Source organism: Pedobacter chitinilyticus (assembly GCF_003313385.1).
In the GTDB taxonomy this organism is placed as follows: Bacteria; Bacteroidota; Bacteroidia; order Sphingobacteriales; family Sphingobacteriaceae; genus Pedobacter; species Pedobacter chitinilyticus.
Genome location: NZ_QMHN01000004.1, coordinates 2,531 through 60,201 on the forward strand (window position 1 = coordinate 2,531; position 57,671 = coordinate 60,201).

At 42.2% G+C, this 57,671-nt stretch carries 32 protein-coding genes (1 of these 32 cut by a window edge); 23 read left to right on the forward strand and 9 right to left on the reverse strand.

The features are described 5' to 3' along the window. The 11 genes from DUT70_RS12815 to DUT70_RS12875 form a co-directional block, all read left to right on the forward strand. The coding region (locus tag DUT70_RS12815) for an MBG domain-containing protein (RefSeq protein WP_113647753.1) at positions 1-1,666 on the forward strand (1,666 nt) is incomplete at its 5' end. A gap of 40 nt (positions 1,667-1,706) precedes the next feature. Then, the gene (locus DUT70_RS12820; RefSeq protein ID WP_240432105.1) at positions 1,707-2,594 is read left to right on the forward strand and encodes a PorP/SprF family type IX secretion system membrane protein; all 888 of its coding nucleotides are present in this window, start codon (positions 1,707-1,709) and stop codon (positions 2,592-2,594) included. A 797-nt stretch (positions 2,595-3,391) separates the two neighbouring features. Beyond that, positions 3,392-10,453 carry an MBG domain-containing protein gene (locus tag DUT70_RS12830; RefSeq protein ID WP_113647755.1) on the forward strand — a complete coding sequence of 2,354 codons (7,062 nt, stop codon included), beginning with the start codon at positions 3,392-3,394 and terminating at the stop codon, positions 10,451-10,453. Between the two features lie 27 nt (positions 10,454-10,480). Continuing rightward, positions 10,481-11,368, forward strand: a complete 888-nt coding sequence (locus tag DUT70_RS12835) for a PorP/SprF family type IX secretion system membrane protein (protein ID WP_113647756.1) — start codon at positions 10,481-10,483, stop codon at positions 11,366-11,368. Between the two features lie 778 nt (positions 11,369-12,146). Continuing rightward, on the forward strand, positions 12,147-15,272 hold the full coding sequence (locus DUT70_RS12845; RefSeq protein ID WP_113647758.1) for an RHS repeat domain-containing protein: 3,126 nt from the start codon (positions 12,147-12,149) through the stop codon (positions 15,270-15,272). A gap of 17 nt (positions 15,273-15,289) precedes the next feature. Further along, positions 15,290-18,991, forward strand: coding sequence for an RHS repeat domain-containing protein (locus DUT70_RS12850; protein ID WP_113647759.1), 3,702 nt, complete (start codon positions 15,290-15,292; stop codon positions 18,989-18,991). Continuing rightward, positions 18,991-19,482, forward strand: a complete 492-nt coding sequence (locus tag DUT70_RS12855; protein WP_113647760.1) for a hypothetical protein — start codon at positions 18,991-18,993, stop codon at positions 19,480-19,482. The genes DUT70_RS12850 and DUT70_RS12855 overlap by 1 nt, the downstream gene beginning before the upstream one ends. A gap of 184 nt (positions 19,483-19,666) precedes the next feature. Continuing rightward, positions 19,667-20,185, forward strand: a complete 519-nt coding sequence (locus DUT70_RS12860) for a hypothetical protein (protein WP_113647761.1) — start codon at positions 19,667-19,669, stop codon at positions 20,183-20,185. A 174-nt stretch (positions 20,186-20,359) separates the two neighbouring features. Continuing rightward, positions 20,360-20,893, forward strand: coding sequence for a tetratricopeptide repeat protein (locus tag DUT70_RS12865; protein WP_113647762.1), 534 nt, complete (start codon positions 20,360-20,362; stop codon positions 20,891-20,893). A 179-nt stretch (positions 20,894-21,072) separates the two neighbouring features. Continuing rightward, on the forward strand, positions 21,073-21,390 hold the full coding sequence (locus DUT70_RS12870) for a hypothetical protein (protein WP_113647763.1): 318 nt from the start codon (positions 21,073-21,075) through the stop codon (positions 21,388-21,390). Between the two features lie 393 nt (positions 21,391-21,783). Then, the gene (locus DUT70_RS12875) at positions 21,784-22,203 is read left to right on the forward strand and encodes a hypothetical protein (RefSeq protein WP_113647764.1); all 420 of its coding nucleotides are present in this window, start codon (positions 21,784-21,786) and stop codon (positions 22,201-22,203) included. Between the two features lie 109 nt (positions 22,204-22,312). On the opposite strand, the gene DUT70_RS12880 is transcribed toward DUT70_RS12875, so the two are convergent. Next, positions 22,313-23,065: a DUF6261 family protein gene (locus DUT70_RS12880; protein ID WP_128353363.1), complete on the reverse strand. Its 753-nt coding sequence runs from the start codon at positions 23,063-23,065 to the stop codon at positions 22,313-22,315. Between the two features lie 733 nt (positions 23,066-23,798). Here DUT70_RS12880 and DUT70_RS12885 point away from each other — a divergent pair. Then, complete coding sequence (locus DUT70_RS12885; protein ID WP_113647766.1) at positions 23,799-24,446, forward strand: response regulator; 648 nt, start codon at positions 23,799-23,801, stop codon at positions 24,444-24,446. Here DUT70_RS12885 and DUT70_RS12890 read toward each other — a convergent pair. Beyond that, positions 24,443-27,409 carry a sensor histidine kinase gene (locus tag DUT70_RS12890; RefSeq protein WP_113647767.1) on the reverse strand — a complete coding sequence of 989 codons (2,967 nt, stop codon included), beginning with the start codon at positions 27,407-27,409 and terminating at the stop codon, positions 24,443-24,445. The two genes, DUT70_RS12885 and DUT70_RS12890, sit on opposite strands and share 4 nt — an antisense overlap. 300 nt (positions 27,410-27,709) lie before the next feature. Between DUT70_RS12890 and DUT70_RS12895 the strand changes: the two genes are divergently transcribed. The 3 genes from DUT70_RS12895 to cls all read left to right on the forward strand — a co-directional run bounded on the left by DUT70_RS12895 (position 27,710) and on the right by cls (position 41,794). Continuing rightward, the gene (locus DUT70_RS12895) at positions 27,710-39,028 is read left to right on the forward strand and encodes a Calx-beta domain-containing protein (RefSeq protein ID WP_113647768.1); all 11,319 of its coding nucleotides are present in this window, start codon (positions 27,710-27,712) and stop codon (positions 39,026-39,028) included. 12 nt (positions 39,029-39,040) lie between these two features. Next, complete coding sequence (locus DUT70_RS12900) at positions 39,041-39,958, forward strand: PorP/SprF family type IX secretion system membrane protein (RefSeq protein ID WP_113647769.1); 918 nt, start codon at positions 39,041-39,043, stop codon at positions 39,956-39,958. A 363-nt stretch (positions 39,959-40,321) separates the two neighbouring features. Further along, positions 40,322-41,794: a cardiolipin synthase gene (gene cls / locus DUT70_RS12905; protein WP_113647770.1), complete on the forward strand. Its 1,473-nt coding sequence runs from the start codon at positions 40,322-40,324 to the stop codon at positions 41,792-41,794. A gap of 245 nt (positions 41,795-42,039) precedes the next feature. Here cls and DUT70_RS12910 read toward each other — a convergent pair whose 3' ends face one another. Genes DUT70_RS12910 through DUT70_RS12920 form a run of 3 tightly spaced genes read right to left on the reverse strand, consistent with a single transcriptional unit; the run spans position 42,040 to position 44,639 of the window. Then, positions 42,040-42,828, reverse strand: a complete 789-nt coding sequence (locus tag DUT70_RS12910; protein WP_113647771.1) for a helix-turn-helix domain-containing protein — start codon at positions 42,826-42,828, stop codon at positions 42,040-42,042. Then, a complete protein-coding gene (locus DUT70_RS12915; RefSeq protein ID WP_113647772.1) occupies positions 42,828-43,955 on the reverse strand; it encodes an MBL fold metallo-hydrolase in 1,128 nt (375 codons plus the stop codon). Before DUT70_RS12915 ends, DUT70_RS12910 begins: the two co-directional genes overlap by 1 nt. Positions 43,956-43,967: 12 nt before the next feature. Beyond that, positions 43,968-44,639, reverse strand: coding sequence for an NAD-dependent epimerase/dehydratase family protein (locus DUT70_RS12920; protein WP_240432107.1), 672 nt, complete (start codon positions 44,637-44,639; stop codon positions 43,968-43,970). 242 nt (positions 44,640-44,881) lie between these two features. Between DUT70_RS12920 and DUT70_RS12925 the strand changes: the two genes are divergently transcribed. Next, positions 44,882-47,260 (forward strand): glycoside hydrolase family 3 N-terminal domain-containing protein, encoded by a 2,379-nt coding sequence (locus DUT70_RS12925; RefSeq protein ID WP_113647773.1) that lies wholly within the window; start codon positions 44,882-44,884, stop codon positions 47,258-47,260. Here the strand turns inward: DUT70_RS12925 and DUT70_RS12930 are convergent, their stop codons facing one another. Next, positions 47,261-47,674: a hypothetical protein gene (locus DUT70_RS12930; RefSeq protein ID WP_113647774.1), complete on the reverse strand. Its 414-nt coding sequence runs from the start codon at positions 47,672-47,674 to the stop codon at positions 47,261-47,263. It abuts the gene before it with no gap. A 154-nt stretch (positions 47,675-47,828) separates the two neighbouring features. On the opposite strand from DUT70_RS12930, the gene DUT70_RS12935 reads away from it, so the two are divergent. Further along, positions 47,829-49,175: a Gfo/Idh/MocA family protein gene (locus tag DUT70_RS12935; protein WP_113647775.1), complete on the forward strand. Its 1,347-nt coding sequence runs from the start codon at positions 47,829-47,831 to the stop codon at positions 49,173-49,175. 51 nt (positions 49,176-49,226) lie between these two features. Here DUT70_RS12935 and DUT70_RS12940 read toward each other — a convergent pair whose 3' ends face one another. Together DUT70_RS12940 and DUT70_RS12945 are read right to left on the reverse strand one after the other, a co-directional pair. Further along, positions 49,227-50,249: a LacI family DNA-binding transcriptional regulator gene (locus tag DUT70_RS12940; protein WP_113647776.1), complete on the reverse strand. Its 1,023-nt coding sequence runs from the start codon at positions 50,247-50,249 to the stop codon at positions 49,227-49,229. A gap of 96 nt (positions 50,250-50,345) precedes the next feature. Further along, the gene (locus DUT70_RS12945; RefSeq protein WP_113647777.1) at positions 50,346-50,693 is read right to left on the reverse strand and encodes a hypothetical protein; all 348 of its coding nucleotides are present in this window, start codon (positions 50,691-50,693) and stop codon (positions 50,346-50,348) included. Positions 50,694-50,868: 175 nt separating this feature from the next. On the opposite strand from DUT70_RS12945, the gene DUT70_RS12950 reads away from it, so the two are divergent. Together DUT70_RS12950 and DUT70_RS12955 are read left to right on the forward strand one after the other, a co-directional pair. Next, positions 50,869-51,396 carry a superoxide dismutase family protein gene (locus DUT70_RS12950; RefSeq protein WP_113647778.1) on the forward strand — a complete coding sequence of 176 codons (528 nt, stop codon included), beginning with the start codon at positions 50,869-50,871 and terminating at the stop codon, positions 51,394-51,396. An 82-nt stretch (positions 51,397-51,478) separates the two neighbouring features. After that, positions 51,479-52,015 (forward strand): ExbD/TolR family protein, encoded by a 537-nt coding sequence (locus DUT70_RS12955; RefSeq protein WP_113647779.1) that lies wholly within the window; start codon positions 51,479-51,481, stop codon positions 52,013-52,015. A gap of 136 nt (positions 52,016-52,151) precedes the next feature. Here DUT70_RS12955 and metK read toward each other — a convergent pair whose 3' ends face one another. Further along, entirely contained in the window at positions 52,152-53,438 is a 1,287-nt protein-coding gene (gene metK / locus DUT70_RS12960) for a methionine adenosyltransferase (RefSeq protein WP_113647780.1), read from the reverse strand. A 227-nt stretch (positions 53,439-53,665) separates the two neighbouring features. Between metK and DUT70_RS12965 the strand changes: the two genes are divergently transcribed. The 4 genes from DUT70_RS12965 to DUT70_RS12980 all read left to right on the forward strand — a co-directional run. Continuing rightward, positions 53,666-54,553 carry a diacylglycerol/lipid kinase family protein gene (locus tag DUT70_RS12965; protein WP_113647781.1) on the forward strand — a complete coding sequence of 296 codons (888 nt, stop codon included), beginning with the start codon at positions 53,666-53,668 and terminating at the stop codon, positions 54,551-54,553. Between the two features lie 32 nt (positions 54,554-54,585). Then, on the forward strand, positions 54,586-54,942 hold the full coding sequence (locus DUT70_RS12970) for a translation initiation factor (protein WP_113647782.1): 357 nt from the start codon (positions 54,586-54,588) through the stop codon (positions 54,940-54,942). Positions 54,943-55,078: 136 nt separating this feature from the next. Further along, complete coding sequence (gene pckA, locus DUT70_RS12975) at positions 55,079-56,683, forward strand: phosphoenolpyruvate carboxykinase (ATP) (RefSeq protein ID WP_113647783.1); 1,605 nt, start codon at positions 55,079-55,081, stop codon at positions 56,681-56,683. A gap of 272 nt (positions 56,684-56,955) precedes the next feature. Next, positions 56,956-57,671: the 5' portion of a MotA/TolQ/ExbB proton channel family protein gene (locus DUT70_RS12980; protein ID WP_113647784.1), read on the forward strand. The gene runs 169 nt beyond the window's last position; only the first 716 of its 885 coding nucleotides appear in the window; it begins with the start codon at positions 56,956-56,958; the stop codon falls past the right edge of the window.

The following is a 57,671-nucleotide window of genomic DNA, read 5'->3' on the forward strand; positions in this document are numbered from 1 at the left end:
TACGGTGACCAATCCAAATGGTACTTTGACGGTAACTCAGAAAGCGTTGACCGTTACGGCCTCTGCCAGGACCAAGACCTATGGGGATGCGGTGACCTTTGCGGGTACCGAATTTACCTCGGCAGGACTGATCAATGGCGATGCCATCACCAGCGTAACCCTGAGCAGTACGGGGGCAGTAGCTACCGCTACGGTTGCAGGTTCTACCTATCCGATTATCGTATCAACAGCAACAGGTACGGGATTGGGCAACTATAGTATCAGCTATGTGAACAACGCTTTAACCGTAAATAGAAAAGCGCTAACTGTTATCGCAGATAACAAAGAGAAGTTTGTAGGTACGGTTAACCCTGCCTTAACCATTACTTATAATGGATTTGTAAATGCTGAGACTTCGAGTGTATTGACTACACCTGTAAGTATTAGTACTACAGCAGTAACTACTAGTCCGATTGGTACTTATCCGATTACTGTAAGCGGTGCAGCAGCGGCGAATTATACGATTACTTATACTAATGGAGTGTTAACAGTTAAACCAGGAGCACCAACTAGTGTGAGCTTAGCTGCTGTGACCTTGTTAGAAAACAGGCCTGCAGGAACCACTGCTGGAACGCTGAGCAGTACTTCTGATGATCCTGCGGCAACCTTTACTTATAGCCTGGTTGCTGGAACGGGTGATACCGATAATGCTTTGTTTGCCGTTTCGGGAACTTCATTAAATACTGCTGCCATTCTGGATTATGAAACCAAGGCAACTTATAGTGTTAGGGTGAGGAGCACCACACAATATGGATTCTCATTGGATAGAGTGTTCACCATTAATTTAACGGATGTGAATGAAGTGCCTACTTTGGCTGCTGTAGCTAATCAAACGATATGTTATACGAGAACTTCACAGAATGTAGCCTTAACAGGCATCAGTGCAGGTCCTGAAACTAGTCAAACGACCAGTTTATCAGTAAGCAGCAGCAATGCAGGTTTGTTTGATGCATTGACGGTGTCTGGTAGCGGTGCTACAGGAACCTTGGTTTATCAAGTTAAAACTGGTGTAGTGGGCACGGCTACGGTTACCGTTACGGTTAAAGATAATGGTGGCATTGCTAATGGTGGGGTAGATACCTACAGCCGTACTTTTGTAATTACCGTGAATGCCTTGCCTGTATTGAGCATCAGCAGTAATAAGGGGGTAGAAGTTAGTAAAGGTGAGGTGGTATCCTTAAATGCTATAGGTGCGGTTACTTACAATTGGGCTGCTGACAACAGCATCCTAAGCGGGGCTGGTACAGCAACCTTACAGGTTAGACCTAAACAAACCACTACCTATACGGTTACGGGAACTAATGCAAATGGTTGCAGTGAAACCAAAAGCATTACCATTACAGTATTGGATGATTACGCATTGATTTCAGGTACAAACATCCTTACTCCGAATGGTGATGGTAAAAATGATTACCTGATTATACGTAACATCGATGTGTACCCTAACCATGAGATCAAGATCTACGATGTTGCTGGAAGGGTTGTGTACAGCAAAAAGAGTTATGATAACACTTGGGATGGTACCTACAATGGTTCGCCACTGGCAAAAGGCACCTACTATTACATCATCGATTTCGATGGTGGCAAGTTCAAGAAAAAAGGTTTCGTATCAATTGTAAGGGACTAAGGAGGGTAGGATGAACACAAAAATGGATAAGCTCATGAAAATGAAAAGATATATGATGGCATTGCTAGTATCGGGCATGGTGTGCGGTACAGCTAGTGCACAATTGGCACCATTGGGTGCTATGTATTACCATAATCAGTACCTGAACAACCCAGCCTTTGCGGGGATAGGACAAGGCCTAGAAGTTGACCTTGGCTATCGCCAGCAATGGAGTACGGTGCCAGGATCGCCTAAGGTGCAGGTATTAACAGGTTCTTATGCCATGACACCAAAGGCGGGAATAGGACTAAATGTATACAATGATCAGACAGGCCTTTTTAAGCGTACCAGGGTAATGGGTAGCTATGCTTACCATTTGCCGCTTAACAGCAAGGGCGACAGGTTGAGCTTTGGTGTTTCGCTAGGTTTTATGGACGAGCTGGTAGACCAAGGGCTAATGGACGGTGATCCGAGCGATCCTACGGCGAGAGCCTTCAACGAGCGTCAGCAATATGTTGACGGGGATTTTGGTGTGGCCTATACCAGCGGTAAATTTAGTTTGCAAGCGGCGATGCCCAACCTAAGAAATAGCCTAGGTTTAAGCAAAGACGGGGACCGGGTGGTGAACGAGGCAAGATTCTTTGCAGCTGCGAGCTACAAGATACGTCTGTCGGAGAGTGAAGGTGTTGGATTGGAGCCGAAAGTGGCCTTCCGTGAAGTACGTGGTTTTGACAACATTGTGGATGTGGGTGCAAACTTTACCTTTGTAGAAGATAAGATCGGTTTGATGGCGATGTACCATAGCACCAAGAGCACTTCTTTTGGTCTGAGCGCCAAGTTGTCGAAGGCCTTCAGTCTATTGGGACTATACACCTCTAATACCGCGTCGCTGGCAGGCCAGACCAATGGTAGTTTCGAAGTGAATTTAAAGATCAACCTTTTTAAGTAGAGCGAAGTAATTTCCCACTTGATAAAACTATGAAGCCCCGCATGTGCGGGGCTTTTTTGATGTATGCTTTCCATTGAAATGGCATGTTTAGGAAACTTTACTTTAAAAAGGACTCTTTTCCTAAAGCGATCTACGACTTAGCTAACATTACTAATCTTAAAACGAAGAAGGTGTCTTATACTTTTCGAACGCTGTAAATAGTAAAATTGGTTATACGGGCAGCATCAATTTATTATTTTTAGTAATTATTTTACTTAAACGAGGTCTTCAAACGATTTTCAAGAGTCTATCTTAAAAAGGCTATCTAAATCTCATGTTTTGATCACTAAATTATTCTTTACGCTGTGTGCCTGGTTACAAAGATTTTTAGCTTATGTGCCAAGTATAGCCATGAATAACAGCTTTCATTTTAGGGTCGCTTGGTCTTTAAAATGTGATTTAGCCGCATTAAAATTAAGCTGTGAAATGTTGTTTGCTTCATGCAGGCGACGTGAACGAATCAAATTGGTTTTTATTACAAAAAGTTGTTAAAAATTTGCTTTTGTTCACGATATCTATATCTTTGTTACAACTATTAGCTCTTGACATGTACGCTCTCGCACTCCAAAAAACTGAAAAGTTCTGTTTCTATGGACTGTTATGGGCTGTCGTACGGCATTTAAAAGCTACAAATTTTCCGATTGAATTATATCCCAAAAGCTACAAATTAATTGGGCTCACCTACTTTTTTATGCCACTCGTTTGGTGTTTAAACATCTCCTTACTATTTCCTAAGAATACAAACTAAACCCATATTTATGCAGAAATTTTACTTTAAAAAATTTTTCTCGTGTTTGTTGCTATTAATAGCTGCTTTAGTATTGCCTAATTGGGCAAAGGCACAAACAACAGAAACTTTTGAGGCCAGCCCCACAGGGGCTACCTTTACAAATGGTACTAAAACCTTTAATTTAACCAGTAGCTATCTTAGCTTTACCGTTGTAAACTTTGCTGGTTTAGGCTATAATGCCTCGAACAGGTTTATTCAGGTTGCTGATGGAACTGGAGGTCAATCTATGGGCCAAACGGGCACCATTACTGATGCAACAGGTACGTTTAAGGTTAATAATTTATGGATCTACCTTACCGGTGATGCGACTCAGAGTCCGAATGTTACCGTTAATGGGCAACCTGGATCAGTTACTTTTATCGGGAAATTGGGAGGAGTGACACAATTTACTGTGGTTAAAACTACTAACGGAACCAATATTGGTTTTGGTCTTCCAGGTAATGGCTTCATTCCTATCAACTTTGCTACTGAAGGTGGTACAAATAATACTGGTGTAATAATAGACCAGCTTGAGATTCAATTGAGTAGCAATTATGATTATTTTGCAATCGATAATTTTGTATTTCAGGATGCTCCAACTTGTACTGCACCAGTTATTACAGGCAACCCGCCCAACAGATCCATTTGTGTAAATGGCAATACTACTTTTACAGGAAGTGCAACGGGAGCTACTGCTTATAAATGGCAAGTGAATACAGGATCTGGATTCACCGATATCTCAAATGGTGGTGTATATTCAAATGCGACCACCACTACCTTGACCATTACTGGCGCAACTGCAGGAATGAATGGATATACTTATCGCTTGGTAGCGATGAACGGCGTAGCAAGCTGTTTTACAAATTCCAATGTAGCAACCCTAACAACGAGCAATATTACCGCCTCAACCGCCAAAAATGATGCGTTGTGCTACGGAGGTACTGGATCGGCTGCTGTTTCTCCATCTGGAGGAATTGGCGGATATACCTATTCATGGTCCCCAAGTGGCGGTACGGGTAGTATTGCTACAGGACTTACTGCGGGAACTTATACCGTAACCATTACTGATGCAATTGGCTGCCAGATTACAAAAACAATTACCATTAATCAACCTGCTTCAGCACTATCTGCAGCCAGCGGTGGCGGCTTTACTACTGTAAGCTGTAACGGTGGTAGCAACGGAACTGCTACAGTAGCACCAACAGGCGGAACACCTCCTTACACTTATTCATGGGCACCAAGCGGTGGAACCAATGCTACAGCAACAGGTTTATCTGTAGGTGTCTATACGGTAACAGTAACTGATAACAATAATTGCCAAGTTACCCGTAACTTCACCATTACCCAGCCTACGGCATTAAGCACTAGTTCTACAAGTCAAACCAATATTGCCTGTAATGGCGGGGCTACAGGTTCAGCTTCAGTTACCCCAACTGGCGGTACACCGGGCTATACCTACTCATGGGCACCAGCGGGAGGTACCGCAGCAACGGCCACAGGTTTAACAGCTGGTACTTACACCGTTACCATCACAGATGCCAATGCTTGTACCATCACCAGAACTTTTACCATTACGCAGCCTACGGCACTGAATACCACTGGGGGCAGCAAAACCGATGTAAGCTGCAATGGCGGATCTAACGGAACAGCTACGGTAGCTCCTACTGGAGGAACACCTCCTTATACTTATTCGTGGGCACCAAGTGGTGGTACAGCCGCCACAGCAACAGGCTTATCCGTAGGTACCTATACGGTAACGGTAACCGATGCGAATGCTTGTGTGAACACCAAGTCCTTTACCATTACGCAGCCTACGGCACTGAATACCACTGCGGGCAGCAAAACCGATGTAAGCTGCAATGGTGGATCTAACGGCACAGCTACGGTAACCCCTACTGGTGGAACAGCGCCTTATACTTATTCATGGGCCCCAAGCGGCGGTACCAATGCTACAGCCACAGGTTTATCTGTCGGTGTGTATACCGTCACCGTAACCGATGCCAAAGGTTGTACTGGTAACAAATCTTTTACCATTACCCAGCCTACGGCACTTAGTCTTGCCTCGGGTAGCAAAACCGATGTAAGCTGTAATGGTGGTTCTAATGGGGTAGCTACCGTAGCGCCAACAGGTGGTACGCCAGGCTATACTTATTCATGGTCTCCAAGCGGTGGTACAGCGGCAACGGCAACAGGTTTATCTGCGGGATCCTATACGGTAACGGTAACTGATGCGAATGCTTGCCAAGTTACACGTAGTTTTACCATTGGCCAGCCAGCCTCGGCATTAAGCACTAGTGCTACAAGTCAAACCAATATCGCCTGTAATGGTGGTGCTACAGGCTCAGCTTCTGTTACCGCAACAGGTGGTACTCCAGGCTATACCTACTCATGGGCACCAGCAGGAGGTACCGCAGCAACGGCCACAGGTTTAACGGCTGGTACTTATACCGTTACCATTACGGATGCCAATGCGTGCTCAATCACCAGAACTTTTAACATTACCGAACCACCAGCCTTAGTCGTTAACCCCGTTTCACAAACCAATATTGCATGTAATGGCGGAGCTACGGGTTCAGCCATGGTTGCTGCTACAGGTGGCACAGGACCTTACACTTATTCATGGGCGCCATCAGGCGGTACAGCAGCAACGGCTACTGGCTTAGTTGCGGGTACTTATACCGTTACTGTTACCGACGCGAACTCATGTAGCAAAACACAAACCTTTACCATCACTCAGCCACCAGCATTGGTAGTAACTGCAGGTACGCAAAACAACGTATCATGTAACGGTGGCGCTAACGGTACAGCACAGGTAATCGCAACGGGCGGTACGCCTGCCTATACCTACTCATGGGCACCAAGTGGCGGTACCAATGCTACAGCTACAGGTTTAGCTGCGGGTACCTATACCGTAACGGTAACCGATGCCAATGCTTGCACAAAAACACAAACTTTTACCATTACGCAACCATCAGCATTGGTTGTTAGTCCAGTTGCACAAACCAATATTGCATGTAATGGTGGGGCTACGGGCTCTGCTACGGTTGCTGCTACAGGCGGTACACCAGGTTATACCTATTCATGGGCACCATCAGGCGGTACGGCAGCAACGGCTACTGGTTTAGTTGCGGGCACTTATACCGTAACGGTAACCGATGCTAATGCGTGCACAAAAACACAAACTTTTACCATTACCCAACCACCTGCATTTGCAATTACCACCTCGCAAACTAACATTGCTTGTAACGGCAGTGCCACAGGCGCTGCTACAGTGAATGTAACAGGTGCTACAGGACCATATACCTATTCATGGGCACCATCAGGCGGTACAGCAGCAACGGCTACGGGTTTAGTTGCGGGCACTTATACGGTAACGATAACCGATGCCAATGCTTGTACCACTACCAGAACCTTTACCATTACCCAGCCACCTGCCTTGGCAACTACTGCTGGAACGGTCAACAACGTATCATGTAATGGTGGTGCTAACGGTACAGCTCAAGTAATCACAACAGGAGGAACTGGACCATATACTTATTCATGGGCTCCAAGTGGCGGTACAGCGGCAACTGCTACGGGCTTAGCTTCGGGCACTTATACGGTAACGGTAACCGATGCCAACTTATGTAGCACCACACGATCGTTTACCATTACCCAGCCATCAGCTTTAGTCGCTAATGCTGGCGGGCAAACTAATGTATCATGTAACGGTGGTGCTAATGGCTCAGCAACCGTAAGCGTAACTGGCGGTACAGGTACTTACACTTATTCGTGGGCACCAAGTGGCGGTACAGCGGCAACGGCATCAGGCCTGTTAGCTGGAACCTACACGGTAACCATAAAAGATGCGAACAATTGCCAAACCACTCAGTCGTTTACCATTACCCAACCAACGGCAATTACTGCAACACAAAGTCAAACCAATGTACTATGCAATGGTTCGGCTACAGGTTCGGCTAGTGTAACCGTAAGCGGTGGTACTGGTGCTTACACCTATTTATGGTCTCCATCTGGTGGTACCGCAGCTACGGCAAGCGGATTGACAGTAGGTAATTACTCAGTGCTTATTACGGATGCCAATGGATGTACTATCACTAAAAACTTTACGATTACCCAGCCGCCTGTGTTGGCAGCAACTTATTCGCAAACCAATATTGCTTGTAACGGTGGCTCAACTGGATCGGCTTCGATTGTTCCATCTGGCGGTACGACTCCATATACTTATCTATGGTCAACAGGAGCGACAAGTTCTTCTATTAGCGGCTTAGCGGCTGGAGCATACTCGGTAACCGTTACCGATGCCAATGGCTGTACTACTACCAGAAACTTAACTTTAACGCAGCCAACAGCCATTACGGCAACACAAAGCCAAATCAATGCTACTGCCTTTGGTGCGGCTAATGGTAGTGCTTCGGTGGTGGCAGCAGGTGGTACACCAGGTTATACTTATTCATGGGCACCATCTGGAGGTACAGCGGCAACAGCTACAGGATTGGTTGCGGGTAACTATACCGTAACCATTACCGATGCCAATGGTTGTTCCATCACCAAAAACTTCACCATTACCCAACCAGCAGGTGTTTCGGGCGTTACCGCAAGCACTGCCAATGGTACTTATAAAATAGGGGATGTGATCGACGTTCAGGTGAACTTCCACATGCCGGTAACGGTAACTGGAACACCACAATTGGCCTTAAATGCTGGCGCTAATGCGGTGTATAACTCAGGTACTGGCACTTCATCATTAGTATTTAAATACACCGTTGCTTCAGGCAACCAAACTGCAGATCTTGATTACACCAGTACCACTGCTTTAGCATTGGCTGGCGGAACCATCAAGGATGCTTTAAATAATAGTGCCACTTTAACCCTACCTGCTCCTGGAGCAGCAGGTTCACTAGGTGCCAATAAAAGCATCGTGATTGATGGTATTGCACCTGCAGCACCGGTTATTGCGGCAGTAGCCGATGGCGCCACTGTTTATACTGGTCTTCCAGCGATTAATGGTACGGCCGAAATTGGTTCGACAGTAAGTTTACAAATTGACGCCGCAACAGTGAGCACGAGCATTCCTGTTGATCCTAGCGGTAATTGGACTTACACCTTAACTACTGCCTTGTTAGACGGTACACATACCTTAAAAGCATTAACTACTGATGCGGCAGGTAATCCAAGTGTGTATAGCAACACCAATACCTTTACCGTAATTACGGTGCCAACCATTACCGCAACAGGTACCCTAAATGCCTTGAATACCGTTTACGGAACAGCATCAACAAGTACACCATTTGCAGTTTCTGGCGTGAACATGAAAGCGGGCATTTTGGTAACCCCACCAGCTGGCTTTGAGGTAAGTGCAAACAACACCACCTTTACCAATACCGTAACCATTGGTGCGGCGGGCATGATGGCCAGCACACCAGTTTACCTAAGGTTAAAAAATACCACCGCAGTAGGTTCATACAGTGGTAATATTGTACTCACCAGTACCGATGCCGTTAACGTGAACAAAGCCACCGTAGCAAGTACAGTTACTGCTGCACCGCTTACCGTTACTGCAAACCCAGTAAATAAAACTTATGGCGATGTATTAACAGCGGCCACAGGGTCGACAGCTTTTGTTGCTACTGGATTGAAAAACGCAGAAACTGTAGGTACCGTAAGCTTAGCTTATGGCACAGGTGCTGCAGCTAACGATCCGATAGGAACTTACACCGCAAAAGTAACGCCTAGCGCTGCTGTTGGAGGTACCTTTACCGCTAGCAACTACACCATTACCTATGCAGCTGGAGATATTGTAATAGGCGTTAAAGCCGTTACCGTAACTGCGGATGCGAAGAGCAAAGTATATGGCAGTGCTGATCCAGCCTTGACCTATACCGTTAGCCCTGCCTTGGTAAGTGGCGATAGCTTTACAGGCACACTTAGCCGTGTAACTGGTGAGGCCGTAGGCACCTATGCCATCAACAGAAACAGTTTAGCCCTAAGCAGTAACTATGTAATTACCTATGTAGGCGCTAACTTAACCATCACCAAAAAACCACTTGACGTAATTGCAACCAACACCAGCAAAACCTATAACGGTTTAGCATTTAACGGTGGCAACGGCGTAACTTACAGTGGTTTTGTAGGCAGCGACAACGCGGCAAACAGCTTAACAGGTACATTAACCTATACGGGTACCGCACAAGGAGCCATCAATGCAGGCACCTATGTGATTACCCCAGCAGGTTATGCTTCGGCTAACTACCAGCCAAACTATGTAAACGGTACTTTAACCGTAAACAAGGCAACGTTAACCGCTAAAGCTGATGATAAAGCACGTTGCTTTGGACAAGCCAACCCAAGCTTTACCATCACCTACACAGGTTTTGTAAATGGAGAAACCGCTAGTGCAGTAAGTACCGCACCAGCAATGACCACTACGGCTAATGCCAATTCAGTGGCCAATACTTATCCAATTAGTATTACTGGAGGTACTGCAACCAACTATGCATTTACTTACCAAAACGGTACATTAACCGTTAATCCACTACCAGTAGTGAGCATTGTTTCAAGCAAAGGCGCATCATTAAGTAAAGGCGAGACAACGGTACTTACCGCTACAGGAGGTACTTCATACACATGGGCAAATGCTGCTGGTATTATCAGTGGACAAAATACCGCTTCACTTACCGTTAGACCTAGCGTAACCACTACCTATACGGTAACGGCTACCAATGCAACAGGTTGTAGCGATGTGAAGACCATTACCATTGAAGTTAGAGATGACTACGAAGCCATTAAAGCAACGAACATCCTTACACCAAATGGCGATGGTATCAATGATACATGGGTGGTTGAGAATATCGATCAATATCCAAACAACGAAGTGAAGATCTTTGACAAAGCGGGACGCGTGTTGTACAGCAAAAAAGCTTACGACAACAGCTGGAATGCTACCGTAAACGGAGCACCATTAGCCGAAGGAACTTACTTCTATATCATTGACTTCGGTCCTGGTAAAGCAAAAAGAAGAGGTTTTATCACCATTGTACGTGAGGATAAATAATTGTAACACAAACTAATTTTGTAAAAAATGAAAAGACATAAGATTTTAGCTTTGGTGAGCATTATTACCTTATCTATCACAGCTAAAGCACAACTTGATCCATTGTCGTCGCAGTACTTCAATAACCGTTACCAGCTCAATCCAGCCTTTGCAGGGATTGAGCACGTGACCAACCTTAACTTCGGTTATCGTAGCCTTTGGAACAACATTCCAGGGGCACCCATTACGCAAGCCGTAACGGTTGATCATGGCTTCAATAAAGTAGGTTTAGGCTTAAACTTTGTAAACGATAAAACAGGTTTACAACGTCAAACCAAAGTGACGGGCAGCTTTGCCTATCACTTGCCCTTAAACGAGGTAAGCAATCTTCACTTTGGGGTTTCCTTAGGAGTAGCCAACCAGAACTTAAATACATCGGACATTATAGGGAATCCTAACGACCCTCAATCGAGGATGTACAACGAGCGTGAATCTTATCTTGATGGCGATTTTGGCGTAGCTTATACCAACCAAAGATTAACCATTAATGCTGCTTTGCCAAATTTGAATAAATTGTTCAGAGGCAATAATACGAGGTATGCAGACGTGGCAAGATTCTTCTCTTCGGTGAGCTATAAAATCCCATTAAGCGCCAATACCAATGGCGAAATTGTAGAACCTTTAGTGGCCTACAGAGCCATATCGGGCTACGATAGTATTTGGGATGCGGGCGCACAGCTGGCGGTCGTTAATCAACAGATCCTACTTTCGGCAATGTACCACAGTTCTAAAAATGCCACCTTTGGTTTTGGGATGGATTATAAAAAGAAATACCTGATTAGCGGTCTTTATACTTCTAACACTTCGCAGTTAAGCAGCTACACCAATGGTAGCTTTGAGCTTTACTTAAGGGTTAAAATAGGGTCGCCTAAATAGGGATTAAAGCTTTATAAGCACAAAAGATAAACAAGCTTCAGCAGAAATGTTGGAGCTTGTTTTATGATAGGGTTGCTTGAGTGTTATAGATTAAATATCTTACAAGGCTCATGAGATTTATACCATAGGATTTATAAGTAGAAAGCTTGATCTTGTCGCTTTAAGATTGCTTTCCCGAATAGTCGGGACAAACTGTACCTCGCAATTGTAAAGGTTTAATAATTCTGTTACCTAATTATTAAACCTTTACAGCAATGACAGCCGCTCCATCGTCATTGCGAGGAACGAAGCAATCTATTTTGATACTAATACTTGCGCTACGGTGGGGGATCATTTCTTGCTCTAGCTTTATGTCCTTGCCGTTTTTGTACAAATTCAAACCATTTCTGTACAAAAATGAACCCGTCGAATAGTACTTACTTAATAGATTTGCACTAACTAAATTAATAAATCGAAATATGAAATCTAACCTTATGTCCGTCATTAGGGGCGCTCAAGTTCTCAGACTCTTTCTGAAAATCAGTGGAAATTATCCATCTATATTGGGTCATTTTTAAACTAGCTAATTCCTATACACCCAAACATGCTTGTCTTGGAATTACAATCCTTCTCATCTTATTAAATTCTTGCAGCTTTCCTTCTTTTACATAACATTGGTTCGTTGTGTACGATAGGACGGTAATAATGTGGATGGCTAGCGGCTTGTCTTTTGGGTTAGCTAGTATAAGATTAGGTATAAGGTAGTTTCTAGGAGGCAGTTTGCTAGCTGAAAATATTTATGGAACGTAGAAAAATGTACATGAAAAAAAAGTTGGTATTATCACTTATGATAACCTTTGGGCTTCATTATGCCCAAGCGCAACAACCGAATACTCAGGAGAACCTCCAGCGACCGAAGATTATACCTTCCTCTCCACAATCGCAGATCTTCGAGAACTATCTTAACCACGAAGTTACAGAATATAATGGACTCCCTAAGATTGAAATACCATTGTATGAGATCAAAATGAAAGACCTTACCATTCCCATAAACCTTTCCTACCATGCTTCTGGAATAAAATATATGCAGTATGATGGAGATATCGGTGCTGGATGGTCAATCGGAGCTGGCGGTTATAGATTGACGAGGAGTGTAAGAGGCGCTGACGATTTTGCGCCTGTTAACACACAGTACCCTGCTCAATACTACCAAAGTGTCAAAAAGCAAGAGGATATGAACATCCACACCGATCCTCGAAGAAAGGATAACTTTCTTTATTTTTTAAGTTTTGATCCTGATAGACCTTTGGATGTCTATCCGAAAGGGGTTTTTGCAGGAATGCCAAATGGGGTTAGCGATGCCATGTATGGTGACGGCCAATACGATAAATTTCAATACATGCTGCCTAGCACGAGTGGAAGTTTTATCATCAAGGATCGTCCTACCATGCAAGTGGCGTTAATGGATGATAAGCGGGATAAGGTAGAAATCCAGCGACAACAGTGTAAAATTACCGATGCCAACGGAATTGAATATTTTATTGGTGGTACTGATAATGGGATGGAGCTTTTTGAGAAAGAGGTAACCACCTTTCATGAAACCACTTGGGTGTTGAGGGAGATCAAAACACCTTCGAATGAAACAGTGCATTTTAGGTACAAAAGAATCTGGACAGTTAACCAGAGGTTTAAAGAAAACAGAAGTGGCGTAACCGTTAGTGATGCCCCTTTCTACACTTTGAGTGCAACCAGTTGGGGCGGGAGTGGTAATTTACCATTTCATACAGACGGTTGGACAATAAGTAATATATATAGCGGTGGGCCTAAATATGAAGTGCTATTATTCTTGGATGAAATCGAAACAGAAAACCTTCTAGTTAAATTTGAAAGAGGCGTCCTTTTGGATATGGGGCATATCTTAAAGAAAATTATTGTTACCGATAAGCTTTCCCATAAAGTCATCAATGAGATTGAACTATTTAATTATGTTTATCCATCTACAGTTAATACCCTTGAACTTTATAAAACAACTGCCTCACATATTTATTTAAATGCAGTAAATACTTTAGGAAACACCTATAATCTGGATTACTATACTCCTCCTTCTAATATTAGTAATCCATATCCTGATCAATGGAATAACTATAATTTTAAACAAGGTTTTCCAGCAGATGCAAGGCCTATACTTCACCAAGAGTTTTTGGATGAAGAGTTTGTTTGGAACAGAACCTATGGAGATGATCAATCATGGACGGTAGCAAATAATAAGTCAACCATTCGATATTCTGGTATTGATGTTCATAGTGCCGATCGTTCAGTAGACGAGGACAATGTCATGAGTTATTCACTCGAGAAAATTCATTTTCCTACAGGAGGTAATACAGAATATGTTTATGAAACGCATCAAACTGTTTTTGGTAAGGGGGGCGGGCTTAGGATAAAAAAAATTATATCTTCCCCTGATCCAGCAAGTACGCCCGTCATTTCAGAGTTTAGGTATAGTAATGGTGTCTCCAGTTTTAAATTAGACCATAACGCCTTTTCGAGCGAATCCTACTCAATCAATCATGAAAAGTTCAGTTTTGGTGTCGCTTTTGAGCCTTGGTATTTAGAGGCAGATAAATGGATTGGGAGAATCAGTTGTAATCGAACTTTTTCAATGAATCCAGTGGGTGACTACAATCTTTCGGAATACAACACTTATTATAGAAATGTAGATGTGTTGCAATATGATCTAGCTGGCAACAAATACAACGGCAAAAGAAGTGTAGAGTATAATCTTCCATCATTTCCGCAATTGGGATTTTACGACGGGGCATTTTTGGGGGCCGGAGGTTTTGCATATCCCACGGTAGATAATTATAATAAGAGGAAAGGAATCATGCGAACCTACGATGGACAAAAACCTACTTTAAAATCTACTGCCTATTTTGACGAACTGGGACAGCTACTTAAAAAAGAAACCTATAAATATAAAAAAGTTGATAGTAACAACTATTATGGCCTTAAGGTCAATCAGCGCTTCTATATTTCAAGTGGTGAAGTACCTACTTATCCGCAATACAATGATATAGATCTTCATGTAACACGAAATGACTATACTCATGTAAGCTCCTATTTTGATTGGATGGCCTATGAAATAGAAACAGGTACGGACATTTTAATCTCCAAAACAGATAGTTTATTTACGCCTTCGGGCCAAATTGTACGTACGGAAAGTTTTGAGCATAACGATGATAATCAGGTTACGAAGATCACATTGTCAGATAACGCCGACGGAACTGGGAAGATTAAGGTCACCGAATTAAAGTATCCTAAGGACTTTGCCTCTGGTAGTAATGTTTACCAGCAACTTGTGGACAGGCATATCATTGCTCCAGTAGTAGAAACGATTGAACGCACAGGTACTAATCAGGAACTGAAAAGGAATAAAACTGAATATAATGCATTTGGATCTCTTCTGCTCCCTTCAAGAACAACAGCCACGACTCAAGGTTTGGAAAGGATCATCGGCACGTATAACATGTACGATTCGAAGGGCAACCTACTTCAGTATACACCTTTCGGTGCTAATAGTATATTCTATTTATGGAGCTACAATCACCGATATCCAGTAGCAGAAATTAGGAATGTAAACATTGGAGAATTAGAGTATGCATTATACTCCAGATATGGAACGTCATTGCAGGCACATGCGGGCACTTCGGCTCCTGTTTTTGACGACGCTTTGCTAAGGAGCGACTTGCCAAACGCCTTAATTACCACTTACACTTATGACCCTTCTATTGGGATTTCAAGCATTAAAGATCCCAGGGGAAGAAGGACTAGGTACATCTACGATAACTTCAATCGGTTAAAGTATGTCGAAGATCATGAAGGTCGATTGGTAAACGAATATGGCTATCACTATCGCTCAGGTTATTAATAGGTAAACAGCTTTTTATGGAAACGATTCAAAACATCAAGAAATCAATATATATCATTATATATACCTGTTGCCTATATTTGGCAGGCGGAGTATTTGCCACGGCATTTTTTGTTCAGCCGCTCAAAGCGCAGCAAACCAACCTGCAATATGACCATGATGGCGGAAAGCTACTGTATGGTAATTATCTTCAATATCCTTTTGTCGGTTCGCCTGGTAGTGGCACTTATACTGTTAAGCTTAAAATTCCATTCCATTTTGACATTTTTGTAGCGGGTTCGATAGATATTCAGCTGATTAATATGGGGACTGGCCAGCAACAGACCTATGCGACAGATCAAGGAGCCTCCAGGTTTTTGGCAGGAACGTATCTGCTTAGAGGACATTACCTAAATCCGTCAACTTCGCCTAGTGCATACGAAATGGGGATCATTATTACTGAGACCTATGACAATAGCGGATTGCCACCTATCGTTGCACCCGCACCAAGTCAAGATCAAAACTACGTCATCGCCTATACGCCAATAAACGGTAATTTTACAGCGACCCAACTGGGAGGTGCAGCAGGCGAGGAGATGAGCCAGCTACGTGTAGCTGTCAATTATTATGATGGTTTGGGCCGCCCGTCTCAAACGGTAAACGTTAGGAGCAGTAGCGATTTTGCCAAGGATATTATTTCTGCCAATGCTCATGATGCTTTTGGTAGGGAAACCAAAAAATACTTGCCTTACGCTGCTTCAAGTAACGAGGGAATATTTAGAGCAGACGCGGTCAGTCCCGCCAATGGTGTTTGGAGTTTTTATAATCCCGCAGGTAGCACTGGCCCAACATTGCCAGGAGGGATCGCTAGAAATAGTTATCCCTTTGCAGAAACTCGTCAGGAAAATAGCCCACTCAACAGAATGCGAGAACAGGGCGCAGCTGGAATAGACTGGCAAATTGGGAATGGACATACCGTCCGTACCAATGATCTGACCAACGATGCTGCTGGGTTTAATCTAGGCAGTGGTCGTTGGGCTAAGCACTATAAGGTTAACATAGATGTCTCTGGAAACCGAACCCTATCGGATCAAGGCAGTTATGGACAGAACCAATTATATGTCAATGAAACTAAGAATGAGAATTGGTCGCCCGTTGACGGAAAAGCAGGGGTGTCGCAAGAATACAAGGACAAGGAAGGCCGTGTCGTTTTAAAAAGAATATGGAAGGATGATACTACCCCGCTATCAACCTATTATGTGTATGATGATTATGGAAACCTATGTTATGTGCTGCCACCAAAAGCCGACGCAGATAGTGGGCTACCTACATTGTCCACTATCAGTGAACTTGTTTATCAATACCAGTACGATGCATTGCAAAGAATGGTGGCGAAGAAAATACCAGGTAAGGACTGGGAATATTTGGTTTATAACAAGTCTGGCCAAGTGGTAGCCACCCAAGATGGAGAGCAAAGGTTAAGAAATGAATGGCTAGTTAACAAATACGATGGTCTGGGCAGGAATATTATGACTGGGCTTTGGATATCGAACATCAGCCCTGCCGATTTCAGGTCCCAGGTATATGATGATAGCTTTCAATGGGATGTAAAAGCTGTCGCCATGTCTTATGGATATGATATCCGAACGTATCCTCAAAGCTTGTCAACCATACTCACTGTGAGCTATTTCGATAACTATGATATTCCAGATTTACCCACAGGTTATGTCAGAGCAGGTTATTGCACGCAGGTTCAGGGCCTTCCAACAGCTACTAGAACAGCGGTATTGAACAATCCTGCGCATATGCTTTGGGGCCTTAACTACTACGATAACGAAGGCAGGATGGTAAAGAATATCAACCAGCATTATCTGGGCGGAGTGTTAGTTGAGGGAAATTATGATGAAATTGATAATAGCTATAACTTCATCAATGAACAATTAACCAGTACACGCATACATAAGGTTAACGGCGTAGAGCAGGTAAAGATTTCAACAAGGAACGAGTACGACCGTATGGGCAGGTTGACCAAGAATTGGCACCAAGTGAACAGTGCCCCTGAGGTACTATTGGCAGAACACAGCTACAACGATATTGGAATGTTGTCTGCAAAAGCGCTTCACAATGGTTTGCAAACCACCAACTTTAGCTATAACGAACGGGGTTGGCTTAAAGGAAGCAACAGTACCGAACTTGATATTGCTTTGGGATATAATAGTGGTACGCATCCGCAGTATAACGGCAATATCACCAGCCAACAGTATACCAATGGAAGCAATAACACTTTCGCATATCAATACGATAAACTAAATAGGTTGATAAAGTCTGAAGCTGGTAACAACCTAGGAGAAACAATTTCCTATGACTTGGGTGGAAATATCCTGAGCATGGCAAGAGAAGGTTTTGGAACTAATAGTTACAATAGTTATACTGGCAACAAGCTTACTGGCATTACTGGATTCACGACAGGCAGTTTTAGTCATGATGCTAATGGAAATGTCAAATCGGACAGCTATAGAAACATTAGCAACATTATCTATAACTATTTGGATTTACCGCAGAACATCGTAGCTCCAGTGAGCATCAATTATGTATATGATGCTACAGGTAGGAAACTTAGAAAAATCAGTGCGGGTACCACCACCTCTTATACCGATTACATTGATGGTATACAATATGCCAATGGAGCCATCGATTTTATCCAGACTGCCGAGGGTATAGCTTTCAACACGGGTGGAGGATATGTTTATCACTATAATCTGGCTGATCACTTGGGTAATGTACGAGTAACCTTTAGGGAATCTAGTGGTGCTATAGAGATCCTTCAACGTGACGATTACTATGCGTTTGGCTACAGAAAATCTGCACCCAATGGAATAGGTGCAATTTCGTTACAGAATAAATATCTTTATAACGGCAAGGAATTGCAGGAGGAACTCGAGTTATATGATTATGGAGCGAGATTTTACGATCCTGTGATAGGCAGGTGGCACGTGATGGATCCTCTGGCTGAGAAATTTTATAGCTTAACTCCATATCACTATGTAGACAATAATCCTTTGACCAATATTGACCCCGATGGTAAGGACACATATTATGGGGAGGATGCACAGGATATGATGCGTCAGTTACAAGCAGGCTCAGCTAACGATGGTCCAGGAGATACTGAGAAGGGATGGTTGCAAATGATGATGGAGTTTTTTGGTTTCGGTCGAAAAGGCCCCAAAGATGCTCAAGAAGCATCAGATCAGAGTGACAGAAGAGATGCTTTGCTTTCAAGTAATGCAGAGACAGATGAGAAAATGAAGAATATTGAAGGTATTCCAGTTGCTGGTGGGTTGATGAAAATGTCCAAAGGAGCAATGGGAACTTTCTCTGATGGCAAGGATTGGGGAAATGTTGCAAAAGGAGGGGGGGAAATCTTTTTTGATATTACGGGGGGAGCTATATTTAAAAATACTTTTAAATATATTAGTAAGGATATATTAGGGCATATCTTTAGAAATGCCGTAGGGCATGTCAATCCGACGACTATAGAATCTAAGTTGAGATACTTGAAATTATTTGAAAATGTAGCTAATGATGTTAAAAATGTAAACCCAGCAATTTTATCAAATTACCAAAAAAATACAGTAGGCTTTCAAGGATTTTCTCAAACATTTAGGAGTGGACAACAGGTTTGGGTGCAGGTGTTTAATGGGAAAATTGTTAATGCAGGCGTAAATATAATTTCAAAGTAATGAATAAGGCTATAAATTTAGATATTGATAAAGAGTATATATCTGCCATAAAAAAATATGAAGAAGAAATAGAAAAGGGCCCAACAATAGAAAAGTTTGCAAACTTAGCTTTTCTATATTGGGCTTTTGCGGCTGAGCAAATTGAATTTAACTTACCTAATGGTATTTCTGATGAATGGAGTATAATAGGGGGAGATAAATTTGTCCTTATTTTAGAAAAAGGCTTATCAGTATTTCCTGATAGTTTAGAGCTTGCTTTTTGGAAAAGATATTTTGCTTATCGACTTTTTTTGTCAGATTTTTCAGAAGAGGATTGTAAAGAAATGATTTCTGAAAATAAAGTTATAGATAGCTTAGTGCCGTATTTTTTTCTAAATATGTTTGATGAAAATACATATTCAAAACAAATAGCTACTTTAAGAGAAATTTGTGTGGATATTCCTACTGCAAAGAATCTATATATTTTAACCTTTATAGGAAGTCAATTATAGCTTTATTTTCATTTTTTCAGCTCAAGCCTTGTGTTTAAGGTCTATAGTAAGGAGCCTTGTTTCTGTTAGCAGTTACTTTGTTTTGAGCTTTTATAGCTAAAGCCCAAGTCGGGTCAAGACTCTTCCCTTAGACACTAAGACTTGCGCTAAAGAGGATGTTTTATTTTTTGAAATACAAGCAGAAATGAGAAATAATTTAGAGTCATTGATACATAACGATGGTGAGATTTCAATCAAAGATAAGGATGTAGATCTTGATATTTCTTTGCCAAAGTGGGATTTTCTAATGGATTTATTAGTTGACTACTCTGAATACGTTCTTTTTTATGGGCTAAAGCTTAACTATTATGATGACATAAAGGAAAACATCAAGTATTTGGCAGATGAAATCCTGATAAATAAACACGAAGAATTTGAAACAGTGTTGTTAAAAATAGGCGAGCGGCATATAAAGGTAAGCAGAAGCTTCCTAGGAAGAGTTTGGAGTCAATACGAAAGTCCCAGTCTAATATTTCTAAGTAATTCTGACGATGTCGATAAGCTTGTTAGTACAATCTCGAAAAAGCGATTCTATGAGGGATTTTTAACAACAATAGAAGGTCTATGTATTATATATCAAGAATATGAACCCAATGTTTTATGGATATCGAGTAATGATGAAGATTTGAAAAAGAGAATTAATTTTCTAGGCCAAAACAAATGAGGTGACTTCTTTAAAACTATAGTACCCATCCCTCTATAGCTTTAAGATTGCTTTGTTCCTCGCAATGACGATAGAGCGTGCGTCATTGCGAGGCACGAAGCAATCTCTTTAGACAGTAAGGCTTGCGCAAAAGGAAGGGGACTAAAGAGGTAAAAGAAAAATTAACAAAGAATTATGAGTAGATATCTTATTATTTTTTTAATCGTTCATGGTACTATTTCTTTGAAGGCCCAAAGGTCAGCAGATTATTATTTTCAAAAGGGAAATGACTGCATGAATGTAATACCTGGGACACTTACTACAAAAAGAGTTGAATCGTGCATATTAGAATATTCAAAAGCTATAAAAATTAATAGTAAATTTTGGTACGCCTATCGAAATAGGGGAAGAGCATATTTCTTCTCAAAAAGATACAAGAAGGCTTATCTAGATTTTAATATGGCAATTTCGCTAGCTGATAAACAAGAAAACCCAGATTTATTTGTGTGGAGAGGTCAATGCTTATATGAATTAAAAGATTATAAAGGGGCTATTCGAGATTTTGATTACTCGATTCCCTTAACCTCAAAATCAGATTTTATTTATTTATTTCGTGCGAAGGCAAAATGGAAATTAGGTTTGAAAAAAGAGGCATGTGTGGATTACAGTATAGCAATTAAAGGCTCGCCTGAACATAAAAAAAGTATAGATTTTATGGAATGTAAGTGATGGTGTTGACCTCCTCTTACCTTACGCAAGTCCTCTAACTTAGTATAAAAAGGGATACAATACGCAATTGGAAAGGTTGAAGGTGGAGAAGGAACACAAATATTTATACCAGAAGATTTATAAAAATCCTCTGGAAATAATGTTATTAGATATACTTCTTAAACAGAAAATTATAGTAAATGAAGCTATCAGATTATAATTTACCTCATTGGAAAGATTTCAGAATTAGCAAAAAAAAGAAAATTGGTTATAGGAAAATACTATTGCTCTCAATAGATAGGAGAGCCTCGCCACCTGAGGATGGCCGTAAAAATCTTTTGGCTGTGGATGATGATGATGAAATTTTATGGATAGCAGATCTGCCAACATCCCTTTATGATTCTTATTATGAGATGGAAATAAAAGATGGGATTATTTATGCAACAAGCTCGAATGGGTTAATGGTCGAGATAGATCCAGATACAGGATTCATTATTAAAACATATTTAGTTCGGTAATGGGTAAAGTATCATAGTCTGGTTTAAGTGTTTGTTTGTGCTCTGAGCATTAGTTTTATAATGGTTTGTTATAGGCACAAGCTAGGCGCTTGCACCAAAGAGGGGCTGTCTTGTCCTAAAATAGGTTTACAATTGTGTAAACCTATTTTAGGACAAGACAGTGAATATCCGCTCTAGCGTAAGCAGACTTGTGCCCGTTAGGGATTTAATCCTCTATAGCCTTAAGATTGCTTCGTACCTCGCAATGACGATGAGGCGGCCGTCATTGCGAAGCACGAAGCAATCTCTTATAATACTAAGACTTTTGCTAAAGTGGAACCACGCTAAAGGAACTTGGGTTTTCTCAAGGCAAAATGTATATTCATGCTCCATATCTTTAATTATTTTTACTAAATGGCAGTAGTTAAGATTAACGAATTATTTATATCTCTGGATTCAGAACAATCATATTATGAACTTGATCTGATTGCTGCTGATGTAGACATATCCTTTTCGGGAATCGACGAAACATTGCAGCGTAAAATACTATTCATTGGTCTTCCTGTTAATGGGAAAATCAATAACATCAGGCTTTCAGAATTAAGAAAAACTGATGTTAAAGGAAACAATGTACTCGCCTTACTTTATAAACTTATCTTGAAAACTTACGACTTCGATTACTTTTTTGTGTCAACTGCTGGACTTGATCCCATGGGAGTATCTTTCCTAATGGAACTACCATCAGCATTCAAACATTTAAATAAGAAAGTATTTGTAATAGGTGCTAAACCGCATACCTATGAGCTCAAAATATTCGTAGATCAGCAAGCATAAGCGTAACAATGTCTGTGCTTTTTCAAGTGATTAACCACCTACAGCATACTTAAATACTATCACCTCAAAAAACTCGAGATGCTTTTTACACATCCCGAGTTTAAACGAACTATTCCGTCGGAGCTTCCTCTTCAGGTTCACCTTCGCCAGTAGACGTGCCACGGCGGTTTAGCAACAACACATAGCTGTTGATGTTCTGGTTAAGCTTATTAACGGCACTGGCCCAAGGCTCAGCACCTTCGTTAATATCCATATAAGAATTAAGCCTGTTCCTCAACTTATAATAAAGCTCATTGCCTTCCAAACGCAAAGCGCTAAGCTTTTCCAAAGGTGCGGCTGCTAGCTCATCATTCCTTTTGTCGTAGGCTATACTAAACTCATTATTAGACAATTCAATTTCCGTTAGCCAGATACTGAGTTGTAATGCTGCAATAGCAGCCGTCAATTCAGGCTTGGTTTTCCAATCGTTAACAATGTTGCGGAGGATAGTGGTTTCACTTTGGAGGTTTTGTCTAGAAATACCAGGCCCAAACAAATTAAGATGCGCCATCAAGGTAATCGCATGATTACTGATGGTAGTGTCCATGCTATAAGTATGGCCTATGATGAGTTGTGTAACACCATTAATGGCCTTACCTCTGCGCTCATCAAGCGCAACAATCTCTTTGGTCACTATACTTCCTTGGCTAATCTTATATAACCTCTCAATAGCCTGTACCTTGTTTTCCAGCGCTTCGTATTGCGCTCTTACCATCAAGGCATCAGGGTCACAGTTCAGCACAATCCTCAAAGTATCAGTGAAATACTGGATGTATTCACTATTCCTAAGCGGTTGCAATAAAATGCTGTTGATCATAGTCATCAGTGTGATTTTGGTTAAACATTCTGTTAATTGACAATGATTTGGCCATACACAGGTGTAAGGAGGTCTCATTGTTACAATAATGTGCTTATACACTAGTGTAAGAGGGCCTCATTGTTGCAATGATGTAGTCATACACTGCTGTAAGTGGGTCTCATTGTTACAATGATGTAGCCATGCACTGCTGTAAGAAGGTCTCATTGTTCCAATGATAGGTTCATACACTGGTGTAAGGAGCTTTCATTGTCATTTGTTCTGTTTTGATTAAAACCTGTCATCCTGCACAAGTTTCAATCCCTGTTTAGCTTAGTTCTTTTCTTTCCCCATAGGCATAGGATTAAGGGTGAACAGATAAAATAAAATGGCGTGGCCCTAGGCCAACCACTTAAATCGATAGCAAGCAGGTAGTCAAACCAGTTGACGAAGACCAAGAGCTAGGGGGGTAATGATATGTTTTCATAAGGTAATAGGTTGGTGTTTTCACAAACTAAATTATTTACAAATGTTTTATTTACAAAACATTATCGCATAAATATTTGCATTACAACCTGTGTTTGTAAACCTTTTAAGCGTCTCTAAACATTCCGTGTTTATTTTACCAATGCTCGCTAAACCTTAGCCTTTAAAGGATTTTTAATCACTCAAAAAATAGCGTAAACTCGTTGAGTTTTTCTGGTAAAAAAGATATTTTTAATAATTATATATTTGTTAAATATTACTTCCCCAATTTTAAATGAGCGGTTTATTTGCTTCTAACCTTCGCGTCCTAATTACCGATGACCATTTGGTCATACAACAAGGCTTGGGCTATATCATCAAAGAAGCTTTTCCTCAAACCGCTATTGCTTATTCAGGCTCGCTGGAAGCGACACTCACTTTGCTCGAAAAACAGAAGTTTGATCTCCTGATCCTTGACATCAATATCCCAGGAGGAAACGGTTTTCACATGGTCGAGCAAATCAAAGCCGCGCAGCAAGACGTTAAAATCCTCATCTTCTCCTCCTACGAAGAAAGTACTTACGCCCTCAGGTACCTAAAAGCAGGGTCAAACGGTTATTTAGAAAAGAGCGCTTCAGAAGAACAGATCATTATTGCCATTACCAGTATTTGCACCAGGGGAAAATACGTAAGTGAGCAGGTGAAGGAGCAATTGCTAGACAGCCTAAGTAACGATCATACCCTCATTAAACATGCTGCGCTCACCAACCGTGAAATGGAAATAGCCAAATTTGTGGCCGAAGGAAAGGGCACCAGTGCCATTAGTGCCGAAATGAACCTACAGGCTTCCACCATTAGTACCCATAAGAAAAATATCTTCGAAAAGCTCAAGATTACCAATGTGGCCCAACTCATCGAAATCTTTAGGATGAACCAGTATTAAGGCATTTGCGGAAACTGTAACTCAAAGCGGGTGCCCTTAGCTAAGCGTTCTGCCTTAATGTTTACCCTTATTTTTGGCGCCAGTTCCTTAATCATCTTTAGCCCAAGCCCATTCGATACCTCTTCACCCTTCGAAAAGTTAAGCCAGTCGACAATTTCAGGCGGTAGGCCCACACCTTCATCGGTCATCACAAGCATAATGCCGCTTGCGGTTTTCAAGCTGCTGAAAACCACTTCGCCGTTGACGCTAAATTTTACCGCATTATCCAAAAGATTATGAATAATCACTGATAAAATCAACCCATTGGTGTGAACTAAGGTGCCCTTTTCAATTTCATTCTTAAAGGTAATGTTATGGTGCACTCCTGCTTCCGAGAAAATATCCATTTTTCTAGCCACCAAATGATGTAAATCTAAGGGTTTGAAATCCTGTTGAGTATCATTCACGAAGAGCTTGCTATAATTCAGCAGGTTTTCCGTAAAGTAAAACATGCTTCGAGATGACAGGTAAATGGCTCGTGCCACTTCCTTTAAGCTAGGATTTTGTTCGGGATTCACATAAAGCTGCTTGCCCGTAATCATCATGTACTTCAAAGGGCTTTTAATATCATGCGTAATGGCCGCCAATAACCGCTTTTGAAAATTAGATTGCGCCTCAAGCTGGTTTTGCGAATCCTTTAAATGGTGAATGTTGTTGGCCAGTTCCTGTGTACGACTATGCACCAGCTCCTCCAACATTTTATTACGCTTCAAAATTCTGGAAGTTCTTTGCCTAAAAATCAGAATGATGAGCAATAATATCAGGGCGGAGGTAAGTAACTTGAACCACCAGGTTTCGTAAAACCTTGGCAATACCTTAATCACAAAACTTTTATAAGTATAGCTTTGTCCAAAACCAGCAGCCTTTCTAATCAACAGCTCATGCGTGCCCGAAGAAAGGGTGGAGAAGGTAATGGCAGCATTAGGCTCCAGCGGGATCCAGTTGTTTTCATCCTTCAGTTTATACTCAAACTGTAGGTTATGCCGATCTCCAAAGTAAGGGGTAGAGATCATGATGTTGAGCCTTTCGAAATCAGGGTTGATGTTTAACCGATTCGAAAGTTTTATTTCTACGTTATCACGAAGAATTTTGTCAATATAAATGGGGTCATCGGGCAACTCCGTTTGGATCAGGTTAGGATCAAACATCACCGAACCAATTAGTGAAGGGAAAACCAAGTTTCCATCATTTAAGGCTGCGCCACAAGGCTCGCAACCCCCATTAAACTCGTTGATGTTAAAGCCATAATCCTGATTAAAGTAGTTATAGTACACCTCCTCTTTAGCGCCCCTATGAAAAGCGAGCAGGTCTTTAATCGCCACCTGAAACAAACCCTTATTGGTGGTTACCCAAAAAAAGCCCCGTTGATCTGCTACCAAACAATGTGAAAAGTTGAGATATTTACTCTTATCTAAAGGCATCTTCTTTAACAGTTGGTGCTTGTATAGATAAAAGCCATCACCGTAGGTACAAATCCATACTTCATCTTGTCTAATTAAGATATTCCGAATGTGGAAATCGGACATTTTAGGGATGGCCGTGAATTTCTTTTGTTTTAAATGATACCTAAAAAGCCCTTTATGCGTACCTATCCATAAATAATCGCCCTGTTCTTTTAAAATACTGACATTTTTTAATTGCATTAGCTCCTGCGGGGTAGCTTTGGGTGTTGTTAAATCCAGCGTGTAAATTCCACCGACGGTACCAATCCATAGCAGCCCATCAGTACCCATGTATAAACAAGAGGCTTTGTCTGGAAAAGTATAGGTTGCTAACAGTTTACTGCCGTTGGCTGATAATTTAGCAACGGTGAAGTCCTTTTGTGCCCAAATATGGGCTTGTTTATCAATGGCAATAGAGAAGTTATTGCTGTATTGAGTAAGTAATGGCAAACGAGCTTCTTTGCCGTCCGTTTGAAGTACGCTGCCGTTTGCAAACAATACGGTGTGGCTATCATAAGGAATGAGGGCATATTTGATGCTCTTATCAAACTGTTCTTTTGCCATTTTTGCATTAAACACCGCAAGCTGAATCACATAAAGCCCTTGCGTTAAACTGCCCAAAAAGAACTTTTTTGAGGGGTGATGATAATAAATGGTAATGATGTTTTTTTCCGTAAAGTTGAAACCCTTTAGCAAAAGTTTGCTGGTAAGTACCCTGCCATTGTATTGCAGCTGGTAAACAGATTGGTTGACGTAAACAAAGGCCTGATCGGTAGCATTGTTCCAAAATAATTTCAAGGTACTTTCCGAAACGTTTTTCTCCTCGGTCAAATCACCAGTAATGGCCACCTTGGCGATACCTTTTTCATCAATTAAATCGGCACTGGTATTGGTGTTGATATGGAATAGTTTTTTTTGGGAAACAAAGAACAATGAGGGGTGATCGGATGGATAAAGAATTTGCTTGACATTTTTCTGTTGATAGAGAATCACTTTGTCGTGGGTGATTTCACATCGCTCACTCGCAGAAAGTTGAACGCCAAACAGTGAACCGTTGCCATATCTCAGCGGCAATTCTTCCATCAAATCACCAGGATATTCTGCATTGGGAAAAAGAGTTTTAAAGGCTAAGGGTTGAGGTATAGTGCTGCCTTTTTTGATAGGAACAAATTCATGCCACTCCGTTTCTGCATATAAGATCCCTGTTTTTAAATGGCGTTTTAAACTGTTGATCCTTTTGGAGCGATCACGCGTATTGAACTCGTCATAGATTAAAAAATGATGACCGTCGTACCGAGTTAAACCACCGTCGGTAGCCAACCATAAATAGCCACTTTCATCTGGAACAATGGATTTGATGCTATTTTGGGGAAGGCCATCGATATCGGAATAGTTTTTTACCGTATAATTATCCTGACTTTGAACTTGAAACGAGAAGAAATAAAGAAGTAGAAATAGACCTATAAAGGTGGATCGGCTCATCTTAATATTTGTCGGGTGTTATCAGCACACTAAGCTATTGAATTTTCAAATGCTAACCGCTCTTTTCAGACGGTGTTTATAAAGTGTTTCAAAAATATTACTAGCAGGCATAGAATTAATTCTATTTCCGAGCAGAATTGATTCTAAATACATTTCAAAAACTACCATTTAATTTTGATCACAGAATCAATTCCAAATGAATCTGCTCCAAATGATGCCGCTTTCTCATTGTCATTTCAAGACTATTTGTCAAAACTATAGGCAAAATAGGGCCTCAGATTTCCTTTTAAACTTCGTTAAATGAAAAAAACTCTACTCATTTGTCTTCTTGTGCTTTTTGCTTTCCAGCTTCGTGCTGCCGACTACTATTGGGTTGGTGGTTCTGGTAACTGGAGCCAAGTAAATCTTCACTGGTCGTCTACCTCAGGAGGTGTGCCCAACAGATCTATCGTACCTGGTACGGGTGATGATGTTTATTTTGATGCCAATAGCGGATTGGATGCCAGCTCGGTCATCATTTTACCCACTTCAGGCAACGCCGTTTGCCGCAACATGTCGTGGGTAGGGGTAACCGCTGCGGCTACCTTCAGGTCCAATACCAGTAACAGCATCTTGGAGCTTCAAATTTATGGTAATTTGGAACTGGCGGCTAGCGTAAAATATGGCATGACCAATGTAAAGTTTCTAGGCAGCGGCAATGCAACCTATAAAACCAATGGTGCGCAACGAATAAGTACTAATTGGTACAACCAACTTTTGGTGAACAAGGCGGGCGGATCATTAAAGTTGTTAGATGGTATTCCAGAAACGCTAGGCATAGGTGCCATTACCTTAAACGAAGGTGGATTAGATTTAAGTGGCAACAGCCATGAAATTAACAGGTTTTATGGCAACTTTACCACTACACGTAGTCTTAACTTAAGCAATGCCACCTTAAAAGCAAGTATTGAGTTTAATTTCAATGCCACTAATGGTACCTTATTGTCTACAGGTTCAAACCTCATTACCGAGGCTTTTACCAGTAACGGGCTTACCTTTAATAACGTAGAAGTAACGGGTACAGCCGCGGGGCCAACCATCACCAATACTACTTTTAACGAATTGTTGTTCTCTAACCCTAATTCCATTGCAGGTAGTGTACGCATAGGCCTGGGTAATAAGCTGGCTCGTTTAGAATTTAAAGGCGGCGGCCGAATAGAGTCGGGCAATAACGTGATTGATAAATTGATTCTTGCCCCAAGTAAGGGATATGTTTTTAGAGAAAGCATTACCGTAAACCAATTGTTTCAATTCAATACGCCTGATTGCGATGCCTTAGGACAATTGCTTGGGGGACCTGCCATTAACATCAATATGGCAGCAGGTGCCGTAGCCGATGTACAGAATGTGCTTTTAACCAATATGGTGATTTCGGGTACAGGTACCCCACTTACTGTACAAGGTGCAGATGGTGGTGGCAATACGGGTTTTAACATACAACCTAGAGCTAGTGGCACGACCTTATATTGGGTAGGTGGCGCAGGTAGCTGGGATGATAAGAGCCATTGGGCATTAACCAGTGGTGGCGCAGGTGGTGCTTGCGTGCCTTTTACAGGCGACAATGTAATATTTGATGCCAACTCGGGTTTTACGGCTGCAAGTAAAACGGTAACGGTAGCAGGAGCGGCTTGGTGCCACAACGTGACTTGGACTAATGTAGCCAATGCCCCAATTTTTAATACAGGAACGGCCATTTTAGAGGTGTATGGAAACATCGAGTTAGATCCAACCTTAACCATTTCAGGCATCTTGTTATCACAAGGATCAGAACAATCGACCTTAACTACCAAAGGCGCTAATTTGGGAACACTTTCCCTTAGGATCTACAAAGCAACCAATGCGGCATTAACTGTTACGGATAATATCAATTTCCCGCAACTGAGCATTGTACATACCAGAGGGGGCTTGTTGATGCCTAACCGAACCATCAATATGTACACGCTAAACAGTAGTGGTAATGGACGTACGGTGGATATCAGCAACGCAACCATTACCGTGAGCGAAAACTGGACGGTTGGAGCAGGCGGCTCAACTTGGATAAATAATGCGGTAGGTTCGTTTGTCACCTCGAATAGAATATTTGTCACTAACGGTTTCAGTTATCCAAAAGTTCATTTGAACACTGCTGAAAACGTCGTGAATATTGTCAACACCACCATTAACGAATTGGTGTTTAATAATCCCAGCCCAACTTCATCTACCTTTGTTTTAAATGGCGCAGGGGGTAACACCATTGGTACCCTCGACATCAAGAGTGGCGGGGTAACTTTAATGGGTAACAATACCATTAACAATTTATTATTAACCCCTTCTCGTGTTTATAACTTCCGTAACACACAAACCATCACGGGCCTTTTGCGTTTCAACAATCCCGGTTGCGAAGGTTTGGGCGAGTTAAGAGGCTATCCAGGGACTTCGGCAACGCTGAACTTTGGCCCTGCAGCTACCAAAGATTTTAATAACGTGTATGTACAAAACATGGCGGCTACAGGCACAGGCGTACCGATCTCGATATCAGGTGCCGATGCGGGTGGCAACACTGGTTTTGTATTCACGGCTTCAGCAGGTGGCGCACGTTATTGGGTAGGCGGTTCAGGCGATTGGAACGAATCTGCACATTGGAGTACCACCAGTGGCGGTGCAGGCGGTGCTTGTGTACCTACCGTAAGTAACGATGTGTTTTTTGATGCCAATAGTTTTACCGCTGGTAGTAGTGCCGTGACCATTTCGCAAGGGAATGCTTATTGCCGTAACATGGATTGGACAGGGGTAACCAATGCGCCTACCTTTACCAAACCAGCAGGCCTTACCTTAGAAATTTGGGGCAACTTGGTGCTAAGCCCAGCGTTAAACCCTAACATTAGGGTAGCTTTTATGGGACCAACTAATGCCACCTTTACGCCAAACAATGCTACTTTGGGTACTTTAGGGATGGACATTATCAAACCTGGAAGTAGCCTTACCTTTACTGGAGACTTAAATAACCCTAATGCCGTAATTGTATTGAATAGTGGTGGTTTAAACCTAAACGGTCGTACCATTACCGCCTCTGTGATCACAGATGAGTCGAGTACACTAGCCACCAATTTGGATATCAGAAATGCAACCATCAATGCCAAGTGGCAATACACGGGTACCAATAAAAGCCTACAAGCTTCGGGCTCTACAGTAATCGCGAGTGTTTTTAGGACCAATGGCGAAACCTATAACAAAGTTGATGTCACTACCAATGCCTCTCAAAATATTGGTATTTCACAAACCACCATTGCCGACCTTTTATTCAGCAACAATTCCAATACTTCACAAGCGGTAATTACAGGGAACAATACCATTGGCCGTTTAGAGTTTAAAGGAAAAGGCTTCATTAACGGAACAGGCAATACCATTGAAACCTTGATTTTTGCCCCAGGCAAAATCTATACCTTCTTAAGCGGATCAACCAATACCATCACCAAAGACTGGTTTGGTAGCGGTACCCCTTGTAACTTGACCGAAATCAACGGCTCGGCTACGGGTGCATTTACCGTAAATAAAACCACGGGCGGGGTAGAGTTTGATTATGTGCGACTGCGCAACATTACCGCGGCAGGCACTACGCCATTTAAAGCTTTAGAACACTCGGAAGATTTAGGTGGCAATACCAATTGGACCATTTCACCTTACAACAATACCACGCCTATTTTGGGTTTAGGCCCTGATAAATTACTTTGCGCTAGCGAGTATCCTTATACCATTAAAACTGATGGTTTCTTTGCCTCGCCAATGGCCACTTTTGCTTGGGGCGATGGCAGCACAGGTACCACCTTTTCAGCGACAGTGCCAGGGACTTATACCGTAACGGTAAGCTATCCTGATGGCTGTTCACGTACCGATGAAATTGTGTTGACCAGAAGCGATGTCGTGATTGCACCGATTACAGGTACGGCTAATGTATGTACCACCGCAACCACTACTTTAAGCTCGGCTACTGCGGGTGGGGTATGGAGCAGCAGCAATACGGCCGTAGCTACCGTAAGTGCCCTAGGCGTAGTGACTGGCGTTACCGCAGGCACTGCCGATATTATTTATACTGTTACCAATGGCAACGGCTGCGTAGGTGCCGTACAACAAACCGTAACGGTAAATGCCATGCCAACCGTAGCCACTACTACAGGCGCAAGTGCTCTATTTGTTGGCGACAACATCACTTTAGCCAACACTACCGTAGGCGGCGTATGGAGCAGTAGCAACACCGCTATTGCTACCGTTGATGTGAACGGGGTAGTGACAGGAGTAGCCGCGGGTACGGCTAACATTATCTATACTGTAACGGGTACTGGAAACTGTGTAGCCACCAACACACACGCCATTACAGTGGATGCTTTTGATCCTGCAAAACGTGTATTGAGCGTGACCAAAACCACTGATGCCGCAGAACCGATTACCAACGGTGCTTTTACCATCAGTTTACCAGCAGGGGTAAATGCTCTTGAAAATATTACCGTGACCTATGCGGTAACCGGTACCGCTACCGCAGGGAGCGATTATACCGCTTTAACTGGCACGGCCACCATCTTGGCGGGCCAAAACAGTGTGTCGGTTCCTGTCAATGTGATGGACGATGCACAGATAGAACCTACAGAAACGGTGATCTTAACCTTATCTGCAGGAACCTCTACCACTTATACCTACACCCTTAGTCCTACAGCAAACAACGCTTCGCTAAACATTAGCGACGATGATGACCTACCAGCTAACCGTGTGTTAAGTGTAACGGCACAATTAAATGCCAACGAGCCAAGCAACACGGGTACCTTTACCGTGGCCTTGCCAACAGGCGTATTGGCCCCTGAAAACATTACGGTAGCTTACACGCTAAGCGGTAGCGCCATAAATGGTACCGATTACCAAAGCCTTACCGGTACGGCTACCATTTTAGCAGGTCAAAACAATGTAGTGATTAACGTAACCGCCATTGATGACCAAATTATTGAACAAACTAAAGACATTATATTAACGCTTACAGGCGGTACCACCACCAGCTCGGGCATCTTTGGGGTGCATGCAACCAATGGTGTGGCTACCCTTTTGCAAGCAGATAACGACTACATCGCAACCACCAGACTATTGGCCGTAACCAGCAATGGCAACGCAGCAGAACCTGGCACGCACAGCAGCTTTACCATCAGCTTGCCAACGGGCTACGTGAGTGCGTTGCCAATTACGGTCACTTATGCCTTGAGTGGTACGGCTACTTATGGTGCCGATTACAGCAGTGTTTCGGCGACGACCATTACTTTGCCTGCGGGACAAAACAGTGTGAACGTGCCGATCAATGTGATTAACGATGGCGTGATTGAACCTACGGAAACGGTGATCCTTACCATTACCAATGGGGTAGCCATGCAAGGTGCTACCACCGTGTTTAGCTTTAGCCCTAATCCAGCGGCACCTAATGCCAGCATGAACATTGCGGATAATGACAACACCGCAAGCAACAGAACCTTATCGGTAAGCGCACAAAATGGTGCTGAACCAGCCACCAACGGTAGCTTTACCGTGAGCTTGCCTAGTGGCGTTACGGCATCAGAAAACATCAACCTTAACTATAACCTAACGGGTACCGCTACTTCAGCCGTGGATTATAGGGCCATTACAGGTGCCATTGTGATCCCAGCGGGACAAAACAGTGTAGAAGTGCCATTGATCATTATTGATGATAAGGTGATTGAAGGCACCGAAACCGTGATCTTTAACCTGGCCAGCGGTACCTCAACCAACTTTAACTTTACGGCTTCGTCTTCGGCAAATAGTGCCACGGCGCAAATTGCAGATGATGACGCAGCTGCTAATACCACTGTGGTCTTGTTAACCAAAGTATCGGATGCGGTAGAAGGTGGCGCAGCAGGACAGTACAGAATTTCATTGCCTCCTGGCGTAACCAGTGCTGAAGCCATTACCATTAACTATAACACTACAGGTACGGCCACTACGCCAGCTGACTATACTTTAGGAAATGTAACGGGTAACCAAGTGATCATCCCAGCAGGAGATAACGAGGTATTTGTGAGTGTAAATGCGCTTGCTGATGCCGTGGTGGAAGGTCCTGAAACCGTGATCTTAAACTTAACCTCAGCCTCTTCGCCATCTACCCCTTATACCATTGACCCAACAGGTAACGGTGCCGTAGTGACCATTGTAGATATGAATGCCACGAGCAGTACGGCATTACAGTTAACCGCTGCGGTAAATGGAGCCGAACCAGCAAGTAATGGTAGTTTTAACATTAGTTTAGCAGGTGGTTTAACCGCTAACTTCCCTATTACCGTAGGCTATAGCTTATCGGGCAATGCCATTGTAGGACAAGATTATAAGAACTTTGGCACCATTACCATTCCTGCCAATCAAAATAGCATCACCATTCCTGTAGAGGTTTTGGATGACAAGATCATTGAAGGTACAGAAACGGTGACTTTCACCATCCTATCGGGTAGTGCCATTAATGGTGGTACCGCTTACACCTTCCCAGCAGCTTCGGCATCTGGTATCTCGGTGACGATTACCGATGATGATACGGCAGCGGGCAACCGCGTATTGGCAGTAGCCAAAATCGCAGATGCGGCCGAGCCTGATCAAGCAGGTAGCTTTACCGTGAGTTTGCCTACAGGTTATACCTCAAGTAGCAACATTACCCTTAGCTACACCATGAGCGGTACGGCCACTCGCAATACCGATTATACCATTGCTACCGTAACCTTCCCCGCAAACACCAATAGCGTAACCCTCCCTGTGTTGGTGATTGATGATCAATTACTAGAGCCTACAGAAACAGTAACGTTGACCTTGAATAACTCGGCAGACGGAAACGGATTTACGTATACACCAGCTTCAGGCGCAAATGCAGCTACCTTGAACATTGCCGATGATGATAACACGCCAGCCAACAGAATGTTGAGTGTGGTAGGTAATGGCAATGCTACAGAAGGCGGTGCAACAGGCAGCTTCATTATTAAATTACCTACTGGTGTTACGACAGCTAGCAACACGACCGTGAACTATACCTTGGGCGGAACAGCCAGCGCCACAGATTATAACCCATTAACCGGAACGGCGACCATTGTTGCAGGCCAAAATGCCGTAGCTATCGTTATTACTGCAGTAGATGATAACATCATAGAACCTACAGAGAACATTGCCTTGACTATTACAGGCGGTACTGATGGCACTAATGCTTATACCGCTGCAGTAGGTAGCGAAACGGCTTCGATAGATATCATTGATAATGATGCCAACGTAGATGCGAAGAGAACCTTGGCTATTGTAAGAACCGCACATGCCGCAGAGCCAGCAACCAATGGTGGCTTTAGAGTTCAGTTGCCTACAGGCATCACTTCGGCTGAAGACGTAACGGTGAACTATACCGTAGCAGGAACCGCTACGGCAGGTGCCGATTATAAAGCCTTAACGGGTACCATTGTATTACCAGCGGGACAAAACCAAGTGGCTTTACCCGTAGAGGTGATTGATGACCAGATCATGGAGGTACTTAACGAAACCGTTATGGTGACCTTAACCGATGGGGCTTCACCTAGCTTTGCTTTCCCAATTACTGCAGTAGCTGCACAAAAATCAACCAGTTTAAATATCGCTGATGATGATAATACAGCAACCAACAGAACACTAACCCTGACTAAAATATCTGATGCGGCAGAACCAAGCACTAACGGCATGTTCCGTGTGAGCCTTCCGCCTAACGTCGTTTGTGCAGCAAACGTTAACATCACTCAATTTACTACTGGAAGCACAGCTACAGCAGGTACAGATTACCAAGCAATAAGTCCTGTGATTCTCCTAGCGGGTCAAAACTATGTAGACATTCCTATTAGGGTAATTGATGATAAAATCATTGAAAATACAGAAACGGTAAGAATGGCCCTTTCAGGAACAAGTACTGCTGGCTTCCCTTATATCTTCACTTTGAATACCACCCCAGTAGTGATGAACATTACGGATGATGATAACATCCCAGCAAATAGAATTGTAAATGCTACCGTAAACCGCAATGGTGCAGAAGGTGGCAACAGCTTGAGGTTCGATTTCACCTTGCCTCCAGGCATCAGTTCATCAGAACAGGTAGTAGTGAACTATACCGTTACGGGTAGTGCCGTTAACGGAGTAGATTATACACCATTAGCATCGCAGTTCACTGGCGTGGCGAATATCTTGGCCAACTCTACCGCTGGCACAACCATAGAGGCCGATATCATAGATGACACCATCATCGAAGGCATGGAAGATGTCATCATTACCATTACCAGTGTAACCAGCCCTAGCTTTGCCTTCACCTTTGGAGGTCCAGCGACAGGTACCATTACCGATAACGATCACTTGCCAGCAAACTTAGTGTTGGCAGTTACTAAAACTGCTGATGCGGTAGAAGGTGGCGCTAATGGCGAATTTACCATTAGCCTACCAGGCACTACCACCACCGCCACCGAAGCCATTACCGTGAACTATACCCTCACTGGTACAGCCACCAATGGCACCGACTATACGGCCTTAACAGGTTCAGTAGTGATCCCAGCAGGTGATCACGAAGTGAAGATCCCAGTAAGTGCAAACGTAGATCAAATCATTGAAGGTACAGAAACGGTGATCTTGACTATCACTGGTGGTAACTCTACCAGCTTTGCCTTTACCCCAAGTACCACTAATGCAAGTGCTACCGTAGACATTACCGATGCCACCAACACGCCTGTTAACCGTACCTTGAGCATTGCCAAGTTAAATGATGCTGCCGAGCCAGGCACTTCTGGCCGTGTAAGCATTGCCTTACCAACAGGCATTACCGCGACCGAAAACATCAGCGTAAGCTATACTGTAGGGGGTACCGCCACTGCGGGCACAGATTATGCTGCCTTAACGGGTACGGCAACCATCTTGGCAGGACAAAACGGGGTCATTGTACCGATCAGTGTGATCGACGATCAATTGATTGAGCAAACAGAAACCGTAACCTTAACCCTTACAAGCGGTACCAGCACTAACTTTGCCTTTACCGCTACAGGCAACGTGACGGTAAACATTGCCGATGACGATAACATCCCAGCTAACTTGGTGTTAAACGTGACTAAAACAGCCGATGCTGCGGAACCTTCAACGGCGGGTAATTTCAACATTGCCTTGCCAGTGGGCATTACAGTACCTACAGACCTTACGGTAAACTACACCGTAACGGGTACGGCTGCCGCAGGATCAGATTATACTGCCTTTACCGGCGTAGTCACCATCCCTGCGGGAAGCAACAGTGTAGACCTGGCCTTAAACGTAATTGATGACCAAGAAGTAGAAGGCACCGAAACCGTAACCCTTACGGTAACTTCGGGTACTGCAACAGGCTTGGTATTCACCGCAGGCACCAGCGAAACCATAGATATTGCCGATGACGATAACATTCCTGCCAACTTGGTGGTGAGCATTGCCAAAGCCGCAGATGCTGCCGAGCCAGCAACGGATGGCCGTTTCAGCGTGAGCTTACCAGCGGGTGTGACCGTATCGGAAGACATTACCGTGAACTACACCGTAGCGGGTACAGCCACTGCAGGAACAGATTACACCGCGCTTTCGGGTACGGTAACCATTCCAGCAGGACAAAACTCAGTAAATATATTGGCGACCATCATTGATGATCAAATCATTGAAGGCACCGAAACGATTGTAGCGACCTTAACTAACGCCACTTCAACCAGCTTTAGCTTAACCGCTACGGGTAGTGCAACGGTAAGCATTGCAGACGACGAAAACACTGTTGCCAACAGAACGGTAACTATTGCCAAAACTGCTGATGCAGCGGAGCCAGCAAGCCCAGGTAACTTTGCCATTAGCTTGCCAACAGGCATTACCGCTAAAGAGAACATCACGGTGAACTATACCGTAGGTGGCACGGCTACCGCAGGTACAGACTACACTGTGCTTACGGGTACAGCGACCATCTTAGCAGGTCAAAATGCGGTAAATGTTGCCGTAAATGTCATCGACGACAAGATTGTTGAAGGCACCGAAACGGTAACGGCTACGCTAACCAGTGCCAGCTCGGCGAGCCTTAGCTTTACCGCTACAGGCAGTGCCAGCTTAAACATCGCTGATGACGACAATACGGCTGCAAACAAAATGTTAGCCATTACCAAAACTGCTGACGCTGCTGAACCAGCAACGCAAGGTAACTTTAACATTAGCTTACCAACGGGTATTACGGCTAAAGAAAACATCACCGTAAACTATACGGTAGGCGGTACCGCTACCGCAGGTACAGATTATACTGCGCTTACGGGTACGGCAACCATTTTAGCAGGTCAAAACTCGGTAAATGTACCGTTAATGGTGATCGATGATAACGTTTATGAACCACTAGAAACAGTCATCTTAACCCTTACGGGTGGTACTTCGGCTAACTTTAGCTTTACCCCAGCGGCAAGCAACACGGCCACAGCCAACATTACCGACAATGACAAGATGGATCAGGTGATTACCTTCACCGCATTGCCAAACAGAATTCTTGGCGATCCGAGCTTTACCTTAACCGCTACTGGTGGTGCTTCTGGCAACCCAGTGACCTTTACCAGTTCGAACCCAGCAGTCGCTATGGTTTCTGGAAACGTAGTGACTATTGTAGGCGTAGGTACGGTCACCATCACGGCTTCGCAAGCAGGTAATGCCATTTACCATGCAGCGGCAGATGTTCCGCAAAGCTTCACGGTGATTCCGCCATTAAATACGGCACCAACCCTTGCGGCTATTGCCAATCAACAAGTTTGTTTAACCAATGCGCCACAAAGCATTGCTTTAAGCGGCATTAGCGCAGGCATCGAGGCTACGCAAACCACTACCTTAAGTGTAAGTGCTAGCAACCCATCGTTGTTCTCTGCCTTATCGGTAACACAACTTACGGCTGGTAACGGCGTATTGAACTACACCCTGAGCGGTGCAGTAGGTACCACGACCATTACCGTTACCGTGAGAGATAACGGCGGTACCGCAAACGGAGGAGTAGATGTGTTTACCCGTACGTTTACCCTTACTGCTTCGGCATTGCCTCAAGTACAGGTAGTGGCTAAGCCAGGAACCACGGTAAGTAAAGGACAAACCATTGAGCTTACCGCTAGTGGTGCAAGCACTTACACTTGGTCAACCGCGGCAGGAGTGATCCCTGGTCAAACCTCGGCAACGTTGAATGTACGTCCAGCACAAAACACTACTTACACCGTCACGGGAACCAATGCTTCGGGCTGTACCAGCACCGCAACCATCACCATCACGGTCATTGAGGATTTCAAATTAGAGGGCAATAACGTGTTAACCCCTAACGGTGATGGTAAAAACGACTTTTTTGTGATCAAGAACATTGATATGTATCCGAACAATGAGGTGCGCATCTTTGACCGTGCAGGAAGACCTGTTTATACCAAACGAGGCTATAACAATGAGTGGGATGGTACCCTTAACGGTAAACCGCTAGAGGAGAATACCTACTACTACATTATTGACCTTGGTAAAGGCGTAAAACCAATTAGAGGATACATCACAATTGTTAGAAAATATTAATATCTCGGAACCATGAAGACGATTAAAAAGAATAGGAATAAAACTTGGGGCAGAAGCTTTGCCGTGCTGTTGGTGATGTTGTTTCCTTTGATGGAAAGCCAAGCCCAATTGAACCCCATGAGTTCGGTATATTTCCATAACCAATACTTAACCAACCCTGCGATGGCAGGATTACAACAACGTGTACATATGAACGCTGGCGTGCGCCAGCAGTTCAGTACCATGCCTGGATTGCCCCTTACACAGTTTGTAACGGTTGATTATGGCTTCGCCGAGAAAACAGGCATTGGTTTACAGGTCACGAATGATAAGGCGGGCTTATTGAAACGTACGCGTGCTGCGGTTTCTTATGCTTATCACTTGCCTTTAAATGCAGATTCGCGTCACTTTAGCTTTGGCTTCTCTGTGTCTTTAGCCGATGACGACATTAACCTGGCTGCCTTGCGAGGGGATGATGGCGATCAGGATGTGTACAACGTTAACTTGCGTAAAACGTATTTGGATGCTGATTTTGGCGTGGCCTACCGAACGGATCGTTTACAGATCCAAGGCGCCATGACCAACATGAAACGTCTACTGAAAAAGGATAACCATGATGTAGCGGATTTGCCTTTATTCTATAGTGCCATTAGCTACCGTATCCCTGCTAGTTTTGCGGTGTTGGAGCCTAAGGTAGTGTATAGAGGCGTGCGGGGTTTCCGCAACTTGTTGGATGCAGGGGTGAATGTGGAGTTCAACTCGCCAACGGTGAATAAGGTGAATGCCCTAATACTTTATCATAGCGCAAAGAGCTTAACCTTGGGCGTGGGCATTAACTGGAACAACAGGCTAGCCATTAATACCATGTACACTACTAACACTTCGCCATTGCAAGGTTATACTTCAGGTGACTATGAGCTGGGCATTAGCTACAGCATCTTTAATAAATAGCATTTCTTCCCAAAAGATTGCACTACCAAATCCCAGTTGCGTAAAGTAGCTGGGATTTTTGGTTTCTATTCCTGCCTGCCGTCATCTCGACTTTATGGAGAGATCTTTGAATATTCCCTTCTGCTACAAGTTTTGGCATAGCAGGGCTTATGCCTTAGCTCGTACGGTAAGAAGTTAATACTTGGGATAGAGAAGATTCCTCGTTATACTTTGGATAGTCGGTGAGTCTTTGCGCCCTTTTCGAAACTTAGCAATCTGCGGTTAGATAACCTTTATGATTGGCAATCTTCTAAATTTGATTTCCCTACAAAACTTAAGGCCTGTAAATTGTTTTATCCTATATTTGATTAAACGAGCGCTTACATGCTGCAGCAACAAACCATCTGGATTTTAATTGCCGAAATTGCCTATCTCCTTATCTTGGGCATTACTTGTTTCCGTATTGTTTTGGATACCCGATCTGGCAGTAAAACTTTAGCTTATTTGTTATTCGCCATTTTTGTGCCCATTGTAGGGATTGCTTTTTACTTCTCCTTTGGGGTAAATTACCGCAAGCGTAAAATGTACGACAAGAAACTGAATGTAGATGATCAGTTCAAGAAAGAGGTACATCAGCTGTTTCAGGCGCATAACTTAGAGGAAGCCATTCATAGCGATGAATTGCTGCTCCAATCTGAGCGCTTAATTAAACTGTTGGCGAATAGAAAATCTAATCGGGCTTTCCTGCTACCCAATAACGATATCCGTTTATTGTTTAATGGGGAGGAGAAATTCCCTGCGCTGATTGCCGATTTGCAGCAGGCCAAGCATCATATCCACCTTGAGTACTATATTTATGATAACGATGAAATAGGGAATACCATTAAAAATATCTTGATAGAGAAAGCCAAGCAGGGGATTAAGGTGCGGGTGATTTATGACGATTTTGGCAGTAAAAGCATTAGAAGGAACATTGCCAAGGAGCTGAAGGAAAGTGGGGTGGAGGCTTATCCTTTTAACAAGGTGCGTTTATTATTCCTTGCGAACAGGCTTAATTACCGTAACCACCGTAAAATGGTGATTATTGACGGGATTGTTGCCTATACTGGCGGTATTAACGTGAGCGATAAGTATATTAATGGGCCTCAAAACGAAGTTTATTGGCGAGATACCCACCTCCGCATCAAGGGAACGGGAGCCATGGCTTTGCAACAGCTTTTTATTTCTGATTGGAACTTTTGTAGTGATGAGCATCTAACCGTCACTGGAAATGAATACTTCCCTTTTAAAAAGATGGAGGTGCATGGAAAGGGTAAATTGCAGGTAATTTCTAGTGGACCTGACTCGGATTTGCCTAATATCTTGTTCGCTACCTTACAGGCCATTCATACTGCTAAGTCGGAAATATTGCTCACTACCCCTTATTTTATCCCCGATGAAACCTTACAGCAAAGCTTGCTGATGGCCGCGATGGGAGGGATTGATGTGAAGCTGCTGGTACCAGAAAAAGGTGACTCGAGGATTGTGGATAGCGTGTCGCGGATTTACTTTGAGGAATTATTACAAGCTGGCGTAAAGATTTTCCTTTACAAGCGGGGCTTTATTCATGCCAAAACCTTTGTGGTGGATGGGGTATTGGCTTCGGTAGGTACTGCCAATCTTGACTTGAGAAGCTTCGATTTGAACTTTGAAGTATCTACTCTTATTTACGATATGCAGATTGCCGAGCGGTTGCGTACGGCGTTTTACAATGATTTGCAGCATAGTGAACAGTTGTTTTATACCCGTTGGATTAAACGTTCGCTATGGATTAAGGGTTTGGAAAGGGTGTTGAGGTTAGTTTCTCCCTTTATGTAGTTTGGTGGTTAGCAGGTCCCGTTATCTCGACGGTAGCGGAGAGATCTTTTTAAGTGCAGTGTTGTATGCTAAAAAGAACCTCCCCCTGCCCCTCAAAGAGGTGGATATGCATGATGTAGAAAACCGCATGGTTGCATTAAGCCATCGTTTTAAAACGCAAGTCCAAAGATCTCTCTGCTGCGGTCGAGATGACGACGATAGAGAAGGGAGAAGGGGCTCTAACGGCTATTAATAAGTAAATAAACCTAACCTTCTACCAATTTAGTAGGGGCATAGCCAAACAACTTCTTAAACGCAAACGAGAAATGGGATAAATCTTCAAACCCCAAATCCAGGTAAATATCCGTTGGCTTTTGTTGTTTTTTAGTGAGCAGAAAATGTGCTTCCTTTAAACGCTTTTGGATGAGCCATCGACTAGGCGTATCGGCAAATACCTTTAGGAAATCCCTTTTGAAAGAAGAGAGACTTCGGCCAGTGAGGTAAGCAAAACGTTCAATCCCTACATTAAACTTATAGTTTTTGTTCATAAAGGCCTCTAAATCTATTTTAGCGGGGATGCCGAAATCAAATAGTACATTGGCCAAATCGGGATTGGTTTGTAGTAAAATGAGCAGTAGCTCCTCCCTTTTTACCAGGTCAAAAGCACCTTCTATTTGATGGCCACCTTGATAGTAAGGCATTAGCGAACTGACAAAGTGAGGTACTAAAGGTGTTTTCTGTAGTTCGTAAAAAGCACCCTTGGCTACCGTTCCTGTTTTCTTAATGCCATGTTTTTGTTGGAATTGTTTCAGGAAAGCTTCGTCAAAAACCACTACTACCTTTTCAAAAGCACCATTGTCCTCGGTTTTAGTATAACGGGCCAAATAGTTTTTTCTAATGAGGCAGTACTCGCCACCCTTAATGGTGTATTTTTTGTCGCCATCATAAGCCGTGGCATTCCCTTTAGCCAAAAACATAAAGATATGCTCTGGAATAAATTGCTCGGGCGAAATCTCGGGACCGATATAACAAGAGGTAATTTCTACAGCTGCCATTATTTAACTCCTTTCCACCATTGTTTAAATACTTGCGTATCGTTATCAAGCTCCACCTTCTCTCCAATCATGGGCGTTACCAAAGGTAGGTTTCCTTCCGCTAATCGGCTAATGTCGTTAAGCGGTTCGTCCCATTGGTGCATGGCCAAGGTGAACTTTGAAGAATGCACTGGGAACAATCTCTTTGCCTTTAAATCTTTAGCTGCTTGTAAAGTTTCGTGCGGTAAAGTATGGATGGCTTGCCAAGCTACATTGTATTGGCCATTTTCCAAGATCGCCAAATCCATTGGACCAAACTTCTCTCCAATTTGCTTAAAGTGCGTGTCGTAACCACTATCACCACCTATGTAAATTTTGCTTTGTGGTGTCTCCAAAATATAGGAAGTCCAAAGGGTATTGTTGCGGGTAAAGCCACGACCAGAGAAGTGTCGTCCAGGAACGGTGTGGAGTTTAAATCCATCACCTAAGTTAACTTCTTCGTTCCAATCCCTTTCAATCAATTGACTGGGTGCATAACCCCAGTATTCAAAATGTTCACCCACGCCAAGTCCGCAAATCACCGTTTTTACTTTCGACTTTAGGGCAATGATGGTTTCGTAATCCAGGTGGTCGTAGTGGTCGTGACTGATGACCAAATAGTCGATACTAGGCAAATCATCTACATTGTAAATATCAGCACCTTTAAAGGACTTGGTAGTGCCAGGGATAGGCGATGCATTGCCACTAAATACAGGATCGACCAAAAAGCGCTTGCCATTGATCTGCATGAAATAAGAAGAGTGGCCAAACCATACCAATACATTTTCATTGGCAGGTAGGTTTAGCAAATCGGTTTTTATCGAAGGCAGGCTGTCTACGGGCTTGCGGCGGGGATGGTCTTTGAATAACATGTCGAACATTACGCCCAACATGGAGTAGCCTTCCGTTAAACTAGGCGTATGGTGCAGGTTTTGGAATTTACCATCTTTATAGTTAGGTGATTGCAGCATGCGCTCTAAACGCTTATCACTGGGTGCTTTGCCAAATTTAGGCGAGCGCATATAAAAATAAGTACCGATGGCCAGTAATAGGACCAAGCTTAACAATACGATCATGGTGTATTTAAATATTTTAAGTGTTTTTTTCATGGATATCTCGCCCTAATTTTTGGCTAATTGCTTAATATCCGAAACTTCTAAAATCTGTTTTGGATATCCTTTGGTGATGCTGTTGATCATGGCTTGACCAACCGCTTTCATGGTGCTTACGTTGTTGGGGAATAAGAGTTTAAAAAAACCGTACATTTTGCCAATGACTTTGTAGTAGCCTTTAACGTTTTGCTGGCCTTCGGTGGGTTTCATCAAACCAGGTCGGAAATGATACAACGTTTCGAAACCCATTTTAGCGAGGGCATTTTCGGTTTTTCCTTTCACCCTTGCCCACATAATCTTACCTTTTTCGGTGCTATCGGTATGGCTTCCTGAGATAAAACAAAAAGCAATACTCGAGTTGATTTCAAGCAGCGTTTGGGCAAAAGCCAAAGTCGTATCGTAGGTGATGTAGCCATAATCCTGCTCATTCATTCCTGCAGAACTAACCCCTGCACAATAGAAACAAGCATCGTAACCTCGTAACTGTTCTTTCACTTCGTGAAGTTCAAAGAAGCTTGGAACCAATAGTTCCTTAAGCTTGGGATGAGTTTTGCCACAGGTTTTTCGACCTACTACCAATACTTCGGCAATTTGGGAATTAGCGAGGCTTTCTAATAAAACACCTTCTCCCACTAGCCCAGTAGCACCTGTAAGGATGACTTTTTCAGCAATGTTATTCAATATCTTAAGAATTTCTATTTTCTGTGTATGATAAATTTACGATACAAAAGTCAGCATAAAAAATAAACATCGCTTTGTTAAAAAGTTCAATTTTGTTTTGTTGAAAAGTTCAACCTGTCGTTTGGTGGATAGCTATCTTGGGGCAAGGGTCCATTGTTTAACATCTTGAAAGCATTAGTACATAAATGCTGATTAAGTTTTAGCATAATCTACTATCTTTAAAAAAGCTAAAAATATTTACTATGCGTTTCCAGTCTATTGTTGTCCTAGTGCTACTCGTTTTTGTACTCACCTCATTTACCAAGCCATCGTCTATTTACCGTAAAGGCTGGATAGATTTAAACAAGAATAATAAAAAGGATATCTACGAAGATCCCAGCCAGCCGATTGATGCTAGGGTTAATGACTTGTTGAGCCAAATGAACCTGAATGAAAAAACCTGTCAGATGGCTACTTTATATGGCTGGAAGCGGATTTTGAAAGATTCGCTGCCTACGCCAGATTGGAAGCATAAAATTTGGAAAGATGGCATTGCCAACATCGACGAACATTTAAATGGTTTTGTGGGGTGGACCAAGAGAGACGAATCAAAGTTTGCTGCAGACATGAAATATCATGTTTGGGCGATGAATGAAACACAGCGTTTTTTTATTGAGCAAACCCGTTTGGGAATCCCTGTTGATTTTACTAACGAAGGAATTAGGGGCATAGAAGCCTATGAAGCTACGGGTTTTCCAACGCAGTTGAACATGGGCATGACCTGGAACAAATCGTTGGTATATGAAATGGGTAAAATTACAGGATTGGAGGCAAGGGCACTGGGCTATACCAACGTTTATGCGCCTATTTTAGATGTTGCCCGCGACCAGCGTTGGGGACGTTTGGAGGAGGTTTATGGGGAAGACCCTTTTTTAGTGGGTACTTTGGGCGTACAAATGACCAAAGGGCTTCAAAACAACAACACGGTAGCTGCTACAGCAAAGCATTTTGCCGTATACAGTGCCAACAAAGGCGCACGGGAAGGGCTTGCCCGTACTGATCCACAGGTTGCCCCGCGAGAAGTAGAAGATGTTTTGCTATATCCCTTTAAAAAGGTAATTAAAGAAGCCGACCTGCAAGGCGTTATGAGTTCTTATAATGATTATGATGGAATACCTATTACTGGTAGCAAGTATTGGCTAACGGATAGGCTGCGGACAGATTTTGGCTTCACAGGTTATGTGGTGAGTGATAGCGATGCCTTGGAATATTTATACAGCAAGCACCGTGTGGCGGGCAATTTAAAAGAGGCCGTTTATCAAGCCTTTATGGCTGGCTTAAACGTGCGTACTACGTTTGATAAGCCCGATAGCATTATCATTTATCTTAGAGAATTGGTGAACGAAGGCCGCATGCCAGTAGATACGCTAAACAATAGGGTAAAATCGGTATTGAAAGTGAAATTTAAGATGGGGCTTTTTGACCAGCCTTATGTAAAAGATGCCAATGCTACCCGTAAATTGGTGAATAGTGAAGCTCATCAGGCGGTAGCCTTGCAAGCTTCAAGAGAAAGTATTGTGCTTTTAAAGAATCAGAATGGTATTTTGCCTTTGCAAAAAAATAAAAAGGTGGCAGTGATTGGCCCAAATGCCACTGATGCCGATTATGCCCATACCCATTACGGGCCCCTAAAATCGGTAAGTGTAAATGTACTACAGGGTATTGTCCAAAAACTTGGAGATGCTAACGTAAAATATCGTAAAGGCTGCCATTTGGTAGATCAAAAATGGCCAGAATCGGAACTTTTGCCAGAGGAACCCAACGAGGAAGAGAGGAAAAGCATTGATAGTGCTGTAAACATTGCCAAACAGAGTGATCAGGTGATATTGGTGCTTGGAGGAAACACACAGACCGCGGGAGAAAACAAAAGCCGTATCAGTTTGGATCTGACTGGACATCAGCTGTTATTGGCAAAAGAAGTGGTGAAAACGGGCAAGCCAGTGGTGGTGGTATTCATCGGTTCACAGCCTATCAGTTTTAATTGGATCAACAAAAATGTAAAAGGGATCATTTACGCAGGTTATCCTGGCGTTAAGGGTGGTATTGCTATTGCCGATGTGTTGTTTGGCGATTATAACCCTGGCGGGAAAATTACCCTTACTTTTCCCCGTTCAGTAGGACAAATTCCCATGAACTTTCCCACCAAACCTAATGCACAAAGTGATGCGGGCGAGCATGCCAAAGCCAAAGGATTGCTTTACCCCTTTGGACATGGACTTAGTTATACCAATTTTACGTACAGCGATTTAAAGATCATCACTCCAGAAATCAATACGGATGGAACGGTGCAGTTAAGCATGACGGTTAAAAATATTGGTGCCCTAAAAGGTGATGAAGTGGTGCAGCTTTATATCAGGGATAATGTAAGCTCGGTAACTACTTATGAAAAAATACTACGTGGATTTGAAAGGATAACCCTACAGCCCAATGAAAGTAAGGTGCTCAATTTTACGGTTCCAGCGCACGAACTAGCCCTTTGGAATAGGGAGATGAAGCAGGTTGTAGAGCCTGGAGTATTTACGGTGATGTTGGGAAGCTCCTCTGAAAACATCAAGCTAAAAGGAAGTTTTGTGGTGAAGTAACTATCGGTATTTGCGGAAAAAGGCCCAAGCCGTCATGTCCCAAAACCAACGGTTGGTGTCTACCTTGGTTTCTCCGCAGTCGACCACAGCACTTCTAAAAGCAGCAAACTTTGCAAAGTTTTGTATTGGCCAAACCTTAAGGTGAGTTTTAAAGCCCAAAGCAATGCGGTAAGCCATCAAATGCCCCCAAATCTCGGCGATTAACGAGGCCTTGCTAATCTTTAAAGGCTTCCCATAATGTTGCTCGTAGTCATGCTTGATTTCTTCTACCAAGCTAACACAATGTTTGTACAACAAGTTCAATTCCTGTTTTTGCTTGTAGGGTCTAAAATCTATGCTAATCACCTTTGGCCTAAAGCTTACTTCGAGGGGTAGGTTTTTGATAAAGTATGTCTTTGTATGTGGTTTGCTCATTTAAAAATAAAACAGATGGTGTAATATCAAACGTTTGCGCATCATTCATGGTTCTCAATATTTCCATTTAGCCTCAGTTTTTTCCTAACTTGAGCCTGAAATTTCACCAAGTATATATAAACCTAATACAACCAATACAAATAAACTGATTTAAATGGAAAGAAGAGATTTTATCAAAAACGGCGCTTTGGCCACAGCAGGAATGACCATACTACCTACGGGTTCTTTATTTGCAAAAGATACTGGAAGAGTACGTTTAGGCTATATTGGCGTAGGTGCCCGCGGTATGAACCATATCAAGGAAGGCTTATTAAGAGATGATGTGGAGATCGTGGCCATTTGTGATACTCAAGAAAGCTCTCTGAAAATCTGTAGAGCTGCCATTGCTAAAGCAGGCAGAACTGCTGCCAAAGAATATACAGGGAGCTTGGATGCTTATAAAGCTTTAGCTGACCGAAAAGATATTGACGCGATCATCATTTCTACTCCTTGGCAATTTCACCACGCACAGTCTATTTATGCTATGAATGCAGGTAAATATGTAGGTTGTGAAGTGATTGCTGGATTAACCGTTGATGAACACTGGGATATTGTAAAAACGTCTGAGAAAACAGGTATGCCTTACATGACCTTAGAAAATGTGTGTTACCGCAGAGATGTTTTGGCCGCCTTGAACATGGTAAGGGGTAATGTATTTGGTGAATTAGTTCACTTGGAAGGTGGTTATCAGCATGATTTGAGAGAAGTGTTGTTCAATAATGGCAAGCAATACTATGGCGGTGGGGTAGAGTTTGGTCCTAATGCCTTAAGTGAGGCACAATGGCGTACGCAGTTCAACATCGATGTAGATGGCGATTTGTATCCAACGCATGGTGTAGGACCCATTATGCAATGTGTGGATATTAATCGTGGCAACCGTTTTACTAATTTGGTTTCTTTCAGCTCGAAAGCTTTAGGCTTGGCAGATTATGTAGAGAAAAAGTCGCCAGGGCATCCGAATGCAAAAATTAAATATAAAAATGGTGATGTGACCACCACTTTGCTAAACTGCGCTAATGGCGAAACGGTGTTGCTTAGCCACGATACGCATTTGCCAAGACCTTATTCCTTAGGTTTCAGAATTCAGGGGACTAATGGTTTGTGGATGGACGTTAATAAATCTGTACATATCGAAGGTGTATCAAAGCCGCATTCGTGGGATAAAGCTGAAGAATGGTTTAAAAAATACGATCACCCGCTTTGGAAAAAATACGAAGATAAGGCAATGGGTGCTGGCCACGGCGGTATGGACTGGTTTGTGTTTAATGCCTTTATTATAGCAGTAAAAGACAAAAAACAAACCCCTATTGATGTTTACGATTCAGTAACCATGAGCGTAATTACGCCACTTTCAACTAAATCTCTTAAAGAAGGGAATAAACCACAAGCCTTCCCTGATTTTACTAAAGGGAAATGGGCTACCCGCAAAAATACTTTTGCATTAGACGATAGTGGTTATTAAAAATACCAAATTAACTTTGGCAATCTGAGCTTTTAGCGAAGGTTGTCAAAGTTAACTCCCCTTTGTTCGCTCAATCAGTTCTGCTTCAATTACGGTTTTGTAGAAAGCTTGTTCTTCTTCTCCATCTTTGTTGGCGATAAGGTCAAGCAGTGTATCAATTGCTTTTTGCCCTTGTATGGCAGGAAACTGCTCCACTGAAGCCAATGGTGGAAAGGCCATATAGTCGGTAATTGGTGCATTGGCGAAACTCACAAATTCAATATCTTCATTCACTTTTACTCCTTTATGCAGCGAATGTTTAACGGCAAAGGCCGAAACATAGTCATTGAAAGTAACGATGGCCGTAGGTTTACGTTTGTGGTTAAGCAAGGTTTCTAATGCGGAAATTGTGCCTTCTTCAGTAAGGTCGCAGTTGACTACGAGGCTGGGGTCAAACTTTAGCCTGTTTTTCTGCAACGCTTTAATGTAGCCCTCTTTTCTTTGTCCGCTGGCCATTAAAGAAGTAGGACCGTTAATCAAGCCGATGTTTCGATGGCCACGTTTCAATAGAAAGTTAACGGCTTCCACACTGCCATTTTCTATGTTACAGGCCACATAGTGGATGTTTTTTAAAGGTGGGATGCGGTCAAAAAATACAGTTGGGATGCGGGATTTCTTTAATTGTTCGAAATGCTCAAAATTGGAAGTGTTTTTAGCCACAGAAACCAAAAGGCCGTCGATACGATGCGTTTTTAGTTTTTCAACCAAAAGCTTTTCGCGTTCCTCATCATCATGTGATTGGGCCAGTAAAATGGTGTAATTCCTTTTATAAGCGATATCTTCAATGGCGCTCATGGCCACTGCGAAAAACGCTTCTGCGAGTTCTGGTAAAATCACACCAATGGTAAAGGTTTTCCCTTTTTGGAAGAAAATAGCAGTCTGATTGGGCTCATAGCCCATTTCCACAGCCATTTGCTTTACTCGCTGCTGAGTGGCCAAGCTAATGCTCGGATGTGCGTGCAATGCCCGTGAAACCGTTGAGAACGATAAGTCTAGCTTTTTCGCAATTTCTTTAATAGTTACTGGTTTCTTCATTGATCATTGCCCCCTTAACGCAAATATATGTTTTTCCAGTATAAGTCATATCAAGCGTTTGCGTTAAGGTTTTTATAGATACGAAAAGAGCTTTTTCTATTGAAAAAGCTCTTGTTCATCTCGGTCGGCAGTGTTGATACGCTTCAGAAAATCAGCGAATGCGGCACCATCGTTATCCGAATAAGCCCCATAGGCATCCAAAATGTAACCCATGTTCTTATCATTATCCTCAACCATGTACAATACAGAACTATCTGCAGGATCCGACATTCCCTCAAATCTGTAAGTTTTTACAATGTTGAGATCGTCGGGAGTATATATTTTGTTGAGTGTTTTCGACTGCATTTTGCCGTGGTCAGTCATCTTAAGCTCATTGTCTATACCCTTTTTCCTTAACTTTTCAAGGATTTGACTAAGGGTATTCATCTCTATTGGCTGTTCCATAACTTTTAAAATTGATCTACCTTAAAAACACCTCAAACATGGAATAGTTTTGCTTTTTATTCTCAAAAAAAAGCGGCGGAGATACAAACTAAAAGCTCGTGTGGTTGTTGTGCTAAGGTCTTTAAAAAATGCTTAACCACCAGATCAATAAATAGTAACCACTTAAACCAATATTATGAAACATTATTTTTTATGCTTTGCACTTGCTGTTTCTACCGCATTTATGGGTTGTGCCAATAAAGAAAGGGAGGTAGCCTCAGCCAATTTGAATTCAACCGCGAATAATCAATCGATAGGTTCCGCTAAATTTTATCAGCTGAACGACGGGAAAATAAAAATGGATTTGGAAATTAATATGCCCGAGAGGGCAGATAGTACCGTTGCTGTACATTTTCATGAGCATGGAGATTGTGGTAACATGGGCGAAAATACACATGGGCACTGGAATCCTACCAATGAACCACATGGTAAATGGGATTCTGATTCATTCCACTCTGGAGATATAGGCAACATTGCGCTAGATGGCAAAGGCCGCGCTAAAATTTCGCTAAGCACTACTAGATGGAGTGCAGCAGATGGTGATGTGAAAGATATTATCGGAAGGGGAATTATTGTGCATGGTGGTACCGATGACTATGAAACACAGCCCACAGGAAACTCAGGACCGAGGATTGGTTGTGGTATAATAGCCGCTGTTAAATAGTAGAAAAGAGCGATTAAATTTTAATCGCTCTTTTTTTATGCAATTAAAGTGAAACCATCATCATGTTAAAAACTGAACAAAGATGGCAACACTTAACGTTCCTAAAAGCGGCAAGGCCGTGAAAGGAAGCACTCGCAGACCTATTCCAGGAGTAGATTTAACCGCAATGGTTGATTTGGCATTTCTGCTCATCACCTTTTTTATGTTGACGACCTCTCTAAGTAAAATGCAGGTCATGGATATTGCCAAGCCAGTACCAGTTCCTGGCGTAGCGCATTTCGCGCCTTGGCCCGCCTCAAAAACTTTAACCATTTTATTGGGCAAGGATAACCAAGCAGTTTATTATTTGGGTGAAGCGAATAAAAGTCCAATGCTAGTAGCCAACCTCTCTGAAATTAGCAAGGCAATATTAGCTAGTAAGAAAACGGTAGCTGAAACCCATAAAGCTTCAAAAGACCAAGAAATGTATGTGATTATTAAACCTACTAATACCTCTGTTTATCGCAATTTTGTAGATATTATAGACGAAATGGGTATTAATAAAGTAAGCACTTATGCCATAGATGATAAATATTTACTTGATGAAGAGAAAGCATTTATGAGAAATAAAGACATATAGAATCTACCATCATTCGAACATATTTATGATTTATTAATAAAGTAGCCACAGATGCACAAATCTTTATGTAAAATTAATCTGTGTATCTGTGGCTAAAAAGATAAGCCAGCCAATGGCGTATTTATATGGTTAAAAACTATAAACCGAAAGCAGCTTTTACTTGATCAACGTAATCTAGTTTTTCCCAAGTAAACAACTCAACGCTCACTGTTTTTTCTTCACCGTTTGGCGATTTGAAAGTTTTGTTCACTGTTTCTGGCTGGCGGCCCATGTGCCCATAAGCAGCAGTTTCGCTATAAATAGGATTTCTTAATTTCAAACGTTGCTCGATGAAGTAAGGACGCATGTCGAAAATAGATTCTACTTTCTTGCTAATTTCTCCGTCTGTTAAATCTACTTTAGAAGTTCCGTAGGTAACCACATTGATAGAAGTAGGTTTTGCAACGCCAATCGCGTAAGAAACTTGAACTAAAACCTCATCGCATAAACCAGCAGCAACTAAGTTTTTAGCAATGTGACGAGTAGCATAAGCAGCACTTCTATCTACTTTACTTGGATCTTTTCCAGAGAAAGCACCACCACCGTGAGCGCCTTTACCGCCGTAAGTATCCACAATAATTTTTCTTCCTGTTAAACCAGTATCGCCATGCGGTCCACCAATTACAAAAACACCAGTTGGGTTAATGTGGTAAGTGATATCATCGTTAAACAAATGAGCGTATTGAGGATATTTGGCTTTAATTCTTGGAATCAAAATCGAAATTAAATCGCTTTTAATTTTAACCAACATTTCCTCGTTTGCAGCGTTCTTGTCTTCTTTCGAACCAGATTTAGGCTGAACAAAGTCATCGTGCTGAGTAGAGATTACGATCGCATCGATTCTTTGCGGCTGATTGTCATCAGAATATTCTAAAGTTACTTGTGACTTTGCATCAGGACGCAAATAAGTAATTTCAGCATTCTCTCTTCTTAAATTGGCCAACTCTCTTAACAAGGCATGTGATAAATCAAGCGCCAATGGCATGTAATTTTCGGTTTCGTTGGTTGCATAACCAAACATCATTCCTTGGTCGCCAGCACCTTGCTCTTCCTTCGTAGTTCTGTCAACGCCTTGGTTAATATCTTGAGATTGCTCGTGGATTGCAGAAAGTACACCGCAAGAATTTGCTTCAAACATATACTCGCTTTTGGTGTAACCAATTTTTTTGATTACATCCCTTGCAATTTGCTGTACATCTAAATAGGTTTTAGATTTTACCTCCCCAGCCAAAATCACCTGTCCCGTAGTTACAAGAGTTTCGCAAGCAACTTTTGATTCCGCATCAAAAGCTAAGAAATTATCGATTAACGCGTCCGAAATTTGGTCAGCAATTTTATCTGGGTGACCTTCAGATACAGATTCTGATGTAAATAAATACGACATCTAATTTTTTGTTTATTAATGTAAACCAAACAATAAATTAAAGTGCTTGATACCTCGAAAGGTTGTAAAAGAGAAGTGTAGGAATATAATTAGCACTTTTTTTTACGTGGCAGCAATCAGTCCCGAAATATTCGGGATTAGCAAATCAATCCACTTTAATGCCGCAAAACTACTACAATAAATTTTAATACTCAAAAATTATCGATTATTTTGTACGCTAAATATTTATGTCTCAAAACAAGTTCAATATTCTCTTTATTATCAATCCTATTTCGGGGGGTAAAAAGAAATCAGATCTGCCCGCTTTGATAGATCAGTTTCTTGATAAGGAGAAGTATGCACCAATATATGCTTTTACAGAATATATTGGCCATGCATCAGAGCTGGCCGAAGAAGCCGAAAAGAAAAACTACGATATGATTGTTGCTGTTGGTGGAGATGGTACCATCAATGAAGTAGCCAGTAAATTAGTGCATAGCGATAAAACATTGGCCATTATCCCATTTGGTTCAGGTAATGGATTAGCACGTTTTTTAAACATACCGCTTAACGCCAAAAAGGCCATTTCGTTAATCAATACGGGTAAACCACAGCTAATAGATACTGCCGAGCTAAATGGTAGGAAATTTTTTAACATGGCTGGAATGGGTTTCGACGCTCATTTAAGTTCTGTTTTTGCAGGGAATAAAAAACGCGGGCTGAAAAGCTACGTAGAGCTGGGATTTAAGGAAATTACTACTTACAAAGCCCAGCCTTACCACATCGAAATTGATGGAAAGGAATATGATAACTCGGCCTTTGCCATTAGTATTGCCAATTCATCTCAATATGGGAATAATGTATATATCTCTCCAAAGTCGTCATTAACGGATGGCTACCTTGATGTTTGTATTATACATCCCATCTCCTTGGTAAAGTTGCCAATTTTAGCCTTTCAAATGATTACTGGAAAAACGCATCAATCAAGTTTAGTGAAGATCATTAGAGGTAAGCATATTAAAATAAAGCGTAATGCTGCAGATGCCGTGCATTTAGATGGCGAACCTTTGAAACTTGGCGAAGAATTGGAAATAAAAATAATCCCTGCATCGTTAAAGATATTAACTAATCCTTAATAACTATTCCCTAGCCACTAATCCCTAATATAATGAGCAAGCAAAAGAAAAATACCTTTAATGATTTTAGTGGAATCATGTTTTCTACTGATCCAGATTTTGTATATGAAAGCCCTAAAGAAGAAGAGCAAGGGACTTTGGCCAATGCGCAACAAGATTTAAGGGTAATGTTAGATCGAAAAAACAGGGGCGGGAAAACAGTGACCTTGGTTACTGGCTTTGTTGGTAGCGATGCGGATCTGGAAAAACTAGCCAAAACACTCAAAACAAAATGTGGCGTAGGAGGAGGTGCAAAAGATGGAGAGATCATTTTGCAAGGAGATTTTAAGGAAAAGGCATTTTTATATCTTCAAAAAGAAGGCTATAAAGTGAAGAAGTCTGGGGGTTAGGTTTTTGTTTTTAATTTACTGAAAAACAAATGATTATCTCTTAGTGTAATTGCCACAATAAGTAAAAAAATTATCTAAATATGGCATTTTTTGCATAAATATCTCCTTAGCTTTGCGGGATATTTAAACCAAAAATATGACCAAATATAGTATCCAAAAGCCTCAGTTAGATTATCTGGGTTTGGCTTCGCTTCAGTTTAAATATCAGTTGAGCGTGCCAGAGTTAGTTGAGGAGGCAATCAAAAATGGGGAAGGTACCCTAGCCGATTCAGGCGCTTTAGCCATTGATACCGGTAAATTTAAAGGCCGTTCACCAAAAGACAGATTTGTTGTTAGCGACGAAGTTACTAACGATACCGTGTGGTGGGGCGATATCAATATTAAAATAAGTACACAGCATTTTGATTCACTTTATCAAAAAATGCTTGCTTATTTAACGGATAAAGAAGTATATGTAAGAGATGCCTATGCTTGTGCGGATAAAACCTATAGCACTAGTATTAGGGTAATTACAGAATATGCTTTTCAAAATATATTTGCGAATAACCTTTTTCTTAGATATGGAAATGAGGAGTTGCCAGCGCAACCTGAATGGACCATTATAGCTATTCCATCTTTTTTAGCCAATCCACAAACAGATGGAACAAGGCAAGAAAACTTCTCCATCCTGAATTTTTCAAAAAAGATTATTTTAATAGGCGGTACTGCCTATACTGGAGAAATTAAGAAAGGTATTTTCTCGGTATTGAATTTTGTACTGCCCGAGCAAAGAAATACGCTATCCATGCATTGCTCGGCAAATGTTGGTAAAGATGGAGATTCAGCTGTTTTCTTTGGTCTATCAGGAACTGGAAAAACTACGCTTTCTGCCGATCCAAATCGAGCCTTAGTAGGTGATGATGAGCATGGTTGGGGAGAAGATAGTATTTTCAACTTTGAAGGCGGTTGCTATGCCAAGTGTGTAGATTTAACTGCTGAAAAAGAACCGCAAATTTTTAATGCGATTAAATTTGGGGCTTTGTTGGAAAACATCAATTATTTCCCAGCTAGCAGAACGGTAGATTTCTCCAATATTGAGAAAACAGAAAATACCAGGGTGGCTTATCCAATGCATCATATCGATAATGCTTTAGAACCATCTATCGCACCAATTCCAAAGAACATCTTCTTTTTAACTGCTGATGCCTTTGGAGTGCTTCCTCCAATCTCTAAATTAACACCAGGACAAGCCATGTTCCATTTTATATCTGGGTATACCGCTAAGGTTGCCGGGACTGAAACGGGCGTAACCGAACCCCAATTGACTTTCTCGGCTTGTTTTGGGAAAGCTTTCTTGCCCCTACATCCAACAGCCTATGCCAAGTTGCTAGGCGAAAAAATGAAAAAACATCAGGTAAATGTATGGCTGGTTAATACGGGTTGGAGTGGAGGGCCTTTTGGCGTGGGCAGTAGAATGAAGCTTTCATATACCCGAGCAATGATTACTGCGGCACTGAATGGCGCATTGGAAAATGTTGCATTTAGCCAGCATCCCGTATTTGGATTAGCTATGCCAAACACATGTGATAATGTACCTTCGGAGGTTTTAAACCCACGGAATACATGGAGCAATCCGCAACACTATGATACAAAGGCGAATGAGCTTGCACAGGCATTTTTGGACAACTTCAAAGATTTCGAAGAATTTGCAGATGAAGAGATGAAAAAGGGAATGCCGAAACTTGCAGAAATTATCGTTTAATGCTTTTTTTTCTTGCAAAAATTTGCATTTGATTAAATTTTTAGTTTTAATTGCGAAAAGATTGCCTCCGAGGCAATCTTTTTTAGTTATGCGCATTTTCGATGGCGGCCTAAGTAACGAATTAATTGTGTAGTGAATATTTAATTTGTAATTTAAATCAAAATTATAAATTTGCTTCCGCAACAATTCGGCCTATGCCGGCGTTGAGTGTATTAACTTATTTATTTACATTAGAAATTTAAAAACAAGTACTAAAACTAAAAATTAAAAAAATGGCAAACGCACCAAAACCTACACCAGCTAAAAAAGAGAGCAGCGCAACAGCGTCTAACTTATTTGCTACCCTAGTTATCCCAATCTGTATTATCATTGGTGTAACCCTTTTTATCTTCGTATTAGGTAAACCAACAAACTTTAACATTCCAGAAGAAGTGGCTAAAGCTAACAGCTCTTTATCATTAGCTTTTTATAATGACGATACCCACGCTTATTTGCCTCACCCAGGAAACTATGGCGGTATGGCTTTTAAAGGAGGTTTTATCGTGCCTATTCTAATGGGTATGCTTTTAATGGTATTCGTTTTCTCTATTGAGCGTTTAATCGTTATTGGTAAAGCAACTGGTAAAGGAAGCTTAGAGTCTTTCATCAAAAAAATTCAATCGTTATTAAGCGCAGGAAATATCCAAGCTGCAGTTGCAGAGTGTGATAAACAACAAGGTTCTGTTGCTAACGTAATTAAATCAGGTCTTAAAAAATATAGCGAAGTAGAAGTTGATACAAACTTAGACGTTGAGCAATCAATTGTAGCTATTCAAAAAGATATTGAAGAAGCAACTGCATTAGAAATGCCAATGTTGGAACAAAACCTGACAATTATTGCTACTTTAGTTTCTGTAGGTACATTAACTGGTCTATTAGGTACAGTAACAGGTATGATCAAGGCATTCGGTGGTTTAGCTAACTCAGGTGCTCCTGACCAAGCCGCTCT

Bases quoted from the DNA above. Each gene is read 5' to 3' on its own strand.
- DUT70_RS12820 (WP_240432105.1), top strand. From the start codon at position 1,707: ATGAAAAGATATATGATGGCATTGCTAGTATCGGGCATGGTGTGCGGT.
- DUT70_RS12830 (WP_113647755.1), top strand. From the start codon at position 3,392: ATGCAGAAATTTTACTTTAAAAAATTTTTCTCGTGTTTGTTGCTATTA.
- DUT70_RS12835 (WP_113647756.1), top strand. From the start codon at position 10,481: ATGAAAAGACATAAGATTTTAGCTTTGGTGAGCATTATTACCTTATCT.
- DUT70_RS12845 (WP_113647758.1), top strand. From the start codon at position 12,147: ATGGAACGTAGAAAAATGTACATGAAAAAAAAGTTGGTATTATCACTT.
- DUT70_RS12850 (WP_113647759.1), top strand. From the start codon at position 15,290: ATGGAAACGATTCAAAACATCAAGAAATCAATATATATCATTATATAT.
- DUT70_RS12855 (WP_113647760.1), top strand. From the start codon at position 18,991: ATGAATAAGGCTATAAATTTAGATATTGATAAAGAGTATATATCTGCC.
- DUT70_RS12860 (WP_113647761.1), top strand. From the start codon at position 19,667: ATGAGAAATAATTTAGAGTCATTGATACATAACGATGGTGAGATTTCA.
- DUT70_RS12865 (WP_113647762.1), top strand. From the start codon at position 20,360: ATGAGTAGATATCTTATTATTTTTTTAATCGTTCATGGTACTATTTCT.
- DUT70_RS12870 (WP_113647763.1), top strand. From the start codon at position 21,073: ATGAAGCTATCAGATTATAATTTACCTCATTGGAAAGATTTCAGAATT.
- DUT70_RS12875 (WP_113647764.1), top strand. From the start codon at position 21,784: ATGGCAGTAGTTAAGATTAACGAATTATTTATATCTCTGGATTCAGAA.
- DUT70_RS12880 (WP_128353363.1), bottom strand. From the start codon at position 23,065: ATGACTATGATCAACAGCATTTTATTGCAACCGCTTAGGAATAGTGAA.
- DUT70_RS12885 (WP_113647766.1), top strand. From the start codon at position 23,799: ATGAGCGGTTTATTTGCTTCTAACCTTCGCGTCCTAATTACCGATGAC.
- DUT70_RS12890 (WP_113647767.1), bottom strand. From the start codon at position 27,409: ATGAGCCGATCCACCTTTATAGGTCTATTTCTACTTCTTTATTTCTTC.
- DUT70_RS12895 (WP_113647768.1), top strand. From the start codon at position 27,710: ATGAAAAAAACTCTACTCATTTGTCTTCTTGTGCTTTTTGCTTTCCAG.
- DUT70_RS12900 (WP_113647769.1), top strand. From the start codon at position 39,041: ATGAAGACGATTAAAAAGAATAGGAATAAAACTTGGGGCAGAAGCTTT.
- cls (WP_113647770.1), top strand. From the start codon at position 40,322: ATGCTGCAGCAACAAACCATCTGGATTTTAATTGCCGAAATTGCCTAT.
- DUT70_RS12910 (WP_113647771.1), bottom strand. From the start codon at position 42,828: ATGGCAGCTGTAGAAATTACCTCTTGTTATATCGGTCCCGAGATTTCG.
- DUT70_RS12915 (WP_113647772.1), bottom strand. From the start codon at position 43,955: ATGAAAAAAACACTTAAAATATTTAAATACACCATGATCGTATTGTTA.
- DUT70_RS12925 (WP_113647773.1), top strand. From the start codon at position 44,882: ATGCGTTTCCAGTCTATTGTTGTCCTAGTGCTACTCGTTTTTGTACTC.
- DUT70_RS12930 (WP_113647774.1), bottom strand. From the start codon at position 47,674: ATGAGCAAACCACATACAAAGACATACTTTATCAAAAACCTACCCCTC.
- DUT70_RS12935 (WP_113647775.1), top strand. From the start codon at position 47,829: ATGGAAAGAAGAGATTTTATCAAAAACGGCGCTTTGGCCACAGCAGGA.
- DUT70_RS12940 (WP_113647776.1), bottom strand. From the start codon at position 50,249: ATGAAGAAACCAGTAACTATTAAAGAAATTGCGAAAAAGCTAGACTTA.
- DUT70_RS12945 (WP_113647777.1), bottom strand. From the start codon at position 50,693: ATGGAACAGCCAATAGAGATGAATACCCTTAGTCAAATCCTTGAAAAG.
- DUT70_RS12950 (WP_113647778.1), top strand. From the start codon at position 50,869: ATGAAACATTATTTTTTATGCTTTGCACTTGCTGTTTCTACCGCATTT.
- DUT70_RS12955 (WP_113647779.1), top strand. From the start codon at position 51,479: ATGGCAACACTTAACGTTCCTAAAAGCGGCAAGGCCGTGAAAGGAAGC.
- metK (WP_113647780.1), bottom strand. From the start codon at position 53,438: ATGTCGTATTTATTTACATCAGAATCTGTATCTGAAGGTCACCCAGAT.
- DUT70_RS12965 (WP_113647781.1), top strand. From the start codon at position 53,666: ATGTCTCAAAACAAGTTCAATATTCTCTTTATTATCAATCCTATTTCG.
- DUT70_RS12970 (WP_113647782.1), top strand. From the start codon at position 54,586: ATGAGCAAGCAAAAGAAAAATACCTTTAATGATTTTAGTGGAATCATG.
- pckA (WP_113647783.1), top strand. From the start codon at position 55,079: ATGACCAAATATAGTATCCAAAAGCCTCAGTTAGATTATCTGGGTTTG.